The sequence below is a fragment of the Parasedimentitalea maritima genome (genome assembly GCF_005771405.1).
Taxonomy (GTDB): Bacteria; Pseudomonadota; Alphaproteobacteria; order Rhodobacterales; family Rhodobacteraceae; genus Parasedimentitalea; species Parasedimentitalea maritima.
The window spans coordinates 455,591-513,114 of the sequence record NZ_VAUA01000002.1 but is presented as its reverse complement, the minus strand read 5'-3'; the positions used below and the strand labels follow the sequence as shown (position 1 = coordinate 513,114).

The 57,524-nt window shown below is 53.7% G+C and carries 54 protein-coding genes and 1 tRNA gene (2 of these 55 running past the window's edge); 22 read left to right on the top strand and 33 right to left on the bottom strand.

Annotated elements, in window-relative coordinates; translation table 11 throughout:
• From FEE96_RS06175 to FEE96_RS06125, 9 genes are all read left to right on the top strand, one after another.
• Positions 1 to 111 carry the 3' portion of a phage holin family protein gene (locus FEE96_RS06175; protein ID WP_167740202.1) on the top strand. It extends 108 nt beyond the left edge of the window, so 111 of the gene's 219 nt are visible here — the last part of the coding sequence; its start codon lies off the left edge, out of view; its stop codon occupies positions 109 to 111.
• A gap of 67 nt (positions 112 to 178) precedes the next feature.
• Positions 179 to 925: a lysozyme gene (locus FEE96_RS06170; RefSeq protein ID WP_138162128.1), complete on the top strand. Its 747-nt coding sequence runs from the start codon at positions 179 to 181 to the stop codon at positions 923 to 925.
• Positions 925 to 1,233, top strand: coding sequence for a hypothetical protein (locus FEE96_RS06165; RefSeq protein ID WP_138162127.1), 309 nt, complete (start codon positions 925 to 927; stop codon positions 1,231 to 1,233). Before FEE96_RS06170 ends, FEE96_RS06165 begins: the two co-directional genes overlap by 1 nt.
• A complete protein-coding gene (lysC, locus tag FEE96_RS06160; RefSeq protein ID WP_138162126.1) occupies positions 1,181 to 1,429 on the top strand; it encodes an Rz1-like lysis system protein LysC in 249 nt (82 codons plus the stop codon). Before FEE96_RS06165 ends, lysC begins: the two co-directional genes overlap by 53 nt.
• Before the next feature lie 63 nt (positions 1,430 to 1,492).
• Positions 1,493 to 1,750, top strand: coding sequence for a spike base protein, RCAP_Rcc01079 family (locus tag FEE96_RS06155; RefSeq protein WP_138162125.1), 258 nt, complete (start codon positions 1,493 to 1,495; stop codon positions 1,748 to 1,750).
• On the top strand, positions 1,750 to 3,441 hold the full coding sequence (locus FEE96_RS23765; RefSeq protein WP_246079312.1) for a phage head spike fiber domain-containing protein: 1,692 nt from the start codon (positions 1,750 to 1,752) through the stop codon (positions 3,439 to 3,441). Before FEE96_RS06155 ends, FEE96_RS23765 begins: the two co-directional genes overlap by 1 nt.
• Complete coding sequence (locus FEE96_RS06140) at positions 3,438 to 3,932, top strand: hypothetical protein (protein WP_138162122.1); 495 nt, start codon at positions 3,438 to 3,440, stop codon at positions 3,930 to 3,932. Before FEE96_RS23765 ends, FEE96_RS06140 begins: the two co-directional genes overlap by 4 nt.
• A gap of 221 nt (positions 3,933 to 4,153) precedes the next feature.
• Entirely contained in the window at positions 4,154 to 5,974 is a 1,821-nt protein-coding gene (locus FEE96_RS06135; RefSeq protein WP_138162121.1) for a caspase family protein, read from the top strand.
• Positions 5,975 to 7,854: 1,880 nt separating this feature from the next.
• Complete coding sequence (locus tag FEE96_RS06125) at positions 7,855 to 9,147, top strand: hypothetical protein (protein WP_138162119.1); 1,293 nt, start codon at positions 7,855 to 7,857, stop codon at positions 9,145 to 9,147.
• A gap of 859 nt (positions 9,148 to 10,006) precedes the next feature.
• On the opposite strand, the gene FEE96_RS06120 is transcribed toward FEE96_RS06125, so the two are convergent.
• Both FEE96_RS06120 and FEE96_RS06115 read right to left on the bottom strand, forming a co-directional pair.
• Complete coding sequence (locus tag FEE96_RS06120) at positions 10,007 to 12,235, bottom strand: hybrid sensor histidine kinase/response regulator (RefSeq protein WP_246079310.1); 2,229 nt, start codon at positions 12,233 to 12,235, stop codon at positions 10,007 to 10,009.
• Between the two features lie 1,338 nt (positions 12,236 to 13,573).
• Positions 13,574 to 14,476, bottom strand: coding sequence for a LysR family transcriptional regulator (locus FEE96_RS06115; protein ID WP_138162117.1), 903 nt, complete (start codon positions 14,474 to 14,476; stop codon positions 13,574 to 13,576).
• A 149-nt stretch (positions 14,477 to 14,625) separates the two neighbouring features.
• Here FEE96_RS06115 and FEE96_RS06110 point away from each other — a divergent pair, with 149 nt between their 5' ends.
• The 4 genes from FEE96_RS06110 to FEE96_RS06095 all read left to right on the top strand — a co-directional run bounded on the left by FEE96_RS06110 (position 14,626) and on the right by FEE96_RS06095 (position 18,984).
• On the top strand, positions 14,626 to 15,867 hold the full coding sequence (locus FEE96_RS06110) for an NAD(P)/FAD-dependent oxidoreductase (protein ID WP_138162116.1): 1,242 nt from the start codon (positions 14,626 to 14,628) through the stop codon (positions 15,865 to 15,867).
• A 47-nt stretch (positions 15,868 to 15,914) separates the two neighbouring features.
• Complete coding sequence (locus FEE96_RS06105; RefSeq protein ID WP_425467300.1) at positions 15,915 to 16,889, top strand: TRAP transporter substrate-binding protein; 975 nt, start codon at positions 15,915 to 15,917, stop codon at positions 16,887 to 16,889.
• Positions 16,890 to 16,960: 71 nt separating this feature from the next.
• On the top strand, positions 16,961 to 17,674 hold the full coding sequence (locus FEE96_RS06100) for a TRAP transporter small permease (protein ID WP_138162115.1): 714 nt from the start codon (positions 16,961 to 16,963) through the stop codon (positions 17,672 to 17,674).
• Complete coding sequence (locus tag FEE96_RS06095; protein ID WP_138162114.1) at positions 17,671 to 18,984, top strand: TRAP transporter large permease; 1,314 nt, start codon at positions 17,671 to 17,673, stop codon at positions 18,982 to 18,984. The genes FEE96_RS06100 and FEE96_RS06095 overlap by 4 nt, the downstream gene beginning before the upstream one ends.
• A gap of 88 nt (positions 18,985 to 19,072) precedes the next feature.
• Here FEE96_RS06095 and FEE96_RS06090 read toward each other — a convergent pair whose 3' ends face one another.
• Positions 19,073 to 20,764, bottom strand: a complete 1,692-nt coding sequence (locus FEE96_RS06090; RefSeq protein WP_138162113.1) for a thiamine pyrophosphate-binding protein — start codon at positions 20,762 to 20,764, stop codon at positions 19,073 to 19,075.
• A 128-nt stretch (positions 20,765 to 20,892) separates the two neighbouring features.
• Between FEE96_RS06090 and FEE96_RS06085 the strand changes: the two genes are divergently transcribed.
• Both FEE96_RS06085 and FEE96_RS06080 read left to right on the top strand, forming a co-directional pair.
• The gene (locus FEE96_RS06085) at positions 20,893 to 21,585 is read left to right on the top strand and encodes a GntR family transcriptional regulator (protein ID WP_138162112.1); all 693 of its coding nucleotides are present in this window, start codon (positions 20,893 to 20,895) and stop codon (positions 21,583 to 21,585) included.
• 23 nt (positions 21,586 to 21,608) lie between these two features.
• Positions 21,609 to 22,343: an aspartate/glutamate racemase family protein gene (locus tag FEE96_RS06080; RefSeq protein WP_138162111.1), complete on the top strand. Its 735-nt coding sequence runs from the start codon at positions 21,609 to 21,611 to the stop codon at positions 22,341 to 22,343.
• A 10-nt stretch (positions 22,344 to 22,353) separates the two neighbouring features.
• Here FEE96_RS06080 and FEE96_RS06075 read toward each other — a convergent pair whose 3' ends face one another.
• From FEE96_RS06075 to FEE96_RS06065, 3 genes are read right to left on the bottom strand one after another with little or no spacing between them, the layout of a single operon-like run.
• Positions 22,354 to 23,343 carry an ABC transporter substrate-binding protein gene (locus FEE96_RS06075; RefSeq protein ID WP_246079308.1) on the bottom strand — a complete coding sequence of 330 codons (990 nt, stop codon included), beginning with the start codon at positions 23,341 to 23,343 and terminating at the stop codon, positions 22,354 to 22,356.
• A 32-nt stretch (positions 23,344 to 23,375) separates the two neighbouring features.
• A complete protein-coding gene (locus tag FEE96_RS06070) occupies positions 23,376 to 24,761 on the bottom strand; it encodes a sensor histidine kinase (RefSeq protein ID WP_138162109.1) in 1,386 nt (461 codons plus the stop codon).
• Entirely contained in the window at positions 24,758 to 25,423 is a 666-nt protein-coding gene (locus tag FEE96_RS06065) for a response regulator transcription factor (protein WP_138162108.1), read from the bottom strand. Before FEE96_RS06065 ends, FEE96_RS06070 begins: the two co-directional genes overlap by 4 nt.
• A 104-nt stretch (positions 25,424 to 25,527) precedes the next feature.
• Here FEE96_RS06065 and FEE96_RS06060 point away from each other — a divergent pair, with 104 nt between their 5' ends.
• From FEE96_RS06060 to FEE96_RS06045, 4 genes are all read left to right on the top strand, one after another.
• Complete coding sequence (locus FEE96_RS06060; protein ID WP_138162107.1) at positions 25,528 to 26,511, top strand: Bug family tripartite tricarboxylate transporter substrate binding protein; 984 nt, start codon at positions 25,528 to 25,530, stop codon at positions 26,509 to 26,511.
• A 110-nt stretch (positions 26,512 to 26,621) separates the two neighbouring features.
• Positions 26,622 to 27,116: a tripartite tricarboxylate transporter TctB family protein gene (locus FEE96_RS06055; RefSeq protein WP_138162106.1), complete on the top strand. Its 495-nt coding sequence runs from the start codon at positions 26,622 to 26,624 to the stop codon at positions 27,114 to 27,116.
• A gap of 1 nt (position 27,117) precedes the next feature.
• Positions 27,118 to 28,632, top strand: a complete 1,515-nt coding sequence (locus FEE96_RS06050) for a tripartite tricarboxylate transporter permease (RefSeq protein WP_138162105.1) — start codon at positions 27,118 to 27,120, stop codon at positions 28,630 to 28,632.
• 61 nt (positions 28,633 to 28,693) lie between these two features.
• Positions 28,694 to 29,725 (top strand): AbrB family transcriptional regulator, encoded by a 1,032-nt coding sequence (locus tag FEE96_RS06045; RefSeq protein ID WP_138162104.1) that lies wholly within the window; start codon positions 28,694 to 28,696, stop codon positions 29,723 to 29,725.
• Between the two features lie 39 nt (positions 29,726 to 29,764).
• On the opposite strand, the gene FEE96_RS06040 is transcribed toward FEE96_RS06045, so the two are convergent.
• Genes FEE96_RS06040 through FEE96_RS06015 form a run of 6 tightly spaced genes read right to left on the bottom strand, consistent with a single transcriptional unit; the run spans position 29,765 to position 34,721 of the window.
• Positions 29,765 to 29,998 carry an NnrT protein gene (locus FEE96_RS06040; RefSeq protein ID WP_138162103.1) on the bottom strand — a complete coding sequence of 78 codons (234 nt, stop codon included), beginning with the start codon at positions 29,996 to 29,998 and terminating at the stop codon, positions 29,765 to 29,767.
• Positions 29,995 to 30,174, bottom strand: a complete 180-nt coding sequence (locus tag FEE96_RS06035) for a protein NnrT (protein ID WP_138162102.1) — start codon at positions 30,172 to 30,174, stop codon at positions 29,995 to 29,997. The genes FEE96_RS06040 and FEE96_RS06035 overlap by 4 nt, the downstream gene beginning before the upstream one ends.
• A 2-nt stretch (positions 30,175 to 30,176) precedes the next feature.
• Positions 30,177 to 32,081: a nitric oxide reductase activation protein NorD gene (locus FEE96_RS06030; protein WP_138162101.1), complete on the bottom strand. Its 1,905-nt coding sequence runs from the start codon at positions 32,079 to 32,081 to the stop codon at positions 30,177 to 30,179.
• 4 nt (positions 32,082 to 32,085) lie between these two features.
• Positions 32,086 to 32,883 carry a CbbQ/NirQ/NorQ/GpvN family protein gene (locus FEE96_RS06025; protein ID WP_138162100.1) on the bottom strand — a complete coding sequence of 266 codons (798 nt, stop codon included), beginning with the start codon at positions 32,881 to 32,883 and terminating at the stop codon, positions 32,086 to 32,088.
• A 3-nt stretch (positions 32,884 to 32,886) separates the two neighbouring features.
• Complete coding sequence (locus FEE96_RS06020) at positions 32,887 to 34,257, bottom strand: cbb3-type cytochrome c oxidase subunit I (RefSeq protein ID WP_138162099.1); 1,371 nt, start codon at positions 34,255 to 34,257, stop codon at positions 32,887 to 32,889.
• Positions 34,258 to 34,268: 11 nt separating this feature from the next.
• Complete coding sequence (locus FEE96_RS06015) at positions 34,269 to 34,721, bottom strand: c-type cytochrome (RefSeq protein WP_138162098.1); 453 nt, start codon at positions 34,719 to 34,721, stop codon at positions 34,269 to 34,271.
• Between the two features lie 130 nt (positions 34,722 to 34,851).
• On the opposite strand from FEE96_RS06015, the gene FEE96_RS06010 reads away from it, so the two are divergent.
• Complete coding sequence (locus tag FEE96_RS06010; protein ID WP_281278352.1) at positions 34,852 to 35,109, top strand: DUF1858 domain-containing protein; 258 nt, start codon at positions 34,852 to 34,854, stop codon at positions 35,107 to 35,109.
• On the opposite strand, the gene FEE96_RS06005 is transcribed toward FEE96_RS06010, so the two are convergent.
• From FEE96_RS06005 to FEE96_RS05965, 9 genes are all read right to left on the bottom strand, one after another.
• Positions 35,048 to 35,752 (bottom strand): Crp/Fnr family transcriptional regulator, encoded by a 705-nt coding sequence (locus FEE96_RS06005; protein WP_138162160.1) that lies wholly within the window; start codon positions 35,750 to 35,752, stop codon positions 35,048 to 35,050. The two genes, FEE96_RS06010 and FEE96_RS06005, sit on opposite strands and share 62 nt — an antisense overlap.
• 98 nt (positions 35,753 to 35,850) lie before the next feature.
• Positions 35,851 to 37,053, bottom strand: coding sequence for an NnrS family protein (locus FEE96_RS06000; RefSeq protein WP_138162096.1), 1,203 nt, complete (start codon positions 37,051 to 37,053; stop codon positions 35,851 to 35,853).
• An 87-nt stretch (positions 37,054 to 37,140) separates the two neighbouring features.
• On the bottom strand, positions 37,141 to 38,073 hold the full coding sequence (locus FEE96_RS05995; RefSeq protein WP_138162095.1) for an AEC family transporter: 933 nt from the start codon (positions 38,071 to 38,073) through the stop codon (positions 37,141 to 37,143).
• Between the two features lie 74 nt (positions 38,074 to 38,147).
• Positions 38,148 to 38,945: an MBL fold metallo-hydrolase gene (locus tag FEE96_RS05990; protein ID WP_138162094.1), complete on the bottom strand. Its 798-nt coding sequence runs from the start codon at positions 38,943 to 38,945 to the stop codon at positions 38,148 to 38,150.
• Positions 38,945 to 39,760 carry a TatD family hydrolase gene (locus tag FEE96_RS05985; RefSeq protein WP_138162093.1) on the bottom strand — a complete coding sequence of 272 codons (816 nt, stop codon included), beginning with the start codon at positions 39,758 to 39,760 and terminating at the stop codon, positions 38,945 to 38,947. Before FEE96_RS05985 ends, FEE96_RS05990 begins: the two co-directional genes overlap by 1 nt.
• Before the next feature lie 43 nt (positions 39,761 to 39,803).
• A complete protein-coding gene (locus FEE96_RS05980; protein ID WP_138162092.1) occupies positions 39,804 to 40,931 on the bottom strand; it encodes a DNA polymerase III subunit delta' in 1,128 nt (375 codons plus the stop codon).
• Entirely contained in the window at positions 40,928 to 41,563 is a 636-nt protein-coding gene (gene tmk / locus FEE96_RS05975) for a dTMP kinase (RefSeq protein WP_138162091.1), read from the bottom strand. The genes FEE96_RS05980 and tmk overlap by 4 nt, the downstream gene beginning before the upstream one ends.
• Positions 41,560 to 42,711, bottom strand: coding sequence for a D-alanyl-D-alanine carboxypeptidase family protein (locus FEE96_RS05970; protein WP_425467299.1), 1,152 nt, complete (start codon positions 42,709 to 42,711; stop codon positions 41,560 to 41,562). The genes tmk and FEE96_RS05970 overlap by 4 nt, the downstream gene beginning before the upstream one ends.
• Positions 42,712 to 42,759: 48 nt before the next feature.
• On the bottom strand, positions 42,760 to 43,647 hold the full coding sequence (locus tag FEE96_RS05965; protein ID WP_138162089.1) for an SPOR domain-containing protein: 888 nt from the start codon (positions 43,645 to 43,647) through the stop codon (positions 42,760 to 42,762).
• Positions 43,648 to 43,858: 211 nt separating this feature from the next.
• Between FEE96_RS05965 and FEE96_RS05960 the strand changes: the two genes are divergently transcribed.
• Positions 43,859 to 43,948 (top strand) — tRNA-Ser (locus FEE96_RS05960).
• A gap of 212 nt (positions 43,949 to 44,160) precedes the next feature.
• On the opposite strand, the gene FEE96_RS05955 is transcribed toward FEE96_RS05960, so the two are convergent.
• Positions 44,161 to 44,982: a recombinase family protein gene (locus tag FEE96_RS05955; protein ID WP_138162088.1), complete on the bottom strand. Its 822-nt coding sequence runs from the start codon at positions 44,980 to 44,982 to the stop codon at positions 44,161 to 44,163.
• 218 nt (positions 44,983 to 45,200) lie between these two features.
• On the bottom strand, positions 45,201 to 46,328 hold the full coding sequence (locus tag FEE96_RS05950; RefSeq protein WP_138162087.1) for an aminotransferase class I/II-fold pyridoxal phosphate-dependent enzyme: 1,128 nt from the start codon (positions 46,326 to 46,328) through the stop codon (positions 45,201 to 45,203).
• Between the two features lie 40 nt (positions 46,329 to 46,368).
• Here FEE96_RS05950 and FEE96_RS05945 point away from each other — a divergent pair, with 40 nt between their 5' ends.
• Positions 46,369 to 47,127: an N-acyl homoserine lactonase family protein gene (locus FEE96_RS05945; protein WP_138162086.1), complete on the top strand. Its 759-nt coding sequence runs from the start codon at positions 46,369 to 46,371 to the stop codon at positions 47,125 to 47,127.
• On the opposite strand, the gene FEE96_RS05940 is transcribed toward FEE96_RS05945, so the two are convergent.
• From FEE96_RS05940 to FEE96_RS05895, 10 genes are all read right to left on the bottom strand, one after another.
• Positions 47,124 to 47,858: an SDR family NAD(P)-dependent oxidoreductase gene (locus tag FEE96_RS05940; protein WP_138162085.1), complete on the bottom strand. Its 735-nt coding sequence runs from the start codon at positions 47,856 to 47,858 to the stop codon at positions 47,124 to 47,126. The two genes, FEE96_RS05945 and FEE96_RS05940, sit on opposite strands and share 4 nt — an antisense overlap.
• A 281-nt stretch (positions 47,859 to 48,139) precedes the next feature.
• Positions 48,140 to 49,177: an SIS domain-containing protein gene (locus FEE96_RS05935; protein ID WP_212744742.1), complete on the bottom strand. Its 1,038-nt coding sequence runs from the start codon at positions 49,175 to 49,177 to the stop codon at positions 48,140 to 48,142.
• A 1-nt stretch (position 49,178) separates the two neighbouring features.
• Positions 49,179 to 49,919, bottom strand: a complete 741-nt coding sequence (locus FEE96_RS05930) for an ATP-binding cassette domain-containing protein (RefSeq protein ID WP_138162084.1) — start codon at positions 49,917 to 49,919, stop codon at positions 49,179 to 49,181.
• Complete coding sequence (locus FEE96_RS05925; RefSeq protein WP_138162083.1) at positions 49,916 to 51,127, bottom strand: alanine racemase; 1,212 nt, start codon at positions 51,125 to 51,127, stop codon at positions 49,916 to 49,918. The genes FEE96_RS05930 and FEE96_RS05925 overlap by 4 nt, the downstream gene beginning before the upstream one ends.
• Before the next feature lie 14 nt (positions 51,128 to 51,141).
• Entirely contained in the window at positions 51,142 to 52,095 is a 954-nt protein-coding gene (locus FEE96_RS05920; protein WP_138162082.1) for an ABC transporter permease, read from the bottom strand.
• 67 nt (positions 52,096 to 52,162) lie between these two features.
• Complete coding sequence (locus FEE96_RS05915; RefSeq protein ID WP_138162081.1) at positions 52,163 to 53,215, bottom strand: substrate-binding domain-containing protein; 1,053 nt, start codon at positions 53,213 to 53,215, stop codon at positions 52,163 to 52,165.
• Between the two features lie 127 nt (positions 53,216 to 53,342).
• Entirely contained in the window at positions 53,343 to 54,398 is a 1,056-nt protein-coding gene (locus FEE96_RS05910) for a substrate-binding domain-containing protein (RefSeq protein WP_212744741.1), read from the bottom strand.
• Between the two features lie 14 nt (positions 54,399 to 54,412).
• Entirely contained in the window at positions 54,413 to 55,678 is a 1,266-nt protein-coding gene (locus FEE96_RS05905) for a M20 family metallopeptidase (RefSeq protein ID WP_138162080.1), read from the bottom strand.
• The gene (locus FEE96_RS05900) at positions 55,675 to 56,889 is read right to left on the bottom strand and encodes an ROK family transcriptional regulator (RefSeq protein WP_138162079.1); all 1,215 of its coding nucleotides are present in this window, start codon (positions 56,887 to 56,889) and stop codon (positions 55,675 to 55,677) included. Before FEE96_RS05900 ends, FEE96_RS05905 begins: the two co-directional genes overlap by 4 nt.
• Positions 56,890 to 57,284: 395 nt before the next feature.
• A protein-coding gene (locus tag FEE96_RS05895; RefSeq protein WP_246079306.1) for a Crp/Fnr family transcriptional regulator crosses the window boundary here: on the bottom strand, positions 57,285 to 57,524 show its end. 360 nt of this gene lie beyond the right edge of the window; 240 of the gene's 600 nt are visible here — the last part of the coding sequence; its start codon lies off the right edge, out of view; its stop codon occupies positions 57,285 to 57,287.

Genomic DNA, 57,524 nt, shown 5'->3' with positions numbered 1-57,524 from the left:
TTTGTCCTGGCGCTGGCCGGATTTGGTGTGAATTTTTGGTTCAAAGTCGCCACCTATCGGCTGCAGCGCCGTGAGCTGCAGGCGAAACTAGCAGGCAAATTGCCGAGCTAACCCAACCCCAAAACTGAAACTGAACCAACCCTGCCTTTGGCGGGGTCTTTCCAATTGGAGACTTGAAATGTTTAACAAAAACTGGCGGGGCATTGCTCTGCGATCCTATACCGCCTGGGCCTTCTACGCCCTTGCCGCCGTTACATTTGCACCGGATGCCATCTATCTGGCGTTTGGTGTGGATACCAACCCGGCTATGTGGACGATGCTGCAAATCTGGATCATCGCTTTGGGTATCCTTGGCCGGGTGGTCCTCCAGACAACTAAGGGCGCGATCCGGCGGCGCATTGTCGTTGCGCTTCTTGTTCTTGGTTCAGTGATCCTTGCCTCGCAGGTAGCAGCGCAGACCACTGAAAAGGCCGCCATACGGGTTCTGGTGCCACATGTCATGGTCTGGGAAGACAAGGAAAACTATGCCTATCTGGATCGGATCGCTAATCCACCAGTTTGGACAATCTGCTATGGCGAGACGCGAGGGGTGCGGCAGGGCGATTATAGAAGTGATGCCCAGTGCAGGGCAGATTTGATGCGCGGCCTGACCACCTATCGTGACGCCCTGCATAAGTATTTTACGCCTGAAACCAAACGGCAGCGGCTGACACCCTCGCGTGATGCGGCCTATGTGTCGCTGGCTTGGAATGTTGGTATTCGCGGGGCAGGGCGCAGCACTGCCACACGCCGCCTGAATGCCGGTGATATCACTGGGGGCTGTGAGGCCCTGACCTGGTGGAACAAGGCTGGGGGGCGCGTTGTGCGTGGCCTCGCGCGCCGCCGGGGGGCGGAACACCACCTTTGCATGGTTGGTGTGACCTGATGATGCTGGCCCTGCGGTTTCTGCCTTATCTGGCCTTAGCGCTTGCTTGCTGGTGGTTGGTCGATCTGGTGCAGGACCGCACCCAGCTGCAGGGGGAGCTGGCTGCAGCGCAAATCGAGATCACCACGGCTCGTATCGCCCAAGAGCAGGCGCTTGAATCCGCCCGCGTCCACCGCGTGTATCTGGCCCGCGCCGCTGATCAGGCCCGCCAGTGGGACGTTCTATTCAATGATTTGCAATCCATGGAGGGCCGTGATGCGCCTTTATCTCCTTTGTTGCGCGCTGCTGCTGAGCGCCTGTGGCCCTGATCCCTTTGTAATCAAGCCGCCACCACCCCCAGTGCCGCCCGATCTGCTGCAACCCTGTCCAGGCTACACCGGGCCAAGGCCAAGCACTGAAGGGCAGTGGATCGATGCTGCAGGCGCTGAGATGCGCGGGCGTCACTGCGCCAATGATCGCCTAGAAACCATCGCTGAAATTCTAAAGCCAACCGGGGCGCGCTGAGCGGGTCCCATTGGGTTGGCCTGTTTCCCCAACTCCATAACGTCAAACATAGGAGTCCTCAAAATGGATGACAAATTTGCAAGCCACGCCCGTGGCCTGACCAGCCCGGCAACCGAACATTTTCCCATTGCTCCAGCCGATGGGGTGGACCTGCCACAAAGGCCGCTCGTTCTCTATGTAGAAGCGTCGGGGGTGGTGAAGGTGCGAGACGCCAAAGATAACGTTCTCTCCTATACCGTGGTTCGTGGTCAGATCTTGCCGTTTTCTGGTGTTGGGGTTGAGGCCACGGGAACAACTGCCACCGTTTATGGGTGGTCGTGATGCTGGGGTTGGGGCTGGGGGACACCAGGCTACAGGACCACCTGCGCAACACCTCCCAAGTCATGGCGGATTTCATCGCTGACAGCTATGTCGGCGGCACTGGTCCTGGCATCCTTGATCTGTTTGATTTTGAGGCTGCTGGCAACCGGACCTATATCAATGCCCTAGGCCATCTGGTGACTGCTGCGCAGGGTGTGCCGCGCAGCGGTCACCATGAATGGTTGAACGGCATGTGGACGCCTGTTGGCTTGCTACTAGAGCCGTCTGGGACGAACAAGATTGCGCAGGCAGTCGCAAACATTACCGACTGGTGGGTCTCTGGTGCCTCGTTCACCACAGCAGCCGATAATTTCTTAGGCCGCTTCGCTGGTATCGTGGTCACGTCTGGTGGTGAGACGTGGCACCGCGCGCGTCCATCGGCTGAAATGGCTGTTGTTGCTGGCCAAACTTCTAGCATCACGGTCTTCGTCAAGGAGGGAACAAGTGGGCGGTGCCGCATTGCGATCCGGCATGAACTCTCTAGCACGGAAACGCACATCAAAGGACCTATCGGCGCGCTAGCGTCCACAACTGAGAATGCAGGCACCGCCACTGTGATCCGCGAACTGGCGGTGCCTGGTGGCCATCTGGTCTATTGCACCTACACGGCCAGTGTTACCGGTGTTGTGTCCGTTGGGGTTGGACCGGACAGCAACGTATCTGGTGAGAATATCACGGTGTATTTTCTCCAGTTTGAGGAAGGCCACGTTCCAACCTCGCCAATCCTTTCCGATGGGGCTGCAACCAGCCGCGCCAAGGACGTTCTGACACTTTCGGCTGTGACGCTGGCACGCCTTTTGGTGGACCACAACCAAGAGCCTGAATTGACCGTGCCACCGGAACCGGGACTGCCGGGATGGGATGATAGATCAAACATCGGCGGCTCCATCGCCTATAATGCCGAGCTGGGCGGTGTGGATGTGGTCAATGGAACCGGGACCGCCCGCGCGAATTGCGATTTCCCCGCTGAGATTGGCAAGGCATATCTAGTGGTCTTTGATCACCTCTCAGGGCCTGCAATGGGAACCTATGTGTCAGTAGGCGAAACCGTTTACGATCAAGGGACGCTTAACCCCGGCGACACAGGCCGCGCCACGCTTTGGACGGCCACAGGCGTTGCCCCAAATGTCTCTGGTCGGCAGTTCACTGGCGGGGAAACCTCAACATTCCGCGTTAGCATCAAAGAGGTCAACATGCCCACGCGGTTGGATGGGCAGGAAGTGATCCAAGATCTGACCGTGCATATGGCTGGCTTGATGACCTATGAAAAACTTAACAGCTTCTCGACGCTGACACTCATGGAGATCTATCGAGACAGCGGGAACCGGCTAGGGGCGAAGGTTGATAGCGTCAACGGCTCTGGTGACTTGGTGGTGATCCACGGTGTTGACGGTGTTCTGACCTACAGCGGTGACGCCTCAACCTGGACGCCCGACATGGGCGTACCGTTTGATATTGCTGCGTCCTACTCAGATACAGGCATGTCGGTTGCTGAGAGTGGCGGGTCTTCTACATCGAAAGCTGTCTCAGGGTTCCCCTATCTAGGTGGGGCTGCACTAGAGATTTCACCTGAAAGCCCTGTTGTCCTGTCAAAGCTAGAACTGCGCCTGGGGGCGTCTGGAATTGATCTGGTGCGGGAGTTGGTGGCATGACCTATACCATTCGAGGAACTGAGGTCTTTGCCGATGTTGTTGAGGATGAAAACGGCACGGTTACGCAGGTTAGCTTTGCACTGAATGCCCCCAGCCCCGCCCATGTTGAGGCGGCTGCACTGGTTAAAAACCTGATGGTGGCCAAGCAGGAAACGCAAGGCGGTTTGTTGCGGGAATGGGTCGAAGAAGTGCCCCATGCAAACTTCTTTCCGGTGGCTGTTGAACTGGTGCCACCGGTACGAAATGCCCAAGGCGAGGCGATCACTGAGCCTGTCATGGATACGAGTTACAGCGTCAATCTTGTCTTGGCTGGTGATCTGATCCGCAAGGTGGATGAACACGGGTGGTTCCTCTGGGAATTGCTGTTGCTTGAGTGGACGGGATTGGGTGCCGAAACCACGGTCAACGACAAGGTGCCCGGCTTGGCAATGTCGGACGTGTCATTGATTGACATGTCGAAGGTAGCAACGCCGCAGGGAGCTGTGGCCTAAATTCGCCTCCTTACGGGGGGGAGCTCAGACGTGAAGAGGAGCACAAATCGCCATTTGGTTCGACATTCATCCGCAGTGCAATAGTTTATTGGCCATAACGAGAGATGGAACGCCTTGATAGCCGCAGTTTTTGATTTGAAACTAATCTGACTTAACTCGAAGGCACCATTGGATATGCTGCTGATAAATGGATTATAGTATTTTGAAATAAAGGGTAAGTAATGCGATTTCTGCTATTCGTTCCTCTTGTTTTTTTCACCTTCCCGGCAGTCGCCGAAACTCGGGTTGCATTCTTGGTGGGCAATTCTGAATACGAACATGCAGAGAAGCTGGATAATCCGCGCAATGACGTGGAGTTAGTAAACGCCACGCTCCTGAGCCTCGATTTCGACGTCGCGCTTCACTATGATCTTACTCGTTCCGAGATCAGCTCGGAGCTTGCGACGTTCTTGCGCGACACAAAGGACGCAGACGTCACGCTGTTCTACTTTGCTGGGCACGGCATGCAATTCAAAGGCCAGAACTATATCCTAGGAACCGATGCACAGTTGCAAAGCGAGTTCGATATCGAGGCAGAAGCTATGAACTTGCAGCAGGTCACGGATCTGCTTGAATTGAATTCCCGGGCCGCGCTGCTTTTCATTGATGCCTGCCGAGACAATCCTATTGCCAATGCATTTTACAGGCGCAATTTCTCAGAAAATGTCGGGAGGATGAATCAGGGGTTAGCAGCAATTAACGTTGCGTTCCAGGGGACAATGCTGACTTTCTCAGCCTCGCCTGGACAGGTGGCCTATGATGGGCTGGGCGAGCATTCCCCCTTTGCAAAGGCGGTTGCGAGACATTTACCTGCTGAGAATACCGAGATCCTGTCGACCATCAAACGCATCATTCGAGACGTCAAAGCAGCCACACACAACAGACAGACCCCCATTGTCACCAACGATCTAGCGCAGGAAATTTACCTCAAGAAGGGGGAAGATGGGCAAGCGGCTGCAATTGCCTATCGTGAAGAGGAGCGCCTGTTCGAGGCGGCCATGGCAATCAACACGCCCCGGACTTGGGACATCATGCTGGGGCGCTTTCCCGATGGGCCGTTCTACGAGGCCGCCCTTGCGGCCAGGGACAGATCCACCGCAGTGGAGCTGGCGACAATTTCTGGTTCCATGACCCCAACTCATGATGTTGATAATGCAACTGGAACCTCACGGCGGATCCAAGTTTCGGCAGAAGCGCTACGCCTAGTGGAAGCGGGAGAAGGCCTAGACAGGAGTGATGTCCGCGAGATCCAGAGTGCACTAAAGGCAAGAGGTTATCCGGCTGGGCCTAGCGACGGGGTTATTGGTGGCGGTACCCGGAGTGCTCTGGCAGATTTCCAGTTGGCCGCAGGGTTGCCCTCAACCGGTGCATTGACTGCCGGAACTGCGGCAAAGCTTGGGATCGAGGTGCGTCTCGCTGAACCCGACAGTGAGACGTTCATCGCCTCGACCAATGCCAAGAAGTACGACCCTCTAACGCTTGCTCTCTTTGAGGACGATCCCCGCCTGTTGCGTGCAGTCGAAGCATTGCACAATCAAGAGATAGTTTATGGGTACTTCGAAGGGCATCTTTATCTCGGTGTGCTGACTTGGAGGTTGGGCAGATACGAGGAAGCAAAACGCCTTGCTCAATCTGCGGGGGGGTATTTGGCAACTATGACCTCGAGGGCAGAGAACAACTTTGTTTATGAACTGGTACGGCAGGACAGGCGGTTCTGGAAAAGACATTCGGATGGTCGGGCAACCGCGTTTGGTCCCACATTTGGGTTATATCAGCTTGACGGCGCACGGGAGCCGGATGGAGGCTGGGTTTGGGTGACGGGGGAACCTAATACCTTTTCAAACTGGCTACCTGGTTCGCCCATCAACCACAACAATCAAGCCAAATACGCAGCATTCATTTGGGATAGATGGCCGCAAAAAGTGCCAGGGCCTGTGCAAACGGCGCCGACATGGCACGATATGGAAAATGCGCAACGGTCCATTGTGATTGAAATTGAATAAGTTGGGTGACGGATACACCAAGTAGGTTTTTGCTGGCAAGCTAGGTAGAAGGCGAAGCTAGCCCCAAAAATCCAACTTATGGGCGGGCAACCCGCAGGGCAAAGTCATCGATTGTGATAGCAATACGGGCTGCTCAATCCACTTGGGGGATAGGCAGACTGATGAAACCGTAGTGCCGACGGGACCTAAGTCCAGAAAGGTAGCTTCAACGTTTGATCTTGCTGTTTTGATCAGGCCGTACCACTTGTACGCGGGTAACAAAAAGCCATTATCGCTTGGATCGAATCAAATTTCGTCTACACCCACTGGACGTCGTGGAAAATCAACACTGAATGTATCCACTAAAAATGTGCATAAAGCTGTGAGTAATGTGCCAGATATTTAGATTTTCTATGCCTTTCTCTTGCTTTATAATGATCCACCTAATAATTAGGCATCCCTAGAAAGTTCTGTTTCCCGATACTATTTCCCCAGAAGTGTAGCGAAAAAGCGGCTACTTTATTAGGCGACCAACAATTTTGCGCTATTGTACAGCCCCGAAAAAGGCGCTGTGCATAACGTTATGGTAAATTCCAATAGTGGGGTCATAGAATGACTGCTTATGAAGAAGGTTGGCAGGCGCTAGTGATGAATAAATCAGAGGGCCAGTATCCCTATTCAGATCTGCCACGCAGAAACGCTTGGCTGCAGGGCTGGCCGGACGCGAAGAAACAAATTGACAACACATAGTCCAACAAAGGAGCGGCCTGCTAATACTTGATGGGGCAAAGCGCGCAGGCCGCATTTTACACCCGCTAGAGTAGATGTACATTTCATACAAGCAACCGAGATGTGTGTCCAGAGTAAGAGCGCGGCCCACCTTGGAGGGGGCTCGACCAAAGCAGGCCGCGGGCCCGCTGCCTAAAGCGGATACTAAGTAGGGTAGGCGGCAAATTTGATACGTCCAGAAAAGGAGGTTTTGTTGGATCAGTAGTCATTCGCAGATGCCGACCCTGCTGATAGCTGACCTTGGTGCCAAACCAGTCTAATGGCCGGTTCCAGCCCCTTATAAGACCTTGGTGCGCTGTGCAGCATGAAGCGGCATTTGGAACACAAAGGGCGTACTCTGTTGAAAACTCGGTGTTTGGCCAATTGGGTGCATTTCATCGGAAAACTATCCCGCTGGCGCGCCATTCTGAGAATGTTGTTTGCCACAGGCGCGCTCACAAAACACTTGTTCTAATTAGTTGCAGCGTTTTTCCGACCGGGGAGTTTTTCAACTCTGCCCAAACATTCATCATCGCACAAATATTATACTATAAAGACAGCAATTTTCGGCCTGCCCTGTACTTCCCAGTGTTTCCCCATTGCGCAGCCGCTGCAGTGCAGCATTGTTAGAGTACGAACAGATCGAACGTAGTAACCTCCTCCCACTGCGTTTTGTCCAAAAAGCGGATTTCGCGCAATTCCTCCTCCCTTTGCGTCGAGCCCAATATAACGAAGTCCTTCAGGGGAAGGCCGGACGGGAGACCGCCCGGCCGTACTTTGTTTGGGGAATGGTACTTAAATGGCTTCATAAGCGGGCGACGGGAAGAATGACAAACGACCAGTTCTGCCCTGACCTGCCATCCGTGCCAAATCCGTGTAATGGCCGGTTCCAGCCCATAGTGTTGAAAAACGCTGGTTTGCGAAACTGTTGATTTTCCGCCGACTTCGGGTGGCGCGAGAAAGTCAAATTGGAATACGGCTCCGAGAACGTGAGGAGGCACAACAAGGCCAAAGATCAGTTTGGCCGCCCCCCTCGTAACATGCTTGAAAATAACCTTGCTATGTTATCCAAATTTCTTAACGTTGCTCGTGCGGTATATAAATTAAATCTAACAAATTTGAAGAGAAAACAAATGGGTAAAAAACTTGATGCTCTTGGTAATGTGATGCTTGTGATCGAGGCGGGATCTCTGGCTGCAAGCATAATGGGACTAGAAAACCCACTTGACACAGAAGGAAATAAGATGAGAGCAGAGCTTGAGGAGATTAACTCCAAGCTCGATACGCTCATTGATTTGACAGAGCAAGAACTGGAAATGCTCAACGAGATTTTGGAGGATCTACAAGAAATCAAAGCAGATATTGCCTGGCAGGGGGTGATTACAGATCTATCAAAGTCGTTTAGCAATCTACAATACTTATACGAAAAAATGGTAAGTCCAGATCTGGATATAGATACTTGGATGGAGCGTGCGTCAGACTCTCAATGCGGCATTGAGTTTGCCTTATTCGAAATCAACAAGAGCATAATGGGGCAAGGAATTTTGGATACCCCCAGTTTAATGGGCGCGCGCATGGATGTTTTACGCGCTAAATCAGGATTGCCTCAAAGCGTTAGATACTATTCCACGATATATTGGTACCATATTTTGGCGTGGTATTTGCGTGGCATTGCCGTGTGGGCCTGTTTGAAAAAAACGGAAAGTGCTGACGTTTCCGCCATGGAAGCTTGGCAATCAGCTCGGGAACTAGAAATCACAGAAATGCAAGCCTACGTCAAAGACCTCATTTCATCTGAGAAAGGGGAGTTGAAATCTTCGACCGCTAGCAGCGATACGCTACCAATATCGAACGGACTGTTTTCTAAGTCTGTAGAATTCATCAATGCAAAACAGCAGGCACAAAAGGGCTGGGTTCTTGTTGGAGTTGGAGTCGAAAAAAAGAGGCAGGGGATCTATTTGCAAAATTATGTTGCCAAATGGGAGGATGTTCAAAATGGAACAGTAGATGTCAACAATATGAACACCTATAGAAGCCATAATCCCAGCGCGTACAAAAACAGCGAAAATTCTATTTACGTGAACAAAGGTGTCAAGTTCCAGGAATTTATGGCTCCCGAAAATCGGGTATTAAGTGGCGTAACATTTCACCCAACTTCAACCGGAAAATACCTGGAGCTAAAAATATTTACGCGACCAGTAGACGGAATTGAGGAGCTCGATGAAACGAGTGACCATTCCAGCTCCAACGGCACAAATGTGAGCAAGAGGCCATTCATCACGGCACATCAAATCGCGACCGGTAAGGTGCAGGGTGACCCCATTAGCCCTATCAGAGGTATTCGGCTCTATTTTGATAGTGAAACAAATTCGGTAAAAGTGGGAGTTTTCACCCAATATTGGCAAGATATCTCTGTTAGCGTGTGACATTAGTAACGACGTCTTGTGCACCGACTGTGTTAAGCGGCCCTTTCGCATAACCCAGTACAGCGGTGGTTCCACAGTTTTGCTTGATTAATGTTAGGGCATCAGCTCTTCGATCCGGTTGATGTCCCAGCATTAGGGGCAGGCCTTATTAAGGTACAAGCAGACTCCGAACCGCCTCTGTTCAAAATCGAGCGACGAGTTCGAAGCAGCACACTACTTAAAAATGACCGCATTCGAGAGCCTAGTGACAGAGTGTCTACGCTTGCAACCAGGTCGCAACGGAACCTGGTGCCAATGTCCCCGAAGGGCTGTTGGTTCTTCAGATCGCCGTCTCATGTTCTGGACTTTGCAAAGTTCGCTTCCTGCGCATAGCCGCCGTTGGTGGTGATCGCGTCCAATGGCCGGTTCCAGCCCTTCTACGACATCCGTGTTGGGTGCAGCATGACGCGGTAGATCGAGCTCAAAGGGCGCATAGTTGACATTAGCTGCGCTTGACAAGAATGTCGGCTATGCACGGCCCACGCACCTGACAAATGTCAGCTGTTGCACCAAGATTGACTTGGTTCTGCATCGCAGAAAAAACCTTTCCGAGGTCAAATCGATGAGTTTTTGCAACCTGAAAAACGATTGGTTTCAAAGTCTGATTTTGTCCGTCCACAACCCCCGGAAAATCAAAAAGGTTGACTAACTAGGTATCCCCGAACGGGTGTGAGGGGCTCTGTTATTGGCCTCTGGACATCACAGCTAAAAGCATACCACTGCAGAATTCTTGAACCACGAAGGAGAAAAGGCGTCGATACGATGGATTGGTTTCTCAAATCTATGCTATCTTGAAAACTGTTCTCAAATGCGAGTGCTCTTAGCCATTTAGGACTGAATGAATAGTCTGTGACAACAATACTCGTTCCATCGGTTTTTGGAGGAATGCGTAGCCTTCTTTCACCAATGCAATTTCAGTCAACGGGCCTTCAGGATACCCAGACATAAGAACAATCTTGATTCCTGGGTGTAAGATACTTATCTGCCTCGCAAAATCCAATCCACTTTGCCCCCCAGGCAAGATCACGTCTGCCAGAATAAGGTCAGGATGGGGCTTTTGGGTTACTGCCTGCATTGCGGCTTCTGCATTGCTTGATAGTGAAACGCGATAGTCCATAGTTTCCAACGTTTCAAAAATCACTTTTTGCACATCGGGATTATCTTCCAGAACATGTATGTGTTCACCGTTACCTTGAATGACATCACTCGGTCGGGTAACTGCTTTTGTCTCTAGTGCTCTATCAGAACGTGGAAGGGTGATGGAAATTGTTGTGCCTTTGCCGGGGGTTGTTTGAATCGTAGCGTCACCGCCAGACTGCCGCGAAAATCCGAATACCATTGACAATCCAAGGCCACTTCCTTGGCCAACTTCTTTAGTTGTGAAGAATGGCTCAAACGCTCTCGCTAAGGTATTTTCAGACATTCCTAGGCCAGTGTCGCGAATAGTTATTTCCACGTATTGCCCTGGTTGAAGGGAAAACTCGATGTTCGAACGTCCAACTCCACCCGGAATTTCTCTGTTCTTGCATTCGATGACCAGCTTTCCGCCTTGTGGCATTGCATCCCGCGCATTAAGTGCCACGTTCAAAATGGCACTTTCAACTTGGGTGGGGTCAGCATGAATGGCCCACAAATCGTCTTCCAATTGAGCTGTCACAGAAACTTCCTCGCCAAGTACACGAAGCAAGGTTTTACTGATCGTAGAGACCAAATCGGATAGATCTACTGACCTAGGAAGCAATGTCTGCTTTCTAGAAAAAGCAAGTAAATGTCGAGTAAGTTCTGCACCTCTTTGGGCCGCTTTTATGATTTGACCGGCCAATTCATGATCCGGATCGTCAACAATCTCTAGCAATTCTGCGTTGCCCTGCACGACTGTCAGAAGATTATTGAAGTCGTGTGCGATGCCTCCTGTAAGCTGCCCTATTGCTTCTAGCCGCTGAGCAGAAAACAATGATGCCTCAAGCCGCTTTCGGTCGGATATATCTGTTAGAAGCCCAACAGATCTCTTTGGGACACCAGCATGGTCAACTACACATTTACCCAGGGCGTGAAACCAGCGGAACTCACCAGTTCCCATTAGGAATCTATGCTCATGTTGAAACGGAACATCTGGCTCATTTAAATGCCTATCCAGTTCCGCCCGATAGGAACCAACATCGTCGGGGTGAACAAGTTCGGCTATCCCAGAAGACGCAAGAGCTGCACGGAAATCACTTGGATCATACTTCAAGGCCTCAATGAAGCTTGGTGAAACGAAGAGATGGTCTTGCTCAATGTCCCAGTCCCAAATTGCCGCGTTTTGGGTCGCTAAAGCATATCGTTCTTCGCTCTCTGCCAACTTTCTTGTTCGCTCGATAACTTCAGCTTCAAGCATTTCGTTCAGTTCTTGCATCTGACGTTGAATAATCGCCTGCTTCGTAATGTCCTCCTCACTTAAGACTGCAACAAAGGCACCAGTGACCGGGTCACGTCCACGGCGTGCAAGAATTCTGTGAACCCTAAAGCCATTTTGCGTGCGCATCTCCTGTTCCGTATCGAAGCTTTTCCCCCCAGTTGCAGTCGACAAGAGTTGGTTGGCAACATCGGGATCTTTTAGGCGCCCAACCATGTCATTTCCAAGCAACCCGGATGTAGCTGTGCCATAGCAATTCAAAGCTGCCGGATTTTGAGCCAGTAAACGTCCGTCCGCGGAAAACGTGCTGACCATCAGAGCAGAGGCGCGTGCCGCTTCGAGAATGCGAAGAGATTCTTGGTCAGTGTTGTTGTCGAAATACTGCTTAACTTCAATTAATACAGCGTTCACGTTGCCCTCAATGTGAATCGGTAGAAAAGACAAACTGACGGTTTTCGGATCGCCGTTTGGGTACAACGTCCAAGTGTCCTGTATCCGTTCCGATCCACTGGAACTGTTCACGATTTGCTGCAACCGAGTTCGTACTGTATCGCTGTCAGTGGAAAAGTCTCGATCCAGCAAGTCTAGAAGGTTATGCGCTTCCCAAAAGTCAATACCTGCTGGGTTTGCCCACCAAATTTTGTGCCTGTCCACATCAAACACCCATAGCGGTGTAGCCAGTTGCGCGAATTGACTAAGGTCATCATGACTTGAAAGCTGGATGATCGCTCCAATCTAAATGATGTTCGGTTCTTAGTTCATCAAATGTACATTTGATGATAGTCTTTGCTGAAGGGCAATCCAAGCCATTATTCAAAATTCCAGATTATCATTTTCGCATGGCGGTATTGGTTCTAGAGGCCAAGTCTCCATTATGTGAACAGCAGCTACTGTAGGTGTACCACTCACACTCGATCAGATGAAATTCACCAGAGCCGAGAGGCGTGTGAGCTGCCTCCCTCGAAGCTGCAATCAGGTCAAATCATTTTCGATTTGGCTATTTAGGGCCAGTTTCAGTTCATTTCCTAGCTGGAGTGCTCAAAGTAAGTACCCAATTCCTTTCTTCTTGGTCTATGTTGCTTGGCGCCCTTGGGCTGGAAACGGTCATTGGTCATCATTTGCACAAACGGCAGCTCAAGGCCGTTCGTTACAAGTCGACGTGTCCCGAGAGCCGACTTTGGAAAGGTCAATAACTGCGCATTGCTGCCGTTGGAACTAACCGCAGCGAAGTTCTGGAACCCGCCGATACTAACGAATTTCTGCGCAGTGCAGCATTAGTCACAATGGGGCTCGGTTCCGACATTACTCGATCACAGCAGATGGGTAGGTAGGATGTGTCCGTCGGGTCATCGAGTCAGAGGTGTGATCGAGGGAATTGATTCGATGGTGTAGCTAGCGCTTTTCGGACGTTGTTACGCAATAGTTACGCACTGATCATTCTAATACTTTGAAATTAAAAGATGATACTGTGCCTCTCGACCGCACCAACTACTTTCCTTGCTCTTGATACACGGTATTTGTTGTGGGGCTTTCATCCCCTCAATCTCTTTACGCGCCGGATCTATGGGTTTTCACTGGTTGTGATGGCTTAAGTCCAGGCCCGCAATTTCCTTGCCAACCCTGGCCAAATTGTCCGTTCTGCTGGTTTGCGTCCAATAAAAACGTAGTCGGCAGCGTATCGATGGCCCGATATCGAAATCTGAAATTAGTTGCACCACATTCATGGCGTAACAGGAGAAAACGTGTGTGGCCCAAATCGCTGATTGGGACGGCGATTTCCGGCTGCGAACGTCTTTAGTTGTCAGGCATCCGGCAGTAGTTCAATTATGACAAGGCCATTTGGTTACAGGACCTAAATGCTTTCGTGAACGGTTTCATAAGCAAAATGTCAACAACATGAGACGCTACAATCACATCATAGGCGGGTTCATTTGGTTGCTCTCTAATCATCGCAGCAACTTAGTTGGCCGGCTGTTCTATGGGGCTTGCGGGCTATCGGACAGATGGCGAATAGGTCTCTAATTCAGAGAGAAGCAAAGATAGAAAGTCCTGTCCAATTGCAGACAGGGGCCGTGTTTTGGAGGTAATTACAGCCATTTCCATCATGATAGTGGGGCGAAAGGGACGAGTGATAAAGCCGCCCTCAAAATCAAAGTCCAACACAAAGGGATCCAGGATCGATACGCCCATACCTTCTTTGACAAAACTCAGCAGGTTTTTGAACAAATGAGAGTGGACCCTGGTTTTCAATGGGATGCCTGCACTGTGAAAGGCTTCTCGCGTACGGCGGTGGGTCATATGATCAGGCCCCATGACGATAAATGGCACGCCATCCAGTAGTTCTGGGGTCAAGACTTGGTGTTGCGCCAGCGGACTGTCTTCTGGCATCGCGATCAGGGTTTCGACGGTGATCGGATGCACTTCCAGCGTGTCGTGCAGGACTGGAATTTCGCAGACGCCGATTTCAAATAGCCCCGACATTACCCACTCTTGGATCTTGGCTGAATATTGCGACTGAAAAGAAATCGTCATATCCGGTCGGCCATGAGCAAACCGAGCGATCAGCTTGGGCATAAAGCCAAATGACATCGAGTGTTGTGAGGCCACCTGGAGCTGTCCAGCTTGTTTGTTTTGCAGATCGATAACCGCCTGACTTACATGATCAAAACCCCGCACAACGGTGTCAATTTCCTGATAAAGAAGATTGGCCTCTGGGGTCGCGATCAACCGGCCTTTGATACGCTCGAATAGTTTGAAACGGGTCTGGCGCTCTAGCTGGTGCAGCAAGTTGGAAATCGCAGGTTGCGATACTCCAAGTATAGAGGCCGCGCCGGTAACGGTGCCGGTTTCAATGGTGGCGTGAAAGGCCTGTAATTGTCGAAATCTAAGATGCATGACACATACATATCATAAAAAATGATGACATGGCCAGAAATTCATATTTGAAATGATACAGTCCTACGGGCATGGTAGCAAAAAATTATGGAAATCAATGTGCCACGATTAATCAAACCCCTGACCGGAAGACCCGCCGGAGCCTGTAAATGACCCAATCGCATACAATTATCATTGGAGCAGGTATCGTCGGTGCTGCCACTGCGATCTGGCTAGCCCGCGCCGGACACCAAGTGACGCTCATTGACAAAGGCGAGCCGGGCATGGGCGCGTCTTATGGAAATGGCTGCATCCTGGCTGCATGCTCCATGGTGCCAGTGACTGCGCCGGGCCTGATCACCAAGGGCCCCAAGTATCTGGCGGACCCAAATTTCCCACTGTTTTTACGCTGGGGTTACACGCCCAAACTGCTGCCTTGGCTGATACGCTACCTGTCAAATGCCAATGACAGTGACACCCGTCGCATTGCTCAAGGGCTCACCCATATCGTTGGAGATAGCTTGGAACAGCACCAAGCGCTCACTGCGGGCACTGAGGCGGCCAAATGGGTGCAGGAAAGCGAATACAATATTGCTTATGCAGATCGGGCCGCCTTTGAGGCAGATGCTTACACGTGGGAGCTGCGGCGCGAAGCAGGGTTTGTGCCTGAATTGATCGAGGGGGCCGCCGTTCAGGAAAAAGAACCAATTCTGGCGAAGACCGTTAAACTGCTGGCTGTGAACAAGAACCATGGGTTTATCCATAATCCCGGCCACTATGTCCAGGATTTGGTCAAGCTGTTGAAGCAGTTGGGCGGACAATTTGTTCAGGCCGAGGTCAAAGATTTTGACCTAAGTGGCGGGCGTATCACTGCGGTTGAAACCACGCAGGGGCGGTTTGATTGCGATCAAGCGGTGCTTGCAACAGGGGTCTGGTCAAAACCTCTGATGCAGAAGCTGGGCCTTAATGTTCCACTCGAAGCTGAACGAGGGTATCACATCTTGTTCAAAGATCCTTCACAGACCCCCAACAACCCGCTGATGCTAACGTCTGGGAAATTCGTTGCGACTTCAATGGATCAGGGGCTAAGGTGCGCAGGTGTTGTTGAATTTGGTGGGTTACAGGATACTCCGTCAAAGGCACCACTTAAGCTGATGCGCAAGAAGGTTCGGGAAGTGTTTCCTAATATGACGGCCAGCAGCGAAGAAGAGTGGCTGGGCTTTCGGCCAGCCCCGTCTGACAGCCTGCCGTTGATCGGCGAAGTGGGGAGTTCCGGTGTCTATGCCGCCTTTGGTCACCATCACATCGGGTTGACGGGCGGACCTAAAACCGGACGCATGGTGGCGGATATGATCTGCGGCCAGCGCAACAATATAGATATGAAGCCTTACGAGCCAAAACGGTTCGCCTAAAAGGCCAACAGAACAATAAAATAATCAACAGGGAGATCAAAATGATCATGAAATACTCAGTAAAAGCCGCGCTAACTGTTTCGACGATAGCGCTGGGCGCTACCGCAGCCTCGGCAGAGAAATGGGACATGCCAATGGCCTATTCGGCCACCAACTTCCACTCGGAAATGGGAGTCGTGTTTGCAGACAAAGTGCGTGAGTACACAAGCGGTGACCTGGACATCACTGTGCACCCCGGTGGTTCGCTATTCAAAGGCGGCGAAATCAAGCGTGCTATTCAAACTGGACAGGTGCCAATCGGCGAACGTTTCATGGCAGCCCACGCTAACGAAGTGCCACTTCTGGGTTGGGATAACCTGCCGTTTGTTGCCACAACCTATGCTGACAATGCTAAACTTTGGGAAGCAGCGAAGGACACAGTCAACGGGCAGCTGGCAGATCTAAATCTTGTCACTTTGTACACATGCCCATGGCCGGGGCAGGGGTTCTACTTCAACAAAGACGTGAACTCGTCTGCTGACACCCAGGGCGTCAAGTTCCGTTCTTACAACACTGCAACTGCTACCTTTGCTGAGGCACTCGGCATGGTCCCAGTTCAGGTCGAAGCGGCAGAATTGAGCCAAGCCCTTGCCACAGGTGTAGCCGAGGCATTCATCTCGTCCGGTTCTACTGGTTACGACCGCAAGGTTTGGGAGCATCTGTCCAACTATTACAAGGTCAACGCCTGGTTGCCACGAAACTATGTGATGGTGAACAAAGGTGTTTGGGAAGGCCTGGATGCTGACACGCAGGCTGCTGTACAAAAGGCCGCCGACGAAACGGGTGCTGCATGTTCTGCCAAGTCAGAGGAGCTTGCAGGTTGGTATTTTGAGCAGCTTGAAGCAAACGGCATGAAAGTCGAAGACGCTGGTGCTGATTTCCTGAAAGAACTGGAAGCCATTGGTGCTGACATGCAGGCCACTTGGCTGAAGGACACCGGCGCAGATGGTCAAGCGATCCTTGACGCCTATAACGCCAACTAAATCCACACAAATTTCACGGCCCTTCGCACCTATGCGTGGGGCCGTGTCTCATCTGACCGGGGGATAGGGTATTGCGCGACTGGCAACCTTTTCTGGGCCTGCCGTTATGGGTATGGCTTTTCATTTTTCCAACCATATTGGCAGCATTTTGTCTGCTTTATCGAAAACCAGCGGAGCGGTTGCTGACGCCCGTCTGGCGTGTGCTTGATCGTATTTATCTAGGCGCCGGAGTGGTGGCGGCCTGCTTTATGGTGACCATCCTCCTGCTAATCATCGCACAGATGATTTCGCGTTGGAGCAGTGTAACGTTTTCGGGCTCCACTGAATATGCCGGTTATGCGATGGCTGCCACGTCGTTCTTGGCGATGGCCCATGCGCTGACCCGTGGGGCCCATATCCGGGTGTCCATATTCCTGAATATGAACCGGTTTCTGGGTTTTTGGTTGGATGCATTGGCGATGTGGATTGCTGCGATCACAGCGACGTATTTTGCCCGCTACGCGATTAAAACCAACGTGTTATCGAAGCTACTGAACGATCGCACGCAAGGGCAGGACTTTGTGCCCGAGTGGCTTTTGTCCTTTTTTGCCATGTTCGCAAACGCACCCAGCAAATGGGCGCAGATCTGGGCCGAAACCGGATCTGAGTGGGTCTACACTCCAGTTTGGCTGCCACAACTACCGATGTCGATTGGCACGGTCCTGCTGGCTGTCGCCATTTGGGACTATCTGACCCGGCTTCTGGTCACGCGCCAGACTAGCATTATTTCGGAGGCAGTCGAATGAGCGAGCTCTACACTACCATTATTTTCTTGTTCGTACTGTTCGCCCTTTTGGGCGGATCAGTTTGGATCGGGCTGGCGCTGATGGGCGTGGCCTGGGTTGGTATGGTCATGTTCACTTCTCGTCCTCCCGGGGATGCGATGATCACAACCATCTGGACCGGCTCCTCGAGCTGGACTCTGACCGCTCTGCCGCTGTTTATCTGGATGGGTGAGATATTATATCGAACCCGATTATCACAAGATATGTTCCGCGGATTGGCGCCCTGGATGCGCTGGCTGCCAGGTGGGTTGCTCCATACCAATATTGCCGGCTGCACGATCTTTGCTGCTGTTTCTGGATCATCTGCGGCCACTCTGACTACGGTTGGCAAAATGTCGATCCCGGAGCTGCGCAAACGCGGCTACCCCGAGCACATGATCATTGGTACTTTGGCTGGCGCAGCCACATTGGGCCTGATGATCCCGCCATCCCTGACCTTGATCGTCTATGGCGTTACGATCAATGAATCGATCACCAAACTGTTCATGGCCGGGATCCTTCCAGGACTGGTGCTGGCAAGCCTGTTCACTCTCTACATCATGGGTTGGCATTTCTTCACCAAAGGCCCGCGTCCAGATCCGGAACCACCGATGAGTTTTGGGACCATGCTGGCCGAGAGTCGTTTCCTTGTACCGGTGTTGATGCTGGTTACGGTTGTCATTGGCTCGATGTATCTTGGCTTTGCCACAGCCACAGAAGCTGCCGCTGTTGGTGTGCTTGGCTCCCTGACGCTTGCCTTTATGCAGGGCTCGCTCAGCTGGAGTACGTTTACCGAGTCCCTCATGGGGGCTACACGAACGTCGGCGATGATCTCATTGATCCTGATGGGGGCCTTTTTCCTGTCACTGTCGATGGGCTTCACTGGCCTGCCGCGCGCGCTAGCTGACTGGATTGATACTCTGAACCTGTCACCATTGGCGCTCATCGTTGCGCTAACCATATTCTATGTCTTCCTTGGTATGTTCCTGGATGGGATTTCCTCGGTTGTGCTGACGATGGCGATCATCGAGCCGATGATCCGTCAGGCTGGAATTGACCCGATCTGGTTTGGTATCTTCATTGTTGTGGTCGTTGAGATGGCGCAGGTGACGCCACCGATTGGTTTCAACCTGTTTGTGCTGCAAGGCATGACCAAGCACGAAATCTCCTACATCTCAAAAACCGCCATCCCGATGGTTGGCCTGATGTTGCTGATGGTTGTGATTTTGGTGGTCTGGCCTGAACTGGCCACGTGGTTACCAGAAAACATCCGCTCGCGGCCTGGAAGCTAAGTCAGAAAACCGAAAACAAAAAAACCGCCCCGGCCATTGGCTGGGGCGGTTTTTTTTATTGGGCATGGACTGCAGGTGCTGAGGCCGTTTAGCCCATCCAACGCCGAACAGGTGCGTTGGTTTCCTCTAGCGGCTGTGTCACCACATCAATCAATGTCGGCCCGTCATGGTCAACCGCTTCCCGCATCACCCGTTCCAGATCCGCAGGGTTTTCAACGCGCCAGCTTTTAACCCCGTAGGCAGCAGCGATAGCCGCATGATCGGTGCGGTTGAAGTCAACGTTGTAATAGCGCGCATCCTTGTCTGCATGCTGGCTCGCTTTGATCCAGCCAAAGTTTGAGTTGGAGAACACAACAAATGTAATTGGCGCGCGACACCGGCATACGGTTTCCAATTCACCCACTGTGAACCCAAACGAACCATCCCCCATCAGGGCCACGACCTTGCTGCTAGGTCGCCCGAACCATGCGCCCAGAGCCGCAGATAGCGAATACCCAAGTGCCCCATGTGCGCGGTTGGTAATGAAATAACGCCCTGCCTGAGGCAGCTGGTAGTAGGCCGAGAAATAAGGGCAGCTGGTGCCGGGATCTGACACTACAGTTGCATCAGGCGGCAGCACCTTCATCAAGGTATCGATCACCCGCTCGGGGCGAATTGGTGCTTCATCGCTGGCAGCGAATTTCCGGAACACGTCAAACTTGCGCTTTTTGATGTCGGCAATGGCGGTTGCGCCACCAAAGGTATCAGCACCCTGATCGCCCGCATCTAAAACTGCGTTTACCTGAGCGAGGGCCAGCCGCAGATCTCCAACGACACCCACTTCGGTCCGGTAGTTTGCACCAATCACCATGGGGTCATTGTCAAAGTGTACAATCCGAGCGGCTGCAGTGGGGGCTTCCCAGCGGGAGGTTGTGGTTGAGCCTGCACGGCAGCCCATGAAGACCACAAGATCGGCTTGTTCCATCAATTCCCAGGTTTGATCTGTGCCGCCGTTCGAGCCAACAACACCCAGACAGTTGGGGTGGGTTTCGGCCAGAGAGCCTTGACCAGAGATCGAGGTGGCCACAGGAATATCGAGCCGGGTCGCGAGGCGAGACAACTCCTCCATTGCGCCGGATATCACAATACCACCACCACAGACGATCAGCGGTTTTTTGGCGGACAGGATTGCGTCCACGGCGGCTTCAGCAGCGCCTTGTTCCGGCGCTTGAGGATAGGCGGGGTAGCTTTGGTGCTTTGGGTCAGCCCAGATATCTGACGGGTCGACCTGATCGTATTGAATGTCGTAGGGCAGGCCAAGATGCGCGGCCCCTGAACGGCCAGTTGTCATGGCGCGAAATGCAGTACGTACCATGCGCGGAATATGCGCCGACTGTTTGATCACCGTGTTCCACTTGGTCAGTGGCTGCATCAATCTGTCTTGGTCGACTTCGGTCAGCGGATATTTCCCGTAAGACCCAACTGAAATGTCTGTAGTGATGCCCAACACAGCATAAGAACTCTCAGTCGCTTCAATCAGGCCGGGGAGGATGTAGGTTGCGCCTCCGCCAGATGGACCTTCTGCAACACCAACCCGGCCGGTCACGCGCGAATAGCCGTCAGCCATGTATGTCGCGCTACGCTCATCGCGGGTCAGCACATGTGTCATGCCATGATCGCCACGCAGCATTGCATCATAGAAGGGCAGTGTCGTGTCGCCACAAAGCCCGAAAATATGTTTTACCCCGTGTGCCTCGAGCATTTGAACCATGGCTTCGGCGCCATTCAATTTGGATGTCATTCCGATTTCCTTTGACCTAAATGCGCTCTGGAAACTGGCGCATACAGAATTGTATACAATTTAGAATACAAACTTGCGCTCATGTCAATTCCCTTGTAGCGTTGCCCAAACTCAAGGTGAGCCACAAAATGTCCAAGCAGTTAAGCAACGTGGATAGAGTGTATGAATCGCTGCGTCAGATGGCGGCGGATTTTGCGTTCAAACCTGATCAACGCATCAACGAAAGCGAGTTGTCCAAACTGCTGGGTGCCAGTCGTACGCCACTGCGTGAGGCGCTTAACCGTCTGGTCGCAGAGGGGTTTCTTACTTTTCAGAATAACCGGGGGTTCTTCTGTCGCTCATTGACGCCAAAATATATACTCGACCTGTACGAAGCACGGGTGGCGATTGAATGTGAGGCGTTACGGCTAGCGTGTCGACGCGCAAAAGATCATGAGATCACGGCACTCGGAGATTATCTTGAACAGATAGAACCGGATTATGAAAGCGGCTCTGATCCGGCGGAGCAACTGGCGATGGATGAGGCATTCCACTTACGGTTGGCGCAGTTGTCAGGGAATGATGAACTGGGAAGGATGCTGAGAAATCTGAATGATCGCATCCGTTATATCCGTCTGATTGATCTCAAACGCCTACGCGACAAAACCGGCAAACGGGTGCCGGGTGAATTGTCAGCGCATAGCCGAATTTTCCTTGCGCTGTCAGGCCGAGATCCAGCTGCTGCGGAGGCTGCAATGCGAGGACACATTGAGAAACGACGAGAAGCCGCGACCGAGGCAGTGCAAATTGCATTTTCGCAATTATATGTACCGCAAGATTAGAAGATCACTAGGAAGGACTCCCAATGCAACAGGGCGGTAAAACCGTTTATGGGGCCACAGTTGGCATCCTGATGCTGGAAACCCAATTCCCCCGAATCTACGGTGACATGGGAAATGCGATGACCTGGGACTTCCCAGTTCAATACCGGGTTGTTCCGGGTGCCACACCGGACAAAGTTGTACGCAATAGCCCTAATGAACTGATCGATAGTTTCATCGAAGCAGGGCGCGATCTGGTGCGATCTGGCTGCGATGGCATCACCACCAATTGTGGTTTTCTGGCGCTGATTCAGGACGACATAAAACAGGCGCTGGGTGTACCGGTGGCGACCTCTTCCTTGATGCAGGTGCCTATGGTGCAAAACCTCTTGCCAGCGGGGAAACGCTGCGGCGTGATCACTATTTCAAAAACGTCACTGACAGACGATCACATGATTGCCGCTGGAGCCCCAGTTGATACGCCAATCGTTGGTACCGAAGGCGGGCGTAACCTCACCACGAGCATCTTGGGCGACAAATTGGAAATCGATTTTGAGTCGTGCCGTTTGGATATGATCGATGCGGGGCTTGAGATGGTACAGAGCCACCCTGATGTTGGCGCCATCGTGTTGGAATGTACCAATATGGTGCCATATGCCCGTGACATCCGCAAAGTCACTGGGTTGCCGGTGTTCTCGATCTATTCGTTCATCAAGTGGTTCCAGTCGGGAATTATGCCGCGCGGGTTCCCACTTGAACTGGATGATCCTCGTTGGTGACAGCAGTGACTTAGTTCTGTTGCACCGTGCTGTGCCACTCGGCCAAGAACCGTTTACGTTTTAGATGATCCAGAAAAACAAGTAGCCCTGGCCCCATCTGGATCGGGCGAAAGGGGGCGTTCTGGGCTTCGTCAGAGATGGGGTAGCGGTGAAATGGGTATTCGGGCACGTCCGGTGTGTCCCAGGCCGCGCGGAGCAGGTGGTCAATAAATGCTCCCGCCAGTTTAGGATGTTTTGCTGTGCGCAGCACAACAGCGGTGCGTAGCATCATGTTGGTGTAGTCTTCTGGCTCAACAATCGTGATCCGGGAGGCCAGATCTTTGCGCGCGCGCGCATAGCTTCCCAGTACGTTGTACGCGACGGCAATGTCGCCACGCGCTACGTTTTCGATCATGTCCCCAGAGCAGCAAAACAACCTGATCTTTAATCCCCCCATGATTTCCATCAACCGCCAGTAGGATTCTGATGTGCGGGCATCTTGGGTTGCAAACAAATAGCCAAGACCGCTGGTGCGAACGTCATATGTCCCAATGCGTCCTCGAAACCGGTCTGGGTGTTTACGAAGCAGCGAAATCAGCTCTTGCCGTGAGCGAGGAAGTTCCAGCCCTGCAAATGCTGCAGGAGAAATCACAATTGATGCGGGCTCTTGTGAGAATGCGAAGACATGGTTGCGCCAGGTTCCCCAGGTTGGGACCAAATCAATCAAGTCCGAATAATGCGCAAGCGTATAGCCATCATTGGCCAGTTTAACCTGCAGATCCATGGCCGAAGACAGCGCGAGGTCGAATTCTGCCCCTTCAAGCATGACCGCTTTCATCAGCTCGGCGCTGCTGACGCTGGTGTAGTCAATTGCAACGCCGGGATTTAGTGCGAGAAAGCTGCCAATCAACGGTGCCAAAAGGTCCGTGTCGGTGGTTGAAAGTATTTTAAGAGCATCGCTGTCTTTTGGACCAAAATACCGGTTTTCCTCGACCTCAAACGCACGACTCGTGGTGGGCATCGCCAGTACCGCGGAGAAAGCGCTCGCTAGGATTAGTGCAAAGGAAAGCAAAGAGATACGCATGCGCCTGTTCCGGTCTTGCTGGTTTCAATTATTAGGACGCCACCGTGAGCTTCGACGACTTCACGGGCGATGGTTAGCCCCAGTCCCGAGCCGATGGTGCCAGCCGCATTTTCGCCACGTGTAAACCGCTGGGTAAGTGCATCAGTGTCCATTCCTACAAAACCGCCTGCCTCGTCCTCAACTTGGATCCGCGCCGTATTGCCGTTTTGGCGAGTGCTTACCTGAATTGCGCTTTCATTTGGGGAGTATTTGATAGCGTTGTCCAAAATGTTGCGTACAGCGTTTTGGATCAAGATTGCGTCACCGGTGATTTTGGGATTTCCACTTCCGAAGAAATGCAGATCTATGTCTTTCAGCTCCGCGATGGGTTGAAGTCGGTCAACCAGTTCTCGGCCTAGTTCAGTTAGATCAATCGCCTTGCGCTCCAAACTATCGATACGAAAGGTGACCATGGCATGATCCAGCAGTTGCCCGGCAGCACGCGAGCTTTCGTCTATAGCGCGGATCATTTCACGCAGCGAGGCGCGGTTTTCGGCTCTGTCTACCCTACGCAGAGTGATTTCCGCTTGGGTTCTGACTGTTGCCAGCGGTGTGCGCACTCTGTGAGCCGCCTCGGCAATAAAATCCTCTGACCTTGTTAAAGACACTCGTAGCCGGCCGATAAATCGGTTCAAAGAGGAGACCAGAGGGATCATTTCGCTAGGAACAGGCCGCTGAACTGGCCGCAGGTCTTTGGGACCACGTCGTGAGACAGCCTCGGTGAGTTGTTTTAGTGGTCTAATACTGGATTGCGCGGCCCAGATTGCCAGTATTGTTGCGACCAGAAAAAAACCTAGTCCAAGCTGCATCGCTGATCGCGACAACTGTGCAAGCTGTGCGGCTTGACCTTCACGGGTCTGAGCGACGGAGATAATGATGTCGGCTGGCGCACTATTCAGCGACAGGCGTCGTAACGAGGTCACCATGCGAATACTGTCACCTTTGTAAGTCAGTGTATCAAAGGCTGAATGCCCAGATCGAACGCTTTGGCTGGTTGTAGGAAGGTTCTCATACCCAGTCAGAACGTCGTCGCGTGTCGAGACACGATAAAACACTCTATCATTGCTGACATTCCCCAGCATAGACAAAGCCGCGTATGGAATGTCGACGGTAATTTCGTCGGCCTGCACGGAAACTGAATCCATGATTGAGGTGGCTGAGGCAAGCAGGATACTGTCATGGGTTTGTTGCGCCACGTCGCGCGCAAAACCCAGCACTACAAAAAACAACAGCGTCGCCAAAAACGCTGCGCTGCCAACCAGTTGTAGCATTAGTCGACGGCGTAGAGATCCACTGGTTTGCAATGGTTCATTCATGCCAGCGACATCCTGTATCCGAGTCCCCGCACAGTGGTAATCTCGACCCCGGAACCTGACAAATGCTTACGCAACCGACCAACATAGACTTCGATGGCATTTTCCGAGACGTCTTCGTCATAAGAAAACAAGCGATCAACCAGTTTGGGCTTTGAATAAATACGGTCTGGGCCGCTGAGGAAAATTTCCAGCAATCGCAACTCTTTGTTTCGCAGGGTGATAGTCTTGTCGCCGACCGATAAAGTTCCTGCAAGAGGATTGAAAATGAGGTCCCCGAATCGTTTTTGGTTGGAGCTGTCACCACCATGCCTCCGCAAGACTGCCCGGCAGCGTGCTTCTAACTCGGAGAAATCAAACGGTTTGGTGATGTAATCATCGGCTCCTAAATCCAGCATTCCGACCCGGTCCGAGACCTCTGACCGAGCCGTGAGGACGATAACCGGAGTTTCCACCAACCGGTTTCTATGGGCCCTCAGAAAGGCGCGGCCATCGCCATCTGGGAGCATAATATCTAACAATATCAAGTCGTAGTCCGCGGTGGCAGAAAAGTCCTCGGCTGCGGCAATATTGGCTGCGTGGTCGATGACATGACCATCCATCCGCAGCCGGTCCAAAACCGCGGTGGCTAGGCTGATGTTGTCTTCAACCAATAGGAAACGCATCTGGTCAATGGTCCTTTCTGCTGCCGTGACAGGTTTGTGTCAGCTTGCCGTGATCCTTTTAGTCATGAGCGGCTAAGCCGTGATTTGTCAAATGGGAGGACAAAATGATTAACTTGAAACTGACTCGACGTGCGATGATGGCGGCTGCTGCGGCTGTTGTAGCGCTTGGTGCCCCAGCAATGGCTGAGGAAAAAACTCTAGACAGTCTACACTTTCTGATCCCCGGTGGTGCCGGTGGTGGTTGGGACGGCACTGCACGTGGTACAGGCGAAGCGCTGACCAAAGCAGGCATCGTAGGCACTGCTAGCTATGAAAATATGTCAGGCGGCGGCGGCGGCAAGGCGATCGGCTTTATGATCGAGAACGCGGAAAGCCAGCACGGAACTCTGATGGTGAACTCGACACCTATCGTCATCCGGTCGTTGACAGGGGTCTTCCCATACAACTTCCGCGACTTGACTATGGTTGCTGGTACGATCGGCGATTATGCTGCGTTTGTTGTTGGCAAAGACAGCCCAATCAATTCGATGGGTGATCTGATTGCAGCGTATAAGGCCAACCCACGTAAAACCGCCATCGGCGGTGGTTCGGTTCCGGGTGGCATGGACCACTTGGTTGCAGCGATGGTCATGAAGGCCGCAGGTGAAGATCCAACGGCCGTCAAGTACATCCCTTACGATGCTGGCGGAATGGCAATGGCCGCTCTGCTGTCGGGTGAAATCGCGGCTCTGTCGACTGGTTTCTCTGAAGCAGTAGATCTGGCAAACGCGGGTGAGGTCAAAATCATCGGTGTGACCTCTGGTGACCGGGTTTCGGCCTATGCAGATGCGCCAACTATGACAGAGCAGGGCATCGAAGCCGAGTTCGTAAACTGGCGCGGTTTCTTTGCAGCACCAGGCCTGTCTGACGAGCGTCTGGCCGTGTATCAGAACACTCTGAGCAAAATGTACGACACCCCTGAGTGGGAAGCTGTGCGTGAGCGTAACGGTTGGGTCAACATCCACAACAGTGGGCCAGACTTTGTCAGCTTTCTTGAAGAGCAGGAAAAAGTCATTGGCGAACTGATGTCCGAGCTTGGCTTCCGTTAAGCAAGAGCATTTGCCCGGGGTGGGCTCGTCCTGCCCCGGGCTTTTTTACGAAACTCTCATCTGGCGCCCTATATGGGTTGGATAGGGTAAACCACGTTTGGGAGGATCCTATGGCGCTTGATCGCTGGATCGCATTGATCATCCTGATGATCTGCATGGCTTATGGATACGCGGCCTTTTTCACCATGGATGCCGGCTTGCCGCCTTTCATGCAACGCAACGCAATATGGCCCAGCACCTTTCCAAAGGTACTTTCAGTTTTGGCCATCACATGTGCGCTGATTATCCTGTTGGGACAGGGAAAAAGCGATGACGAAGCCAAAGAAGGCGATATCAATTACCGCCGTTTGATGGACTACAACTTGGGCCAGGCGCTGCTGCTGCTGGCGATGATGGCAGGTTATGCGCTGATGCTGCGGCCTGTTGGTTTCTTGATTTCCACCGTCGCGTTTCTAACACTCGGGGCGATGGTATTGGGGGAGCGGAAACTGCAGTTCCTACTGCCGGTGACGCTGCTGGCAACCGGGTTGGTTTGGTATTTAGTGCAACAAGTGCTTGGGATCTATCTGCGACCCTTGCCATATGTTTTTGGAACCGGAGGCTGATATGCTCGAAGGCATTATGATCGGGCTGTCCACGGCCTTTACACTGACAAACCTTATGATGGTCATCGGAGGCTGTCTGATTGGTACCTTCATCGGAATGCTGCCCGGACTGGGCCCGATGAGCATCATTTCCATCATGATCCCCGTAGCGATCACCATCGGTGATCCATCTGCGGCGCTGATCTTGCTGGCTGGCGTTTATTATGGTGCGATTTTTGGCGGCTCGACCTCGTCGATCCTGATCAACGCACCGGGGGTTGCCTCGACCGTTGCCACCTCGTTTGACGGTTATCCGCTGGCGCGCGCTGGTAAAGCGGGCAAGGCGCTGACCGTTGCTGCGATTTCATCTTTTTGTGGTGGTTCTATCGGTGCCATCCTGTTGATGATCTTTGCACCGGCTCTGGCTACTGTCGCCCTGCTGTTCCATTCGTCCGAGTACTTTGCACTTATGGTTGTTGGCCTGTCCGCCATTGCAGCATTCGCGGGCTCCGGTCAGGTGGCCAAAGCGATGTTGATGACAGTTCTGGGTCTGATCATGGCCACAGTGGGCGAAGGCGCGCTGTTCAACTTGCCGCGCTTCACCATGGGCATCATGGATCTGCAGTCTGGCTTTGGCTTTATCACGCTGGCAATGGCGATGTTCGCTCTGCCTGAGGCGCTGTATTTGGTGCTGGACCCTTCGCGGTCCAACAACGAAACCGGCGGCGAAATCAAAGATCTGCGGATCACCAAAGCCGAAGCCAAGTCGATCGCACCGGTCATTGGTCGCCAGTCAATTCAAGGCTTTTTGATTGGCGTGCTGCCGGGGGCAGGCGCGACAATCGCTTCGTTCCTTGGCTATGCTGTGGAACGTAATATTGCGCCCAAAGAAGAACAGGATCAGTTTGGCAAGGGGTCGGTCAAAGGTTTGGCTGCTCCTGAAGCTGCCAACAATGCAGCCTGTACCGGTTCGTTTGTGCCACTGCTGACACTGGGTATTCCTGGGTCAGGGACTACAGCGATCCTGTTGGGTGCCTTGATTGCGCTGAACGTTAACCCGGGTCCGCGGTTGATGGTGGATCAGCCAGAGATCTTCTGGGCGGTTATCATTTCGATGTATATCGGTAACCTGGTTCTGCTGGTCCTGAACCTGCCGTTGATCCCTTACATCGCCAAGGTTCTGGCCGTTCCTCGCAACTACCTGATCCCGTTCATTTTGTTCTTTACCATGATGGGCGCATATATTGGTCAGAATAACGCAACTGAACTGCTGTTGCTTGTGGGACTTGGGATCTGCGCAACGGTGTTGCGGTTTGCAGACTATCCTCTGGCGCCGCTTCTGATTGGGTTCATCCTTGGCTCAATGTTGGAAGATAACTTTGCTCGCTCGATGCAAATATATGATGGCATACAGTTTATCGTGGAACGGCCAATGACGATGGGCCTTCTGGGAATAGCTGCGATCCTGATTGTTTTACCCAGCTACCGCGCCCGGAGAGCACGAAACCGAGCCAAAGGCATCGCTGACGGCGATTAAAACTAACAAATTGGGGGGGCGCAGGCTCCCCTGATTACTTATTGACCTCCGGAAAATCCAAATGATCTCTACGCTTCAGCTCAAGCCGCGTTTGCTCACGGCAGTTATTGCTCTGTTTGGAGTGATGTTATTTTTGTGGGCGAAGTTTCCCTTACCCTTCTTACTTGGCCCGATGTTGATGTGTCTGCTGTTTGCGCTTGGGGGCGTAAAGATGATGGGGATGGGACAGTTGGGAATGGCGTTCCGCACCATATTGGGAGTGGCAGCAGGGTCATCGATCACACCTGACGTGGTATCTGCGCTGCCCAAGATGGCTGGTTCCCTGATGTTGGTGCCTGTTTTTGTTGTCTCGGTGGCATTGCTGTCGTTTCCCTTGATGCGGCACCTTTTCAAGTTTGACAAAGTAACCAGCTATTATTGCGCTATGCCTGGTGGGTTGCAGGATCTGATGGTGTTTGGAGAATTGGCCGGGGCCAATCTGCGGGTGCTGTCGCTAGTGCATGCCACTCGCATTTTACTGATCGTCAGTGTGGCACCGTTTGTACTGAATATGCTGTGGCAAGTGGATCTGTTGGCGCGCCCGGGTAGCAATGCCAGTGACACTCCGCTGACACAGCTTGCTTGGATGGTCGTTGCCGGATTGGCGGGCTGGGGGATTGCGACACGGCTCAATATCCTTGGCGCTTCAATCATAGGACCGATGTTACTGACCGCTGGGTTGAGTCTGTCTGGCATCATCACTCAGCGACCACCTGCTGAAATGATCTGGGCTTGCCAATTTTTTATCGGCATGGCGGTTGGGGCAAAATATGTTGGTGTGACCTTGGGGGAATTGCGCAAGGTGGTGTTGGCCGGCATTGCAAATGGGGTACTGCTGGCCTCTGTCAGCGCGGTGTTCATTCTGGCTGTGAGTGGCTTGGCGATTGCACCCGCGCTGGACGCATTTTTAGCCTATTTGCCGGGTGGGCAGGGCGAGATGGTGGTACTGGCCATCATTGCTGGCGCAGACCTAACCTATGTTGTTTTACACCATATTCTTCGGATCGCGTTGGTTGTGATGTTGGCACCTTTGTTGCTGTCGCGACTTAAATAGAACTATTGGGTAAATCTGCCTTGGCCTCGAGCTCTTCGGTCAGTTGCTCAGATCTGCTTGATCCATCAGGTTTCGGATATGTTTGGAGAAATACCATGTCGCAGGCAGGGCGATCAGAGCGCCAAGAAACAGTGACCAAGCCGTGGTCAGAACTGGGCCGCCAACCCAGCTACCGATGAGGGAGGCAAAAAACACGTTCACTGCAAAGGCGCCCACTCCAAATGGATAGAGCGCCAGAGTTATTTTCCAGGTGGGCCAGCCGGATTTGGTCATTTTCTAAAAATAATCTTGTGCACCGCAAATAGCGCGGCGACTAGGGCCAATGAGGCAAGGGCAAACCAGAATTCCGCTGTTGCGGATTGGGCCTGTGGCACAGGGCGGGTGTAGCCAGCGGCGAAAAGTGGTGAAGCTGAAATCGACAAAGTCAGCAAAGCGAGGAGGCGTTTCATGTTCAGGTCTCCAGTGTCAGGGTGCGGTAGATATCGGGTAGGGCGTTGGCCAGCCGTTGCGGGTGCGGTAGCAAAGTGAAGCCACCGCGGCCAAAAATACGGGCAAACCAGTCCTGGCCATCTTCATCAATAATGACGCCATGGAGGGATATACCGACGCGGCGGGCTTCGCGCACCGCCATGTGGCTGTCTTCGATGCCGTGTTGGCCCTCATAGTGGTCCAGATCGTTGGGTTTGCCGTCTGTCAGGACGATCAGCAATTTTCGAGTGGCTGTTTCCTTGGCCAGCATCGCCGAGGTATGGCGAATAGCAGCGCCCAAACGGGTGTAATGGCTGGGGCGGAGCGAACAGATATTGTCGGTTATTCTTTGCGACATAGGATCATCAAATCCCTTGCATTTTGTCAGGAATACCCGGTCACGGCGCAGTGAAGAAAACCCCCAAATTCCCAGTCGATCACCAGCCACATCAATTCCTGCTGCCATCGCTGCAAGCGCGTCACGGGCGACGTCATTAACGCAAGTATCGCCAACGGCAGCCTCGGTTGAACGTGAGGTGTCGACTAGAAATGCCACCGCCAGATCGCGCTCAATCTGTCGAGATGAGATATAGATGCGGTCACTGGTTTCGCCTGTGGCCTTTAGATCAACCCGTGAAGCAATGACGGCATCCAGATCCAGTTCGGTGCCATCCATTTGCCTCGGGCGCAGGATCCGCTTGGGGCGCAGGGCCTCAAACTGACGGCGCACCATCTTGATTTGGTGTGGGTTTGGAATAAATGCTTCGGCCTCGGGATCCTGCTTGGCATCTGCTTCCAGTACTCGACAGTGGCCGTCCATGTAGCTACGGGCGCGGTGGTTCCACTCGGGATAGATGAACTCACCAGACAGTTTTTCATGCTCAGCATCTGCAGGAGACAAATCCAAATGCAACCGCAACCGCGTGGCGGCACGTCGATCATTTTTGGTCAGGGTGATGTTATCCTGATCATCGGCGGCCTTTTGGGCATGCTCATCATCATCGTCATCAACAGACCGGTTAAGGTTCATGCTTTCAACCCAAGAGAGGATTGATTCAAACCGGTGAATAATAAAGCTGTCTTTGCGGTTGGCCTGGTCCAGATCGCGACGAAACCCCAGTTTTCGCTTCGTTACGCCTGCGGCCGGCGGTGGCGGCGCGGCTTCGTCCGGATCTGCCTGCGCGGTGTCGCCCGCGCCGGGCTGCAGAAACCTGAGCCAAATTGGGACGGGGGCAAAGGGGAGATAGCCTCGCGCCTCCTGCGACAGCTCTTGATCACCCGCCTGGCCAGAAAGTTGGTTGCTTACGAGTCGTTCGATATTAGCTTCGGCAGTTGGAAGCCGTAGCCTAGGGCGCATTTGAAGCGTATGGCGGCAGAGACTTGCGTAGACTTCACGCAAACCGGGGCAGGTCGCAAAGGCGCGCGCTGCCGCCAGCACATTTGCATGGATCTGGGCACGGTCAAAATCTTGTAGGCTGATTTTGGGGTCCGGCAGATATATCTGCGACATGTCAGTCTTTGCTGCCAGTGCAGCAAGCCAGAAATAGGCTGCACGGTTCAATGCAAATTGGGGGAAGAGGTCCATGACTGGAGGCAGCCGTAACCGCTCTCCGTCAAAAGTGGCCTGAGCTACAATGTCCCCGCCAGTGCCCAGTTTGTGCCTTGCAGCGCGACGGTGTGTGACAGGCAGGCCTGGGGCATCCCCCAGTTCGACGCCCGGGGCGCCGTCTAATGCGCGAAACAGAACGGCAAGGCTTGGGCGGACTTGAGCCAAGTTTACAGCTGCACCGGGAAAAGACGGCGCAGCGCCAATGCCGCTGGCATAGTCGTGCCAGAGATTGCCAACCGTTTCTTCCGGTTCCATCAGGTCAAGCGGGCTCAGGTCCATAGTATTATCCGTAGATGGTTGCGATCAGGTCGCGAAGCGCAGTCTGAACGTCAGCATCGTCAGTCAAGGGTTCGACAATTGCCACTTCAAGGGCCTGATCAATTGGCATACCTTTGGCGATCAGGGTGGCCGCGTAAATCAGCAAGCGGGTTGAGACCCCTTCCTCGAGATCCATGCCGGACAGCTTACGGATATGGCCTCCTAGGCGCACCAGTGGAGTGACACGGGCCACGTCCAGACCACTTTCGGTGGTTACCACTGCGATTTCGGTTTCCTGATCCGGAAAATCAAAGGTCAGCGAAAGGAAACGCTGGCGGGTAGAGGGCTTCATCCGTTTCAGTACGTTCTGATAGCCGGGGTTATAGCTGGCCACCAACATGAACCCAGGAGGCGCAATCAGTTCTTCCCCGGTACGGTCAATCATGAGGGCGCGTCGCGTATCCGTCAGCGGGTGCAGGACTACGGTGACATCTTTGCGGGCCTCGACCACTTCGTCCAGGTAGCAAATCGCGCCTTCCCGAACAGCCCGGGTGAGTGGTCCGTCGACCCATTCGGTTTCACCACCGCGTAGCAGGTAGCGACCGATCAGATCTGCTGCTGACAAATCATCATGGCAGGCAACAGTATATAAAGGACGGCCCATTCGGGCGGCCATATGCTCAACAAAGCGTGTTTTGCCGCAGCCGGTCGGCCCCTTCAGAAGAAGGGGCAAACCGTTGCTCTGCGCCATTTCAAACAGCTCACATTCGCGGCCAGTTGGCTGATAGTGTGGGATGTTCATTTCGGGCGTCACAGCGTTCATTTTCTAGTCCTCCGCAGCTGCAAGGTTGCCAGGTGTGATGACTTCGCGTTTACGAACTACCAGCATCGAATAGATGAATAGTAGCGCGCCAATTGCGACAGCCAAACCCGAACCAAAGCGCATGATGTAGAATAGCGACAGGCCTTCCTGTACCGACATGAAGTCTTCACCCAGTACGCGCTGCATGTGGGTTTGGATGGTGCCGGCAAAAGTCAGGACAAAGGTCATGAAGGCCATGCCACCGGTCATCAACCAGAATGAAGCCATGTTCAGCACCTGATTATAAGGCGCTTTCTGGCGCAGCATGGGTATCGCATAGGCGAACATGGCCAGGTTCAGGGCAACGTATGCGCCAAAGAATGCAAGGTGCCCGTGAGCTGCTGTGATCTGAGTACCGTGGCTATAGAAGTTCACCCCGTGCAATGTGTGCAGGAAGCCCCAGACACCAGCGCCAAAGAAAGCAACTGTGGAGGAACCCAAAGACCACAACAGAGCGGCTTTGTTTGGGTGGTTACGACGGCCCTTCCAGACCATGACAAAGGCAAAGCTCATCATCAGGAAGAAGGGGATCACTTCGAAGGTCGAGAAGATCGAGCCGATCCACTGCCAGTATCCCGGTGTACCGATCCAGTAAAAGTGGTGTCCAGTGCCCAGAATGCCTGAGAACAAGGCAGTTGCGACAATGACATAGAGCCATTTTTCAACGACTTCACGATCGACACCAGTCAGTTTGAGCAACAGGAAGGCTAGGATTGCGGCCATCACCAGTTCCCAAGTTGCCTCGACCCACAGGTGGATCACAAACCACCAGTACATCTTGTCTAGGCTCAGGTTGTTTGGATTGATAAAGGCAAAAACCCAGAGCAGGCACAGCAGCCACAAACCAACCAGCAAGACATTACTGATAGCGGTTTTACGACCTGCAAGAACAGTCATGGTTACGTTGAACAGGAAAATCAGCGCAGCGACCAGAATACCGAGTTTGACCCAGGTCGGCTGTTCGATGAACTCACGGCCTTGCATCCCAAACATCCAGTTTCCCGGAAACAGATTGAAGACATATGTGACAACAGCGCCAAGTGTGCCGACAACCAGAATAGCGAGTTGAAGATAGGCAAGATTGACCGAATAAATCTCTCGCTCGCTTTCTTCTGGAAGTAAGAAGTAGGCCCCACCAAAGAAGCCAAGCAACAGCCAGACGACGAGTGCATTGGTGTGCAACATGCGCACTACGTTGAATGGCATGAGTTCAGACAGGAAATTGGGGGCGACATAGATCCAGCCCGCCAGCAACCCACCCAGAACCTGAATGGCGAACAGGCCAAGGGCGCAAAGGAAGTAGGCGTAAGCCACTTTTTGTGATTGATATTTCATTATCTCTCTCCTCAACCGGCGTCGTTGGGCGGCCAGCCCTGAGTGTCAGTTTGATCGGCCCAACGTAGGAACTCCGCCAATCCGCGGGTTTCTTCTTCTGTCAGGTCAAAGAAGGGCATCTGACGGCGGCCTTCGACACCGCTTGGTTGGGATTTCATCCAACCGTCCAGCATCTCGTAGGCCTCTTCGGGTTCGTCCTGAACATCCCAGCGGGTCATTACATTGCCGACCTCTGGCGCAAAATATGCGCCCTCGCCGTGAATGGTGTGACAGTTGATACAGCTATTGCGTTCCCAGACGTGTTTGCCCAGCACCACGGCTTCTGACAATTCCATGCCTGCGGTCGAGGTTTTGACGATGAATCGGTGGCTTTGCACAGTCAGCAGCACAAATATGACGACGAAGAATATTGATCCGCCGTAAAAAATATTGCGCGCCCGTGATTTTGTAAGGATCTCTGCCATTACGGGGCTTCCTTTTTAGATTTCACTAAAAAGACTCCTAACGCAGGTCGGATGCACCAAGGTTGTTCTAGCACAACGTTGCGGAGCTATTGTTGTCGTTAGAAACAGGAGTTAGCAAAGGGAGGGACGTCTGATCGATTGCTTTGATAATCCGGATCTTACCTTGGAAGAGCTAATGCATCGCTGGCCACAGGTAATCGACGTCTTCCTGAGAAATCAGATGCTCTGCGTTGGCTGTCAGATACGCCCATTCCACACCCTTGCCGACGCTTGCAAAGAATACCAGCTGGAGCCAAAGGCATTTCGTGCTGAATTGGCAGAGGCGGTTAAGACGAAGAGAGAGGGCCTTGGGCCAGCTCTACCAATTGATGTGGCTGACGCACCATGACCCGCTTGCGTTGGCTTTCGACAATTCCCTGCTTTTGCCAGGCACTGAGCAAGCGACTGACTGTGTGCAGGGTTGTTCCTGTCATTTCAGAAATATTCTGTCGGGTAATAGGGAAGTCAATCTCAACACCGTTTTCTGTCTTGCGGCCAGTTTGGTTGATCAGCCGCAACAGCGCATTAGCAACCCGTTGCTCTACATGTTGAGTAGCCATCTCCAGGATACGATTGTTCATTTCGCCGATACGGGAACCTAGCGTTTTATAGGTTTCGGTAGCAAAGCCATCATAATTGGTACTGAAATCAGTCCACAATCTGGTGGGCCAGGACAGAACAATGCTTTCGGCTGCGGTCACTGCAGTCGCAGGGTAGCTTTCTCGTCCAATAGCAAGGGCAATCCCAAAGAGCTGGCCTGCTGGTATGTGCAGGGCAATCACCTGTTCGCCATCCGGGGTGATGCGGATGACCCGGATGTAGCCGTCCAGTAGCATATAGAACCGCTCGGCCGTTTCACCTTCGCTGAACACTGTCTGTTCGGGGTCGAACCGCTTGGAGCTGGCCTGATCCAGAATTGCACGGATCTGGCTGCGGTGCAGTTTCGCAAACGGCGGCAGATGCGTCAGCAAGCTTTCATCGAGTTTTTGCAGCACAGCGGGGCCCTTCGCCTAGCGATAAGTGTCACTGCTTGCCTACCGCTGCTGCGCTTGAATTCCAAGGGTAGAGTCTCTCACAAAAGCGGTCTTCGTTAGCTGGGCGGGCGCCGGGACAGCAACATCGGGCCGTAAATTACTACAAACCCAAGGAACCCCAATACCCAGGCTGTGCCCGCAAGGTGATAGAGTGTCTCGGCTCCGGTGGGCCAAACTCCAGCTGCAACACGGGCGAAAACTGAAATTGGAACGGTTAGAAATACTGCCACAGTGCCCGGACCAGCACTTAGTGCGTTGCCGGAGTGACCTAGGGTGGCGCGCGCCATTACCGCCACGGTCATCAGTGGCAGCGCCCCGCCCATCCAGATATGTTGGGCTGCGGCGGGCAAGATAACGCTGGGCCACAGCATCGCGGTGCCAAGACCCCAGGCGCCAAGGGGGATAAAGCCATACCCAAGATGCAGCACCCAAAGCAGCGGCTCGGATCGGGTCTGCAGCGAACACCAGCGCGCCAATCGGACGGCATGCAAGACACCAAACAATAGGAACGCCGCACCGGCATACAGGCTATCGGGCTGCGCCACCCAGAATCCTAGCACAACAACTGAGTACAGTAACACCAGCTTATCGAACTTCTGCATTGGTGGTGCAGGGCGGAAGTCCGAACCGGACTTAACCAACCAGTTGCGGGTGAACGATGGGACGATACGCCCACCGATAACTGAGATCATCAAGACCCCGGCGGCAAGTCCGATGCGCAGCCCATATCCTTTGGCCGCATATTCGCCGCGTGCGGCCTCAATATGGAATACGGCGTTACCCAGGACCAACAAGGCCAGCATTGCCAGAACGATCAGGTTGCGCCAGTTTTTACCAGCCACGATCTCGCGGGTCATGACCGTCGCCAGTGCGACCATCGCTGACAGGTCCACCAATGCCACCAACAGAGGCGGCAGCGCGAAAGAAAACAAAACTGCAAGTCGGCCCAGCACCCAAAGCACCACCAGCCCCCCAAGGGACCAGCCCACTACTGGCAGGCGCCCAGTCCAGTTCGGCACTGCTGTTAGCATGAAACCGGCAACAATTGCGGGAAGATAGCCAAATAACAAAGCATGAGCGTGCCAGCTGACGGGATCAAATGCGGAGGGCAGAGTTAGAGTTCCAGACAGGCTCAGGATCCACAGGACCATGGCCAGCCCTGCCCAAAGAGCGCCCAGCAGAAAGAAAGGTCGAAAGCCATAAGACAGGAGCGCAGGCCCCTGCCATTGGCGCATCTGCTGAGCGGTTGAGGACGACATTTGAAAGCTCCTGAGATCAGTTTGCTTCACAATAGCGAACGGGAAACGTTGCAACCTTGCGATAAAACAAACATCCAAGGTTCAGCTTCATCCCAGCAATGTCAGCCAAAACCAGACTGTAAACAGACAAGTCCCTGTCGCAATCAACACAGACGATGCTGCCACTCGTTTGGCACGTCCGTACATGTTGGCAAAGATATAGGCGTTGAACCCGGGTGCCATTGCAGAATTCAGAACGCCGGACCGAAACAGATCCTGCGGCACAGCCAGCGAGGTGCCAAACATCCAGACCAGAGACGGGTGGACAAGCAGCGAGGTCGTGCAGACAAATGCTATCGTTCGCATATCACCCTCGGGGCGATATTTCACCAATACACCACCAAGGGCAAACAATGCGGCGGGCAGGGCGGCGCGGATCAGAAGTGAGAGAGCTTCGTCAATAGCGCCTGGAATGTACAGCCCGGTCAGGTTGACGACAAAACCCAGGCCAATCGCCAGGATGAGCACGTTTTTGAACATGGCTGAAAATACAGAGGACAAGGTTTTGACGCCACCCGACCCTCGGTTGCGCACGATTTCCATCACGGTGATGCCAAGCCCGTAACAAAATGGAGCGTGAAAGGCGATGATGGCGAAGTTACCAGTCAGATTATCGGCGCCATATGCGCGCTCGGTGATTGGTAGCCCCAGCAGGACTGAATTGGAAAACAGGCAGCAAAACCCAATGACTACGCAGTCTTCCCACTCCCGCTTGAAAATCAGACGAGCACCAGTGATTCCAATGGTAAAGCAGATCGCAGCACCCGCGTAAAAGCTGGCCAATAGGCGCAGATCAAAGCTTGCTGCCAGGTCTAGATTGGCAATCGCGCGAAATAGCAGGCAGGGAATAGCAAAGTTCTGGGTGAACTTCATCAACCCATCAACGTGATCCTGTGTGAAGTAGCCAGCTCTGGTAGCGCTATAACCGGCGCCGATAACCAAGAAAACCGGTAGGATGACATCAATCAGGTTCTGAAACATCTACTGCCTGCAATAAATGGCGAAGGACAACAGCCTCCAGTGCGAAAGGGGTTGGCAAACTGAAACAGCGGGCTTCAAGTTGGATACCTAATCACCATACCATCATAGGCAGGTGTGATGTTGCCCGGGGTTTCGGCCTCTACAGTGGCATAATCCAGATCAATATGCATATTGGTCAACACGGCACGACGGGGCGCCATTTTGGAAATCCACTCAAGCGTTCGGTCATAGTGGAAATGTGTTGGGTGAGGTTTACGACGCAATGCGTCGACGATCCAGCAATCGAGATCTCTCAATTCTTCAAGCGCATCGTCATATATCTCGGCGACATCGGGTAGATAAGCCAGGTCACCAATGCGAAATCCCAGTGCATCAATCGAGCCGTGATTGACGCGGAAAGGACGGAAATCAATCTCGCCACCCGGTCCGTCGATGGTTACGGTTCCATCGATGGTGCGCAGGTCGAGGATAGGTGGGTATGGAGAGCCCTCGGGTTGTACAAATGCGTATCCAAAACGGGACAACAGTGCGTTCTGGGTATCCCCGTCAGCATAGACCGGCACCCGTTGGCGCATGTTGAACACGATCATCCGTAGATCGTCGATGCCATGTACATGGTCAGCATGGGCGTGGGTATACAGAACCGCATCCAGACGCCCTGTACTGGTTCCCAGCAATTGGCTGCGCATATCCGGAGTCGTATCGATCAGAACCGTTGTGGTTCCATCTGGCCCGTCGCGTTCCACCAGCATTGAGCAGCGGCGGCGATTGTTGCGCGGATTGTTGGGATCACAATCACCCCAATGACCGCCCAAGCGCGGCACGCCGCCGGACGAACCGCAGCCTAGGATGGTAAAGCGCAATTCACCCATTAGGCGGGAACCGTATAGGCCGCGGCCTTGCTGAACAGGCGTTCGAAATTTTCTTGGGTGCGCGCAGCAAAATCTACGTAGTCCAGACCAAAGACCTCAGCTCCAATGCGGGCGGTATGGGCAGTATAGGCCGGCTCGTTGCGTTTGCCACGGTGGGGCGGCGGTGCAAGATAAGGAGCATCGGTTTCCACCAATACCCGTTCAATCGGCGCCGCTGCAAAAATATCACGGATTTCCTGGCTTTTGGGAAAGGCAGCGATGCCCGACATCGACAGGTAGCAGCCAAGGTCCAGCGTGGCACGGGCCAGTTCGGGTGAGGACGAGAAGCAATGCATGACGCAGGAAAACGCACCGTTGTTCATTTCTTCGGTCAGGATGCGTGTCATGTCTTCATCTGCAGCACGCGAATGGATGATCAAGGGCAGGCCGGTTTCACGCGCAGCAGCGATATGGATGCGCAGGCTGTCTTTTTGAACTTGAGCGCTGTCAGCAGTATAATGGTAGTCCAGTCCGGTTTCGCCAATGCCCACAAACTTGGGATGCTTAGCAAGTGTTAGAAGTTCGTCGAGTGTGGCCATTGGTTCAGACGCGGCGCTCATCGGATGTGTGCCTGCGGCGTAGAACACGGGAGCATGAGCTTCGGCAATAGCACGGACGTTGGGTTCGTTTCTGAGCTTGGTGCAAATGGTCACCATGCGCGTCACCCCAGCCTCTGCGGCACGGGCGACAACTGAGTCCAGTTGGTCTTCGAAATCAGGAAAATCCAGATGGCAGTGGCTGTCAGTGATCTGTGGAGTGTCAGTGGTTTGGGTCATGCCTGTCTCTGTCGCGGATGCGTCGGTGCGGACCGTCGGTGGTCTAGCGGGACGCTGTTGTTTGCATCTTGAAAACGGTATCTAGGACAAGCGCTGCAGGGTCAAGGTTCACGGCTTGACCGTGGCGGACCCGCGCCGTGACTTCAGCGGCAAGGTCAGCCCAGACTCGGGCCGCCTGCGGAGTGGGGGACAGGCGGTTTAACATGTCTGCCTCATCCGATGCTGCCTCAGGTGCTGGCGGGGTGCCGATGGCCCCAGTACGTGCCAGACGGGCCAGCGCCACGTCAATCAGAGTGAGCAGCAGTTCGAACTTGTCGGACGCACCGCGTTGGGCAGCGGCTTCAGCCAGTGCCATGGCGCGCGGGCGGTCGAGGCGGGGCATTGAAGCAAGGATTTGCACCAGTTCAGCATAGATTTGCAATCCCCCCAGGTTTAGCAGGCGCAGGGCTGCCCCAACGGATCCGGCTGCGAGTGCCGCGAGGTGATCCGGGTTATTCGGGAGTTCTGCACCGGACTGTATCAGCGCAGATTGCATGTCGTCGGGGGTAAGAGGCGACAGGCGCAGAGTGCGGCAGCGCGATCGGATCGTGGGCAGCAGACGTGACGGTTGGTGCGAGATCAGCAGTAGAGTTGTGCGCGCTGGTGGTTCTTCGAGCATTTTCAGCAAAGCATTGGCAGCACTTGTGTTCATGTCGTCGGCGGCATCAACAATCACTACGCGGCGGCCTCCGTCGGTAGCCGAAAGGCCGAAGAAGCGGTTCAACGCTCGGATGTCATCGACCACGATCTGGCTGCGCAGTTTAGCCTTGTCGTTGTAGCTGCGGCTGATCGCGGCGAGACCCGGTTCGGCCAAAGCCTGAATGCGGTGTGCGACCGGGTGGTCTGGGGGTATGTCCAGCGTTTCCACCGGGGGCGGCGCGCCGAACAAGCCATCATCGGTGGGGGGCGTGGCCAGCAAAAACTGGGCGATGCGCCAGGCAAGGGTGGCCTTGCCAATGCCTTGGGGGCCGGTGAGGAGCCAGCCGTGATGCAGGCGATCAGAATTGAAGGCCGTCAAGAAAGCGGTTTCGGCGTCTTCCTGGCCAAACAGTTGTTCGGTTTCGCGCGGGTGTGGCGCACCGGGAGCCTGATCGGCGCGCGGCAAGTCTTCGTCTACCGTTTTGCCTTTCATGACAACGCAGCCTGAGCCTGGGTCAGAACATCGGCGGCAACTGCGTCAAGAGATTGAGTGCCATCGATCACCCGAAACCGAGGGGAAAACTCTTGAGCCAAGGCCAAGAATCCGGCGCGCATTTTCAACTGAAGTTCGAGACCAAAATCTTCGAACCGCTCTTCGGCAGTCTGCCGGCCTTTGGCACGAGACAGGCCAATTTCGGGGTCCATGTCGATCAGAATGGTCAGATCTGGTTCCCGGCCAATCATCATCTCATGCAGTTTATCGACCTGTGCTCTCAGATTGCCACGCGACAGGCCCTGATACATCCGGGTGCTGTCGGCGAAGCGGTCACAAATCACAACTTTCCCGGCCGCCAAAGCTGGTTCGATCGTGCGTTCCAGGTGGTCGCGCCGGGCGGCTGTGAATAACAAAAGCTCCGTCTCAGCAGACCAGCGGTCTGGGTCACCTTCAAGCACCAAGCGGCGAATTTCTTCGGCACCGTTGGATCCACCTGGCTCGCGGGTTAGAACAACCTCATGGCCCTGTTCACGCAAAGTTTCGGCTAGCAAACGACATTGGGTGGATTTGCCCGAGCCGTCGATACCTTCAAATGTCAGAAACAGGCCGTTCGTCGGAAGTATTGTCACATCGCCCCCTCGGGACCGGTTAGAAATCGTGAAACCAGAATATCTGCCGCACTCATGACGCGAACCAGGAAACCGCCACTAGGCACATCTTTGGCTGCGACAAGCGGGAGTCGTATTTCAGGCAAATCTTCGGGTTTCAATACAAGTTTGGCAAGCTCCTGGCCTTTTACAATTGGTGCTTCGATAGGGCCAGTATAGACCACTTCTGCATTGATTTGTTTGCCTGACAGAGCAGGCAGTAACACGGTCAGGTCTTCCGCAGGAACCAGTCCTACGGTTTTTTCCGTGCCTCGCCAGACTTCGGCCTGAGCCACCGGAACAGAGGCTTTCGCGATGGTTTTGCTGGTAAATTGGCGAAACGACCAGTTAACGAGGGCTTCGGCCTCCTCTGCGCGGGCAGCGGTGCTGTTTAGCCCCGATACGACAAATATGACGCGGCGATCACCCTGAATTGCGGAACCGACCAGACCATAACCTGCCTCGGAAGTGTGACCCGTTTTTAACCCGTCTGCACCAATGCCAAGACTAAGCAAAGGGTTACGGTTTCTGGTGTTTGAAGGAGCTCTGCCGTCAAACTTGAACTCGGTCTCCGAGAACAGAGGATAGTACTCCGGGAAATCTTCGATCAGAAGTTCTGCCAAAATAGCCAGATCTTGCACTGACATCCGATGTCCAGCAGCAGGCCAGCCATTGGCATTGGCAAAGGTCGAATTCATCATGCCCAATTGCTGGGCCCGCTTGGTCATGTAACGGGCAAAGCCTGCCTCGGTGCCGTCGGGGCTGAGTGCCTCGGCCAGAACCACGCAGGCGTCATTACCTGACAGGACAATGATGCCGCGCAGCAGATCTTCGACTCGAACCCGGTCAGTTGTATCTAGGAACATGGTAGACCCGCCATAACTCATCGCATGCTCGCTAACAGGTAGCTGCTCGTCCAGAGTTAAGCGCCCGTCACGGATCGCCTCAAAGGCAACGTAAAGCGTCATCAACTTGGACATCGAGGCGGGTGGTAGTGGCTGTTCGGCGTTTTTTGCCAACAAAACGGTGTCAGTTCGTTGGTCCAGAACATAGGCGGCGCGGGCCTTGGTCTCGAACGCAGTTGCTGACAACACGGATAGCCCTAGGAACAAACCGCCCACCGCAACCATCCTAGCCGAGGATTTCAGGATCTTGATCATAGCTGTACCCTCCAGCGCTTAGTTAGTGACGGCATAGGCATCCGAAAAGCCTGCGGCATTGACTTTTTTCAGAAGTGCCGAACGTTCGGACTTGCTTTGAGCGGGGCCAACAACGACGCGCCAGAATGGTTTACCATTCGACGTTTGCTCAATAACCGTGGGGATCATTCCGGCATTCCGCATCTGCCCGGCTGTGCGCTTGGCGTTGGCTTCCACGCTGAAAATCCCAATCTGAATATAGGGCTTGGCAAGCGGTGACACCTTGGCTGGTAGGGTGGAGGTCGGTGTCGGAGCAGTGGGGGCTGGCGGTGTCGATGCCTCAAGTGCGGCTGCCGCACCCGCGATAGGATCAAGCTGGGTTTGTGAAATGTCGCCACTTATGTCTGAACTGGGCTCTAGCGTTGCGACCTCTACGTCTGCCGCGTCTTCAATTGTTGGCGTTTCATCAACCGTTTCACGGCGCAAAGCAGTCACATTCAGTTCAACAGGTGCACCGGCTAGCATTCCCAAAGCGGCAGCGGCATCTGACGACGCCTGTAGCCTGGGGCCGGGAATTTCACGCTCACGGCGAAATAAGGCACCAATTACAAACTTACCGTTGGCACTGTTACGAATGATGACACGTTCCGGATCTTTGGCGTCTGGATGTGCCACCCAGACGCCACCAAGGGACGGCCGGCCATCCCACAGACCTGCTTCAGTGACTTGGAAAACATCCGGTGCCTCGACATCGCGCTCAACAAGTTTTGTGCTGTTGCTTGCTATCGGGGCACTGTCGCCTGCACTGTCGTTGGCTTGCAAGAAGTCGGGCATTGAGCCTTCTTCGCATGCGGCCAGTAGTGCAAGGCTCACAACGGCAATCGTAAGGCGCGCAGCCTGGGATCTCGTCACCTTCGCGTCACTCATAATGTATTCCTTGCCTGTCTTGTAGACGTCGTTACGCCCCGTGCCGGTTGCCCCGGTTGGCCCTCTAATAGCGCCACCATAGCGCGTGGCGGGTATCATGAAAAGTCTGTCACTGTGAGCTCGGCAAGAAATCCCCGTAACAAGCTAATTGAAGTTGTTTTTGTTTTTCGCTTGCCAGTGTTCGAAACAGCGCCTAAACCCCACTTCGACCGGGGAGGTGGCAGAGTGGTCGAATGCGGCGGTCTTGAAAACCGTTGAACGTGAGAGCGTTCCCAGGGTTCGAATCCCTGTCTCCCCGCCATTCACGAACAAAAGTGGGAACTGCTGAGGGGTGAACCTCGCCCGACAGCACCGCCTGCTCGATTGATGCGCGTCGCCCTCGAATTTGGATGCAATTCTCACCGACATCGATCCTGTCTATGACAGATCGTAGGTACCCTTTCCGAACGGCCACTGGCTCGTTAGTCAGCAGCGCATGCATTGAAGACACAAACCGCGATACCTTTTCGTTAGTCAGCCGGGCTTTCGGCGCGACCTCAGCGGCAACCTGGTCCCGCTCTTTCTTGACGCGGGCATGTTTTCCTGTGCCCGCTCGCACCGTTGCCGAAAGTCGGGATCCGATGAGTGCACCAGATTAGTGGTAACAAGGTCGTACAAGTTATCGATGCTCTTCTCGGCATCCAGGACTTCAGTTTCTCGATCTGCAAGGCGCTTGGCAATTTCAGCTTTGCTTTGAGACTGCCGACTGAGCATCGGCTCCATGAGGGCACTGATTTTTTCTGCGCTGAACAGGTCAGCCAGAGCCTGATCTACAATCAATTGGTCGAGAGCTTTCATCGGGAATCGGTGCCCCTCGCAGGCTGTCTTGCCTTGGCGCATTTGTGCCGCGCACTGGTAGTAGTGGTACCGGCCACCGTTTCCATTTCCAGCCCCCATTGTCATCTCGTTGCCACAGTTCGAGCATTTGGCGAGCCCTGTTAACAAAACGTCGCCTGTTACGACTCGAGGAGGTGTTTGACTTGGGGCTCTGGCTTCCATGGTTGCTCTAACCAGATCAAACTTGGATCTTTCGATGATCGGAGGAACTGGGATAGTGATTGCTTTGCCGCCGTCCTGGCTGCTGTTGAAAATGAACTCTCCAGCGACCGTGGTTTTTTGGAAGTAGCGATGAACGGCATTTATGCCCCATTTGGTGCCTTTGCGCGTGCGATAACCTCTCTCATTCAGCCACTTAACGATTTCCTTCAGTCCCAGTGGACCGGTTTGGCCATCACCATAGAGTGCAAGATCGAACATCAAGCGAATTACTGAGGCTTCCGACTCTTCTACTGCCATGTAAGGTGCGGTTACCCGTGGGACATCCCGTTTGTTGACTATAGCTTTTCCCTGAGGACTTCGTAAGGCGTCTTTCCGACAAGCTTCTCGGCTTCATTCCTTTGATGGCTGAGTTTCGGAGATCGAACGTTCTGCCATGGGAAAGGATTTTGTATTTCAATGACATAGTGGTTCTTACTTTTATCCCATTCGGCCCGCCGCTCAACCAACTGTCAGATCTAGGTGCCCCATTCGGCCAATAGTTGTGACATCCGGGTAAGACCAACATCCAATTTTGCAGAGGCACCGCCGCCAACTCCTAGTCGAATGTGGTTCGACAGCCCGTACGCACTGCCAGGCAGTAAAAATGTTTTATATGGGTCAGCCAGCAGGCGTTTTGCAAAGATATCGCTATCTATTCCCTCTGGCAGTCGTGCCAAACCTATTAATCCGGCCTCGGGCCGGTGCCAGGACAGCTTGGGCTCGGCGGCGATGTATGTGTCCAAGTACTCAAGCGTAGCGATGCTATCACGTCGCGCATTGGCCAAAGCCTGGCTTAGTCGATCTGGGCCCAAAGCAACTTCAGCGATCACTTCCCCCATGATATTCATAATTTCACTGCTGTTTTCCCGCAGGATAATCGCATCCATCACCATGTTTTTGTCACGGCAGATCAGCCAACCGGTGCGCAACCCCCGCAACCCCAAGGCCTTGGACACGCTGCCTGTAGTAATGCCGCGCTCATAAATCCCCGCAATCGACGGCGCTCTGTCGGTTGTCCATTCCAGGCCAGCATAAACCTCGTCAACGATCAACCAAGCTCCGACCTTGTCAGCAATCTGCGCAATCCGCTGCAGGTCTTCTTTGCTTAACAATTTGCCGGTTGGGTTGTTTGGGTTGGTCAGAAAAATCAGCTTGGTTTTATCGGTGACCAGGTTTTCCAGCTGATCCACCGGTAAAGCCCAGCCTGCGGCCTCATTTCTTTCAACCAATTTGACAGTTGCCTGTCTGGCCTTGGCCAAAACTTCTATCTGCGGCCATCCAGGTGTTTCTGTGACAATCTCATCCCCGGCTTCAACAAGCTGCATGAACGCCAGGTAATTGGCCTCTGCTGCGCCAGCAGTGATCAACACATCATCCGCTGTACAATTCTTGGCCAAACCAGCCTGATCAATGACACGCTGGCGCAGGGATGGCAGCCCCCGAAAGGATTTTAGGTTCCAATCAAGTGACATTTCAGGGTCAAGATCGTCCAGAAAATCACCCAGTTTTGGCGACTCGGCCAGCGAGAACCCTATAAAGGCTTCTGGATCGGTCTCGGTTGTATCAAGCAGATACTGGAACAGGGTATGAATCTTGACTTTCATCAGGGACCCGCGATGGTTGGAGCAGTTATGAGGGAATGTAATGCAAGCCAAAGGTTATTTGAAAGGGCGGCCGATCTCGTTGCATGTTCTGGATTACGGGCTGTTCAAAGTGCACGCAAACGGCAGAGTTATCGGCATTTTCGGGTTTCTGATTCAGACAGACGCGGGTGAATCCATTCTGGTCGATACCGGCTTTCCGCAAAAATATGCCGAGGACAAAGCCGCAGCCACTGAACAGGACAGGCTGTATGAGTTTGGCGAAGTTCTGGAGTGTGGGATGGTCAATATGCCTGCGGCTCAGCTGGCCTTGGCGGGGATCAAACCGGATCAGATCGATCTGCATGTTCTGACACACACCCATATTGACCATGTTGGCGGTCTTGGTGATTTTCCCCAGACCCCAATTTTGGTATCAGGCGCAGAGCGGCGTTTGCCTAAACCGCTTTACTGGGGCGATGTCCAACCGCTTGAATGGCCCGATCAAGAGTATCTGGTGATCGAAGACGACGTTGAGGTCGGCCCTGGGTTTCGTGTTCTCACCTCACCGGGCCATGCGCCGGGCCAGTTGGCGCTGATGTTGGAACTGCCAGAGACCGGGATGGTTTTGCTGACCAGTGACGCGATCTCGCGCCCCGCCGAAATTGACGAGAGGTTTGCCGGTTCCTGGGACGAGGCCAAAGCTATTGCCAGCGCAGATCGCTTGATGAACCTGGCCAAAGAAACCGGCGCGTTTGTGATCTATGGGCATTCGCCTGAGCAATGGCCAAAACTCAAAAAATCGCCCGAAGCATATACCTAACGCACATCCCGCCCTTGATTGAGAATGATGATGTTGCCGCTGGAGATATCCCCGGCAGGTGAGATCAGGAAGGCAACCCAACTGGCAATTTCAGACGGATCCATCGCCCGTCCGTGTGGCATTGCCGATATTGCCTGTTGTAGGACCTCATCCGTTAATACATCGAACAACGGCGTGGTGGTCATGGCTGGAGCAATCGAATTAACGGCGATTTTTTCTGCTGCATACCGCCGCGCAAGATCTTTTGTCAAAGTGTCCATCGCGGCTTTGCTGGCGCGATAATGTGGTGGGTCAAAAACATCAAAGTTGTAGGCGCCGTTGGATGAGATATTGACGATCTTGCGAACGCCGGGACGGTCCATCATCAAGGGGACCGCTTGCTGGCAACAATAAAATGCCGAATTGAAGTTTATCGCCATTTGACTGTCGAGCTCTGAGGCTGGGATAATCGGGAAATCGGACATCAGGCAGGTTCCGGCATTGTTGACCAATGCATCCAACCCGCCGTGCTGGGACTTAATGTTTGCGAAGGCCTCTGCAACTGCGGTGGCATCTGTCAGGTCAACGGCCAAGCTGTGAAAACCATCGCCGATGGCCGTCGACGTTTCTTCGAGCCTTTCAGCGGATACATCCAGTCCGACCACGGTCAGCCCATCCTGCACAAGTTTGAGGCAAATCGCGCGCCCCATTCCGCCACCTGCTCCTGTAACAACCGCAACTTTGCCCGGCATGATGATTTCTAACCCCGAATTGTCTTTTGCAGATTTAGGGAGGACGCTAGACTTTGAAATACTTTTTGTACAGCCAACTTCAAGTTTGGTTGGTTGCGCTCGAAGTGGCTGTTTGCATGACTGCCAGTATTGGGCCTTCCTTACCACTCTGTCACGAAACACGCTTGGCAGCATTTGCCGTGCATTAGGTGTTAGTGCGTTACGCGACGAACTTTCGCCTACCGCCCAGCACCCTGCCAATTGATACGACAGTCTCTACTCTGAATTCATGGTGACAAAGTTCAGACGGTCACGGTGACCTTGTTCAAGCCACTTGGCGCATCAGCGTTCTCACCAAGATTGCGGGCCAGTTTTTCTACGAATTTGTAGCATCCAATAATCTGGACCAGTGGTTGCAACAACGGGTGATTTACATCTGGAACATGCAGATGGTCGGGGCTGTCTGCAAGAGGGGTCACCACAAATGCTGCGGCTTCACGCTCGGCCATGGTTTGGATTACCGCCCGAATTGACTCTTGTGTTTCGTCTTGGCTATCAAAAACCAGACTCGCAAACCGGTTGTCAGCTAAGACAACAGGTCCGTGAAGAAGCTCGGCGGCTGAGAACACCTCGGCGTGAATCCGACAGGTTTCTTTCAGTTTCAGCGCTGCTTCAGCAGCAACAGCCAGACCGGGACCACGACCAACCGTAAACACGGATCCAGCGCGGGCCAGTGACAGTTGGGCTTTGCTCCAGTCTTTGTTCAAGGCGAGTTTGGAGACATCAGGAAAACTGCGCAGGGCGGTTTCCAACTCGGTGTCATCGGTAAAGCCAGCAGCAAAACCAAGGATGGCAAACAGGGTGCTGACAAACGACTTAGTTGCAGCAACCGCTTTTTCTGGCCCGGCAAGAACGTCCAAAACAGTGTCGGCAGATCGGCCAACGGGGCTGTCTGCTTCGTTCAAAAGCGCCAGCGTTTGCGCGCCACCTTGTTTTGCTGCCGCTTGTAAGGCAACCAGGTCGGGGCTGCCCCCCGATTGCGAAATTGTTAGGCAAATGAGATCCTGCAATTTCAACTGTGTTTTGTAGACCGAGGCAATTGATGGCCCAATAGAGGTCACCGGCAGTCCTGTCCGGGTTTCCATCACATATTTGAAGAAAGTTGCAGCATGATCGGATGTCCCGCGTGCACAGGTCACAAAACCACGGGGGTTTGTTCGGGCTGCCTGCTGGCCAGCCAGAAGATAGGTGTCCAGTCCTTGTTGGACCTGCCGGTGCAGGACCTCCGGAATCTCAGCCACTTCATGTGCCATTATGGTGCCGATTATTTTCGTATCCATATCAGGCGACTCCGGTAATCATTGAGACTATTTCGTTTTTGTCGGTTTTTGCGGTTTCTCGAATGCCGATTTGTTGACCACGACGCAGCACGCAAATCCGGTCGGACAGGCGGAACACCTGATCCAGGCTGTGGCTGATGATCAAAATGGCGAGGTTCTTTTTCTTGAGATTCTCGATCAGGCCCTCAACCCGGGCGGTTTCCGCGACGCCAAGTGCAGCGGTGGGTTCGTCCAGCAGGATCAGCTTGCTGGCCCAATGGGTGGCTCGGGCAATAGCAATGCCCTGCCGCTGGCCACCACTCAGCTGGCTGATGGTCGAGCTTGCTGAAGGAATGCGCACATCCAACTCGTCCACCAGCTCTTGTGACTCACGTCGCATGCGGTCCTTGTCCAACAAGCCAAACGGTGGTTTGGTTAGCTCACGACCCAGAAACATGTTCATGAATACCGGCTGTTGATCTGCCAGAGCCAAGTCCTGATAGACCACTTCGATACCCTTGCTGCGGGCAGAACTGGCATCGCTGAAGGATGTTTCTTCGCCGTCCAACTCGATCGATCCCGATGTAGGGGTGTAGACCCCGGACACGATCTTGATCAGGGTGGATTTGCCTGCGCCGTTGTCTCCAACCAGCGCAACCACTTCGCCTGCCTTCAGGTTCAGAGAAAAGTCTTGAATAGCGACAACACCGCCAAATGCCTTGTGAATATTGGTCAGGGACAACACGTTTTGTTCAGCAGTCATGACAAAGCCTTTTCTGGCCAGTCAACGGCCTGTCCAAAGATATTTTCGATGGTGGTGACCTGCGGGTTTCCGCTGGAAACGCCCGAAACGCCAACCACATTGGCGCGGGTGACAAAGGCTTGACCGCGAAAGCCAAAGACAACGGTGTCGCCGGTTTTGGGTTTCACATCCCCAGTTGCGTCGATCATGCCGTAATAGTCGATGGCCGAATAGTCAGGGATTTCAACGCTGGCCAGATCTTTGCGGGCGCTGGTTGGTTGCGAGGATACAAGCGCCTTCACATCATATTTCGGAAACACCGGATCAATATATAGCCCGCCGCCAAAGCAAAAAGCATTGCCGCCGTGTTGATGCGAAACCTCTGACAGGTACAAAACCGCCGGCTCTTCAGGTAGATCCTCCATTGCGTGCAGCGGCGTGGTGCCATGCAGCGCATTGCCGGGTTCACATTGGGTGGCGCCTGCCGCAGCAAGGGCAGGCAGGACGGCCGCCGAATTGGTGCCGGGTGCGTTGATTTCAATGTCGGTGCGCCCTGCCGCAGCAAGCGCAGCTGCCGCTCGTTTCAGGGTGTCCAGATTGGGTGTTGGTTTGACGCTGCGGCTTTCCAGATCAAACAACAGGGCCGGAAACGTGGTGATCCCCGCAAAACGCGCGCCCTCCAGCGCATCGATCTGATCTGCGACCTCACAGATATCTTCGGCAGAAAATCCGCCCTCGTGACCACGATAGAAGGTATCGCCCTGCGTTTGGATGCGGGCCAAAATGTTCTGAACGCGACCGGCCTTGGCCGCTGCTGCCGCTGCTTCCTTTGCCTTGTCGTGGCTAAACACGGTCCAGTAGTCCGGTTTGAGCTGGCTGGCGGCAAAGTCTACGCCGCCGCGCGGTACTTGTACCAGGTGACCAAGGTGGCCGGTTTTTAACCCCGCGCGATGGCAGGCGACGGCACAATCCATGTCGACGGCAACGGACCGCGCAATGCCGCCACGGATCAAGGCCTGACAAAACCCAGAATGCCGGGCGACCTGTTTGGTCATGGCAAAGGTTTTAAGCCCTAGTTTGGTTGCGGTCTCAGAAAAGGTTTTGGCGTTGCGTTCAACGGTGTCGAGGTCAAGCACATATGAGTTGGCCGGGATCTTACCTTGTTGATGCAGCTCCATGGCAGCTTCGATAAAAGCTGGGTTGCGGCGTATGAGAGTGTCGAGAAGCATTTCCTGCTCCTTTCTTAGCGGTTGCTGTCGCGCAGCGACAGAGCGACGGCGACGAGAATGATGAGGCCTCGAACGATCATCTGATCGGAGACCTTGAGGTTCATCAGGATTAGCCCATTGTTGAGCATCCCCATCAGGAGTGAGCCGAGTAGAGCGCCGATAACCGAGCCTTTTCCTCCGTTTAGGGCAGTGCCACCTACGATTACGGCGGCGATAACGGTCATAAGATCGCTTTCGCCCAGGGTGTATTTCGCGGCCTGAAGGCGCCCGGCATAGAGTAACCCGGCCAGACCGGCACAACCGCCGCAGATCATCATGACGTACAGACGCACGCGCGGTACTTTGATGCCTGACACCTGTGCGGCGCGGGGATTGTCTCCGGTGGCCAGAACATGGGCACCAAATCGGGTATGGCGATAAATCAGATGGCCAACTGCAACGCCGATCACTGTCCAGATCACCAGTGAAGGGACCGAGAACAATTTGCCGGAGCCAAAGATACCTGTGAACGTGTCGTTCATCACTGGAATGGACCGCAGGTTGGTCATTGAGCGGGCGATGCCTGCAAACAGACCCATGGTGGCCAAAGTGACCAGAAACGAGGGCAGTTTCAAATAGGCAATCAGGACTCCGTTGAAGGCCCCGATGCCCATACCAACGCCCAGACCTACGGCAACGCCGAAGGGCAGTGGGTAGTCCTGAAGGATGACTGCACAGGACAGGGCAGAAACTGCGACGATGGAACCGAAACTGAGATCGATTTCGCCTGCGGACAGGGCAAAGACCAGTCCAACAGCCATGATCGTGGCAGGTGCTGTTTGCAGCACGATGTTTGTCAGATTTCGCTGGGTCAGAAACCCATCATCATAGAGGGTGACGGCGAAGAACAGGAAAATGGCAAGGAAGCCGAAATAGACAACCGCTTGCTGGAAGTCCAATCCGTTCAGGCGTGAGGTGACGCGGGTCATATCAGTCTTTCAGAGTCGGTGTTTGCAAGAACGAGGGGCGCGCACGCCCCTCGCAGAGAGAGTGTGTTCAGCGCAGGCTTTTTGGTGCTTCGGAGTGCAGGGATTTCATCCAGCCATCTGCCACATTGTTTGGCCCAATGGTCAAAGCATCCACCACAAGGAACGGGTCAACCGGCTTGTCGAGCAATCCGGCGGCGGCGGCGCGGGCGGCGTAAACACCAATGCTATAGGCCTCATCCGCAATGATTGCGGCGATGTTGCCACCTCCCACCATGTCCAGAGCAGCCGGTTCATTCAAATCAATGGTGACGACCTTGGCGTCAGCATTGCCTTGCTGGCGCAGAACGGAGAGAACCCCAAGCGCGGGCTCGGCCCAGGGAGTGTAGATACCGTCAAGTTCGGGGTTGCGGGACAGCATGCCACGGGCGATGTCTTCTGCATTGGCCGGATCCGTCATACCACTTTCGGTGACAATCTTGATGTCAGGGTACTTGTTTTCGATGGTCCACTTAAAGGCGCCATCCCGTTGGTTGGTCACCGGGAAGTCCGCGTCGTGGTACATGTAACCAACTTCGCCTTTGCCCCCCATCGACTCGGCCAAGGCAACGGCGGCTTTATTGCCGATCTGGAACAGGTCGGCAGACACCACAGTCACATAGTCCTCACCATGGGTGAAACCGTTGACGGCATTGTCGACAAACACCAGCTTCACCCCTGCATCCCGGGCAATTCCATAAACGCCAGCTGCGGTGGTGGGATCAATTGGAAGGGACACGATGATCGAGGGTTCCCGCGCCATCACAGTTTCTACATCGGATTTCTGACGGCTGGAATCAAATCCTGCATCGGTTTCGGCAACGACTTCGATACCGAGGCGCGCAAATTCGTCTTTGGCACCACGGGCTACTGAATTGGACCAGTCATATAACTCGTGCCAGACCAGAGCGGCGGAATGGCCGCCAGCCTTGATTTTGGCTTCGTCTTCTGCTGTCAGTACCAGCTGAGACACCGGGGTGGGGGCCTCGCCATTTGGGCCAACGGTGGCAGGGTTTTCGGCAAGTGCAAGTGTTGGGCCAGCTGACAATACAGAAATAGCGGCCAGTTTAATAAACGGGTTCATTATTTACTTCCTCCTGAACAATTTGGTATGCCGCAGGGGCAGCGCGCGAACGCTGCTAATTTTGCCTTGTGGGAACGGGGCAACCGCCCAGCAGAACGCGACTTTTTCTGCTGGGCAATTTCTTGACTTAGTTGCTGGTTGTCAGGCTTGCCGGGGCGTTGATGTGCAGGGACTGCATCCAGCCTTCGGCGACGTTGTCAGCTGTAACCGTGACAGCAGGAGCCACCACAAATGGGGGCACGTCTTGGTCCAACAGGTCCAGAACAGCGGCAGCAGCCATTGCACGACCCAGTTCATAAGCCTCATCTGCAATGATGGCCGCAACGTTACCGCCCCGCACCATGTCCAGCGCAACGGGTTCGGACAGATCCAGCGTTACGATCTTGGTGGTTTTGTTGCCATTTGCCCGCAGAGCGGCCAGTACACCTTCGGCTGGGCCAGCCCAGGTGACGTAAATGCCGCCAAGGTCCGGGTTGCGCAGCAACATGGCATTGGCAATTTCTTCGGCGCGGGCAGGGTCTGTGATCCCCTGTTCGGCAACGATCGAGATGTTTGGATAGTCGTTTTCAATGGTTGTTTTAAACGCGTTGTCGCGCTGATTGGTGACATAATAGCTGGCATCGTGATAGATCCAGCCTACCGTGCCGGTCCCACCCATTGATTTGGCCAACGCATCCGCCGCCTGTTTGCCCATTTGGAACAAATCATCGGTCACAATAGCCGCATAGTCGGCAGGGTGCTCATATCCTGAGGGCAGGTTTGACAGAAACACCAGTTTGATGCCTTCGGACTTGGCTTCTTCAAAAGCGGCAGCCGAAGTTACAGGGTCAAGAGGAAGTGACAGGATGATGCTGGGATTTTTAGCCAGAACAGTTTCAATATCACTACGCTGTTTGGCGGCATCAAATCCGGCGCTTGTGGTGGCAACAACTTTGATGTTCAGGCGTTCAAATTCGGCTGTGGCTCCGGCGGTCACGGCGTTCACAAAATCGGACTGATCGTGCCACAACAGGGCGGCAGTGTGATTGCCCGCGCGCACGGCTTCGAGATCGGCGTCTGCAACGGCAACGACATTGGATGGGGTGGCAGTTTCGCCCTGTGGTCCCATGGTTTGGGCCAATGCTGGCAGAGTGGCCAGCGCAAAGACCGCAGCAGACAGGCAGGTTTTTGTTAGATGTTTCATTGAGTTCCTCCTTGTTATTCTTCTTTCCCTGTTTCGGTGCCACAGTAGGCAACCATGAACAGGGCAAATGAACGGACTGCTGCCAGATACTCTTTGACATTGACGCGTTCATTGAATGTGTGGGCGACACTGATGTCGCCGGGTGCGCAGTAGACGGTTGGGCAGCCTATTGCGTTCACCAGAAACGGTGCTTCTGACCAGTAGGGGGCACCACCAATCTGGCCTCCACTAGGGTGCTCTTGTTGGACGCATTCGGCCAGCAAACGCGCGGCGTCATGGTTTGGGTCGATTTCAACAGGGGACCCACCAAACGGATGATCCCGGCCGGCGGGATATTCTATTTCTACTGAAATCCCATCGCTTAAGTCTGCTGAGTTTACAGCCTCTTCAAACTGGGCCACGGATTTGTCCAGGTCTTCACCAGGGCGTAGTTTGCGAATGACCGACAACGAACACTGACCGGGGACGGCGATGTATCCGCCGCCTTTGATGTCAGTCACCAATATGCCAGAGGGGCCGACAAAATCATGTGCTGGCCCAGACGTAAGCTCTTCTTCGTGTTGCCAAAGGGCGGACAGAATTTTGTGGCTCGCTTTCAAGGCATCAACCCCATCCTCAGGGGTGCCAAAATAGGCTGACTTTCCGGTTACTTTGATATCGGCGATGAAAAAGCCAATTTGTGCGGTGTAGACATTGAGCTTGGTTGGCTCGACATAGATCGCAAAATCGGGTGTCGAGATTTCACCCTGTTTGACCCGTTGCACAAGATCTTTAGCACCGGCGCTGACACCCAGTCCGGGTTCGCCACTTTCTTCGTCACCGATAAAGGCAAATGAAACTTGCCCGCGTAGTTTGATATTGGCAGCATCCAGCAAACGCAGCGCCGCCAGTGAGGCGCAGATCCCAGCTTTGAGATCACAGGCACCGCGCCCCCAGATTTCACCGTCAATTTCGACCGCGCCAAATGGGTTCTCGCGAACTTGACCAGCCCAGGCTTCGGACCAGCCCTGTACGTTTACAGTATCTGTATGGCCGACAAACATCAGGTTGGGTCCGGGTTCGGCCCCTTTGCGCTGGCCCCAAATGTTTGGGCGGCCCGGCAGGAATTCGCCAGTGATAGGTTCTAGCCCAATAATCGCCAAGACGTCTTGCAGATGCTCAACAAAGTTGGATTCGGAGCCTGTTATGCTTTGCTTGCCTATTGCTTCCTGCAGCAATTCAACATCTGCAAGATTGTCTTGGGCTGCTCGTAACTTGGCATTTATGGTGTCGTCGATCATGTCACGTCTTCAAGGTAGGTTTTGACATGGGGTGGTGGAACAACAATTTGTGCACCCGGAAGACCGCCTGAAAACAGGGCAATGTGAAGGCGCGACAGGGCAATGGAGGTGCCGCCTGCAAGGGCGGCGTGATTGCCCAGAATAGAAGGCTCAACCGAAATAGAGCGGGGGAAGCAGCGGTCAATTTCTGGCTTGATCAGGCTGACCAGCTCTTCGCGTGCGCCGATGGAGCCGCCGATGATAACACAGGCTGGATCAATTACCGATGCGATTGCAACCACAGCGCGTGCGATATAGCTGGCAACGGTTTCCAGAACCTGTTTTGCGTGGGCATCACCAGCGAGGGCCGCGTCAAATACAGCAGGGACGTTTTTGTTGGTGCCGGTTAGTTGGAAATAGTGGCTGGTGATCGCCTGCGTTGCTGAAACTCGTTCCAGAGCACCTGTTGTTTTGCTGTCTTCCTCAAACGGATCAGCTCCAAAAGGCAAAAATCCGACCTCGCCTGCTGCGCCAGAAGCGCCGCGTACCAATTTGCCGCCGATGACAACACCAGCACCAATTCCTGTGCCAATTGATAGATAGACCAGATCATCTTTGTCGCCCTGATGGGTCATCCAGTGTTCACCCAGAGCCGCCAGATTCACATCGTTCTCGACAAGGACCTCAATGCCAAGCCGTTCATTCAACAGTTCGGGGAAATTGACCGCATCGACGCCCTTGATATTGGGGGCCATTTTTACATGGCCTGTTTCAGCCTCGGGGACACCGGGTACTCCAACAACTGCAACCCGAATTTTTTCTTGTTCGATATTATGAGATGTGGCGGTTTCAAGAATAAGACGCCCGATTTGATCAACGACAGCTTCACCACCGCTTTGAGTGGTGGGCTCAACCATTTCAGCAACAACTTTGCCGGTGAGGTCACATAGGGCGGTGCGTACTTTGGTTCCACCCAGATCGACACTGGCAACCAGCGCGGCCTCGGGCACAATTTCATACACCACCGCACGGCGACCGACATTTCCTTCGGTACGCCCAACGGTTTGTACCCAACCATCTTTTTCAAGCGAGGACACAATCTCTGAAACTGTTTGTTTGGATAGGCCCGTCATCTTGGCGACGCTTGCGCGCGATATGGGGCCATAGGATGTGATGGCCTGAACAACCGAGCTGAGTGTCATGCGTCGCGATAGGTTGGATTGATCAAGCACAGTGGGCCCCTATTAGTTCGTCTACCTACCGAACTAATAGAAATCACACGTTTGAGTCAACTCTTTTTGCGATGACTTTTTGTATGCCGCGTCGATTTGGTCTACCTGTTGAGCTGGAATTGCAGCGGCGTCAGGGGGAATATTCTTGAGGAGAAAGGGGAGAATTGTTGCGCTTCAATATGACGAAACGTGGTTCTTTTAAATACTTGCAGAGCGGTTCGACACTAATCAGGCTAGCGGAAATAGATTTGGCTCGCGTCCCTTTGAAATACCGAAGTACAGTTAGGTAAACAGAACGATTTCAAGGAAGATTGAATGTTGGGATTGAGGGTGTGAATTTCCAATGCCGACCATAATCTCCTCCAGTGAGCAACCAAACGCCCGAGGTCAACGGCTTACATGTTGGCAGATTGCTTGTTCGACGGGACAGAAAGCATTTGAATTTCACGACCAGACACGCGAAAAATCCCGTCGGCCTGAATGCGCGTGAACAGGCGTGACACGGTTTCGGTTTGCACTCCAATCAGGTCGGCAAGGTCTGAGCGCGACAGTGGTAGTTGCATATGCAGAAACTGCCCGGTTCGCTCACCATGCGTCTCCATCAACCTAAGCAGTATATCTGATAACCGTTGCTT

Coding starts and splice junctions, on each gene's coding strand:
- FEE96_RS06000 (WP_138162096.1), bottom strand. CDS start 37,053: ATGTCGTCCTCAACCGCTCAGCAGATGCGCCAATGGCAGGGGCCTGCG.
- FEE96_RS06060 (WP_138162107.1), top strand. CDS start 25,528: ATGATTAACTTGAAACTGACTCGACGTGCGATGATGGCGGCTGCTGCG.
- FEE96_RS06170 (WP_138162128.1), top strand. CDS start 179: ATGTTTAACAAAAACTGGCGGGGCATTGCTCTGCGATCCTATACCGCC.
- FEE96_RS06075 (WP_246079308.1), bottom strand. CDS start 23,343: ATGCCCACCACGAGTCGTGCGTTTGAGGTCGAGGAAAACCGGTATTTT.
- FEE96_RS06080 (WP_138162111.1), top strand. CDS start 21,609: ATGCAACAGGGCGGTAAAACCGTTTATGGGGCCACAGTTGGCATCCTG.
- FEE96_RS05940 (WP_138162085.1), bottom strand. CDS start 47,858: ATGCCGGGCAAAGTTGCGGTTGTTACAGGAGCAGGTGGCGGAATGGGG.
- FEE96_RS05985 (WP_138162093.1), bottom strand. CDS start 39,760: ATGACCCAAACCACTGACACTCCACAGATCACTGACAGCCACTGCCAT.
- FEE96_RS06030 (WP_138162101.1), bottom strand. CDS start 32,081: ATGGACCTGAGCCCGCTTGACCTGATGGAACCGGAAGAAACGGTTGGC.
- FEE96_RS06050 (WP_138162105.1), top strand. CDS start 27,118: ATGCTCGAAGGCATTATGATCGGGCTGTCCACGGCCTTTACACTGACA.
- FEE96_RS05990 (WP_138162094.1), bottom strand. CDS start 38,945: ATGGGTGAATTGCGCTTTACCATCCTAGGCTGCGGTTCGTCCGGCGGC.
- FEE96_RS06065 (WP_138162108.1), bottom strand. CDS start 25,423: ATGCGTTTCCTATTGGTTGAAGACAACATCAGCCTAGCCACCGCGGTT.
- FEE96_RS05920 (WP_138162082.1), bottom strand. CDS start 52,095: ATGACCCGCGTCACCTCACGCCTGAACGGATTGGACTTCCAGCAAGCG.
- FEE96_RS05950 (WP_138162087.1), bottom strand. CDS start 46,328: ATGAAAGTCAAGATTCATACCCTGTTCCAGTATCTGCTTGATACAACC.
- FEE96_RS05970 (WP_425467299.1), bottom strand. CDS start 42,711: ATGGTTGCGGTGGGCGGTTTGTTCCTAGGGCTATCCGTGTTGTCAGCA.
- FEE96_RS06135 (WP_138162121.1), top strand. CDS start 4,154: ATGCGATTTCTGCTATTCGTTCCTCTTGTTTTTTTCACCTTCCCGGCA.
- FEE96_RS05930 (WP_138162084.1), bottom strand. CDS start 49,919: ATGACTGCTGAACAAAACGTGTTGTCCCTGACCAATATTCACAAGGCA.
- FEE96_RS06090 (WP_138162113.1), bottom strand. CDS start 20,764: ATGACATCCAAATTGAATGGCGCCGAAGCCATGGTTCAAATGCTCGAG.
- FEE96_RS06070 (WP_138162109.1), bottom strand. CDS start 24,761: ATGAATGAACCATTGCAAACCAGTGGATCTCTACGCCGTCGACTAATG.
- FEE96_RS23765 (WP_246079312.1), top strand. CDS start 1,750: ATGCTGGGGTTGGGGCTGGGGGACACCAGGCTACAGGACCACCTGCGC.
- FEE96_RS06055 (WP_138162106.1), top strand. CDS start 26,622: ATGGCGCTTGATCGCTGGATCGCATTGATCATCCTGATGATCTGCATG.
- FEE96_RS06140 (WP_138162122.1), top strand. CDS start 3,438: ATGACCTATACCATTCGAGGAACTGAGGTCTTTGCCGATGTTGTTGAG.
- FEE96_RS05910 (WP_212744741.1), bottom strand. CDS start 54,398: ATGAAACATCTAACAAAAACCTGCCTGTCTGCTGCGGTCTTTGCGCTG.
- FEE96_RS06095 (WP_138162114.1), top strand. CDS start 17,671: ATGAGCGAGCTCTACACTACCATTATTTTCTTGTTCGTACTGTTCGCC.
- FEE96_RS06040 (WP_138162103.1), bottom strand. CDS start 29,998: ATGACCAAATCCGGCTGGCCCACCTGGAAAATAACTCTGGCGCTCTAT.
- FEE96_RS06125 (WP_138162119.1), top strand. CDS start 7,855: ATGGGTAAAAAACTTGATGCTCTTGGTAATGTGATGCTTGTGATCGAG.
- FEE96_RS06155 (WP_138162125.1), top strand. CDS start 1,493: ATGGATGACAAATTTGCAAGCCACGCCCGTGGCCTGACCAGCCCGGCA.
- FEE96_RS05965 (WP_138162089.1), bottom strand. CDS start 43,647: ATGAGTGACGCGAAGGTGACGAGATCCCAGGCTGCGCGCCTTACGATT.
- FEE96_RS06015 (WP_138162098.1), bottom strand. CDS start 34,721: ATGGCAGAGATCCTTACAAAATCACGGGCGCGCAATATTTTTTACGGC.
- lysC (WP_138162126.1), top strand. CDS start 1,181: ATGCGCCTTTATCTCCTTTGTTGCGCGCTGCTGCTGAGCGCCTGTGGC.
- FEE96_RS06105 (WP_425467300.1), top strand. CDS start 15,915: ATGAAATACTCAGTAAAAGCCGCGCTAACTGTTTCGACGATAGCGCTG.
- FEE96_RS05945 (WP_138162086.1), top strand. CDS start 46,369: ATGCAAGCCAAAGGTTATTTGAAAGGGCGGCCGATCTCGTTGCATGTT.
- FEE96_RS06115 (WP_138162117.1), bottom strand. CDS start 14,476: ATGCATCTTAGATTTCGACAATTACAGGCCTTTCACGCCACCATTGAA.
- FEE96_RS05980 (WP_138162092.1), bottom strand. CDS start 40,931: ATGAAAGGCAAAACGGTAGACGAAGACTTGCCGCGCGCCGATCAGGCT.
- FEE96_RS06110 (WP_138162116.1), top strand. CDS start 14,626: ATGACCCAATCGCATACAATTATCATTGGAGCAGGTATCGTCGGTGCT.
- FEE96_RS05995 (WP_138162095.1), bottom strand. CDS start 38,073: ATGTTTCAGAACCTGATTGATGTCATCCTACCGGTTTTCTTGGTTATC.
- FEE96_RS06085 (WP_138162112.1), top strand. CDS start 20,893: ATGTCCAAGCAGTTAAGCAACGTGGATAGAGTGTATGAATCGCTGCGT.
- FEE96_RS06025 (WP_138162100.1), bottom strand. CDS start 32,883: ATGAACGCTGTGACGCCCGAAATGAACATCCCACACTATCAGCCAACT.
- FEE96_RS05905 (WP_138162080.1), bottom strand. CDS start 55,678: ATGATCGACGACACCATAAATGCCAAGTTACGAGCAGCCCAAGACAAT.
- FEE96_RS06165 (WP_138162127.1), top strand. CDS start 925: ATGATGCTGGCCCTGCGGTTTCTGCCTTATCTGGCCTTAGCGCTTGCT.
- FEE96_RS06035 (WP_138162102.1), bottom strand. CDS start 30,174: ATGAAACGCCTCCTCGCTTTGCTGACTTTGTCGATTTCAGCTTCACCA.
- FEE96_RS05925 (WP_138162083.1), bottom strand. CDS start 51,127: ATGCTTCTCGACACTCTCATACGCCGCAACCCAGCTTTTATCGAAGCT.
- FEE96_RS06020 (WP_138162099.1), bottom strand. CDS start 34,257: ATGAAATATCAATCACAAAAAGTGGCTTACGCCTACTTCCTTTGCGCC.
- FEE96_RS05935 (WP_212744742.1), bottom strand. CDS start 49,177: ATGGATACGAAAATAATCGGCACCATAATGGCACATGAAGTGGCTGAG.
- FEE96_RS06045 (WP_138162104.1), top strand. CDS start 28,694: ATGATCTCTACGCTTCAGCTCAAGCCGCGTTTGCTCACGGCAGTTATT.
- FEE96_RS05915 (WP_138162081.1), bottom strand. CDS start 53,215: ATGAACCCGTTTATTAAACTGGCCGCTATTTCTGTATTGTCAGCTGGC.
- FEE96_RS05955 (WP_138162088.1), bottom strand. CDS start 44,982: ATGGCAGTAGAAGAGTCGGAAGCCTCAGTAATTCGCTTGATGTTCGAT.